A 54,599-nucleotide genomic window follows, 5' to 3' on the forward strand; every position below is an offset into this window, starting at 1 on the left:
GAACTCATAGAACAACGCAGCTTGTTCGATTTGCCGATGCCCCATCATGACCTTCAGTCCTGCCAATTAGACAGACTGAATCACTGATATCTCTGCGTCGCAACAGCCGCCTTTTTCAACACAATCGGACCCTAAGCCGACCAACTTCGTCACTTCCGGCTGGTCTGGTATTGAGGGCAGTCCGGACATCGCATCAGCGATCCTTCGACCGCCGCTTGTGACCCAACTCGGAAGTCGCCGGGCGTGAAGTGTTGCTTACGACGCGGCGTAATGACACAATCGGAAGCCAACCGTTCTGATGACATCAGGAGGAAGCCATGCTCGCATTCGGACGAGTCTTGTTGGTGGCGCTGTTGGCGATGGCTCCAGCTCAGGTGTTCGCAGGTCCCGAGGAGGAGGCGGATGCTTTGTTTGCCCGATGGAAAGCTGCTTACGACGCCAACGACAACGTCGCCGTCGCTAAGCTGTATGCGACCGACGCGATCCTACATGGCACCAGGAGCAGAGATCTAACATTGGGGCGTGAGGCAATTACGCAATACTTTACTGTGGTAATCGGCACCGGCAACAAGGTCGAATTCGTGGAGAAGCAGCTGAAGGTGATCAATCCCACAACCATACTGGCAGTCGGCTTCAACGATTTCATGCGTAACCGCGAGGGCAAACTCGTGCCAGAGCCAGCACGTTTCATGATGGTTCTTGTCAAAGAGAGCAACGATTGGGTCATAGCCCATCATCACTCGTCATTGCGTCCACCGCCCAAGCAGTGAAGTTCCGCTCTTGGCCCGAAAGCGATGTCCGGTCTGGCTCTGCAATCGTAGGCTTACCGAGGCAAACCGGAAGTAGCCGAACAATCGACCGAATCGCGCCTTATGACCCTTTCCGGAAGTCCCGCAACTAAATATTCTTTCGCCGTGTATTCCTATGAAGCGCTTCGCACCATGCGCAGGGTCATCGTCATTGGTTGCCAAGGCAGCGGCAAAACACGCCTCGCCCTGAACCTGGGGCAAAAGCTGGGGCTGCCGGTGGTGCATCTTGATGTGCTCTACTGGCTGCCCGGTTGGAAGGCATCGGACAAAGCGAGCTTTCGGGCGCGCGTCGCCGATGCAATCGCGAGCGAGGGCTGGGTCGTCGACGGCAGTTTCTCGGGGCTGGCCTTCGATCTTACGCTGGCGCGGGCCGATACCTTGGTTGTTATCGAGCGCCCGCGTTGGCTCTGCCAGTGGCGTATCGCCTGGCGTTCAGCCTTTGCTCGCGACGGGATACGACCGGACTTGCCCAAGGGATGCCCAGAACAGTTCGACTGGAATTTGATGCGAGAGGCGTGGCGCTACAACGCCGACCGCAAGCCAGTTATCGAGGCTGAGCGCCTGAAGTATGGTGCAGAAGTGCCGGTCGTTCGCCTAAGCCGCGACCGGGAGATCAAGGATTTTGCTGCCTCGCCAGCACATTCATCGCGCTAAGAACATTGGCGCAATGTCTCTTCTTGGCACTTCAGCGACCTCCAGCGATGTCCGCTTTTGTGCTGCTGTTGAGCGATGAGCCGACATCAGGCACGACGAAGACTACGCCCCTGATTTATGAGTACACGCCCTAATCTTTTTCGTTGCGCGCATCGAAACTAACCCGCGCGCCCTCGATCTCCGGCAGGTGCTCGAACGCCCATTTGCCGAGCGCCTGCACCGGCTGCGCCAGCCCACGGCCCAGATCGGTCAGTTCGTAATCGACCCGCGGCGGGATGGTCGGAAAGATCGTGCGCGTCACGAGGCCGTCGCGCTCAAGTCCGCGCAAGGTGAGCGTCAGCATCCGCTGCGAGATGCCGCCGATCTTGCGCTTGAGCTCATTGAAGCGCATCGGCCCATCGATCAGCATCATGATCACGAGCACACTCCATTTGTCGCCGACGCGGGCCAGCACGGAAGCCACCGCGCGGCAACTGCCCTCGGCATGCGGGCCCGGAGGCATGGCAGGCACAATCTTGTGCTCGGGTCTCATGGATGTGCTCGGGTGAGAAAAATGTGCGTTCTTGCGGGGTTATGCCACGGTCACTCATATAGCGCCAGTTACAAACCTATACCAAAGGGTGACCCCTACCATGAAACTTCTGCATCTCGATTCCAGCGTTCTCGGCCCCCACTCCGTCAGCCGCCAGGTTTCCGCCGCCGTGGTTGACCGCCTGCGCCAGTCCACCCCGGGCCTCGAAGTCAGCTATCGCGATCTGACGCTGACGCCGCTGGCGCATCTGTCTGGTTTGCACCTCGCCGCCAGTCAGGGAGCGCCCCCGGACGCCTCATTGCGCGACGACATCGCCGCCGGCCAGGCGGTGCTGAACGAGTTTCTGGCCGCCGACATCGTCGTGATCGGCGCGCCCATGTATAACTTCACCGTCCCGAGCCAGCTCAAGGCCTGGATCGACCGCATCCTGGTCGCGGGCAAGACGTTCAAGTACGGCGCGCAAGGCGTCGAAGGTCTGGCCGGCAACAAGCGCGTCATCATCGCGATCTCCCGCGGCGGCTATTACGGCGCGGACACACCGGTCGCCCCTGGCGAACACGTCGAAACCTATTTGCGCTGGGTATTCGGCTTCATCGGAATCCGGAATCCGGAATTCATTTCCGCCGATGGCATTCAGGTCGGCCCTGAGCACCGCGAAAAAGCTGTCGCCGGCGCGCTGAAAGCCGCAGGCGATCTGCACGCCGCTTAGGGTGAAGGACTGGCTGCCGTCTCATCCGACGGCAGCCGCCCTGCATGGTTGGGGAAACAATTTAGAAAATGCCGTTCATGCGGCAGAGAACGATCACGAGGGAGATCAAAAGACCGACGCCGGAAAACAGCGCAACTGAAACGAATTGCCCGCTGTCCGACTTCTGCGACGCGGATGAAGAGACGCCAGCCTTTTTCGGCATGACTGCTTCCAGTTCTCTTGCGTCAAAAAACTCCTATGCTTCGAATGTCCGGCAATGACGACTAACGTTCAATGCGCCCTTCCGGCTCAGCGCCAATCCGTCGCAGGTCGGCGGACTGACCGAGGCCACGGAAGCAGGCTTACCCCCGATAGATCGGCGCACCGCTCGGCGAGGCCGTGGCGCCGCCGTCGACGAACAGTTCCTGGCCCTGCACATGGGCGGAATCGTCCGAAGCAAGGAACAACACCGTCTTCGAGATATGGTCGGGTTCGCCGATGCGGCCGAGTGGCGTCGACAGCGCGATCCGCTTTTCAAAGGCCTTTTCGGCTTCCGGCGTGGCGATTGCCGCGCCCCAGATCGGGGTGCGAATCGCGCCCGGGGCCACCACGTTGACGCGGATGCCGCGCGGCGACAATTCCGACGCCATGATCCGCGCCATGGCCCGCACGCCGGCCTTGGCCGCGCCATAGGCCGAATAGCCGGGAATGCCGAGCACGGAGATCACCGAGCCGTTGAGGATGATCGAGCCGTTGTCGTTGAGATGCGGCAGCGCCGACTGCACGGTGAAGAACACGCCAGTGAGATTGGTGCTGATGACCTTCTGGAACGCTTCGATATCGGTGGCGCCCAGCGGCGTGCCGCCGGCGATGCCGGCATTGGCGAACAGGATGTCGTACTTGCCGAACTTTTCAGCCCCCTTCCCGATCGCAGCTTCGGTGGCGGCAATGTCAGTCGCGTCGGCGGCGAGCGCGAGCGCGTTCGGCCCCAATTCCTTGGCGGCGGCATCGAGCGTCGCCTGATTTCGTCCGGTGATGACGACCCGGGCGCCTTCGGCCACGAACAATCTTGCGGTCGCAAGACCGATGCCGCTGTTGCCCCCTGTGATCAACGCCGTCTTGTTCGCAAGCCTCATGGCTTCTCCGATGGTTGCATAATTAAACCAGATTGCCTACGTAGAGCGTCTGGTTTAATATTGCAACCACACAAGACCGTGATCGGCACGCAGAGAGCGTTTTCAAGCGAAGTGAAGAGAACGCGTCAACAAGGATTCAACGGGAAGCCCCACTATGGTGAAACGCACCAGCTTTGAGCACGACGACTGCCCGATCGCGCGCTCGCTGGATGCGATCGGCGACTGGTGGTCGCTCCTCATCATTCGCGAGGCGCTGTTCGGTATCAGCCGCTTCGGCGAATTCCAGAAGCGGCTCGGCCTCGCCAAGAACATCCTCGCCGTGCGGCTGCGCGCGCTGGTCGATCAGGGTATTCTCAAGATCGCCCCCGCCTCCGACGGCAGCGTCTATCAGGAATATCTGCTGACGCCGAAGGGCCGCGGCGTGTTTCCGATCCTGGTCGCCTTGCGGCAATGGAGCGAGGAATTCGACGAGCGGCCCGAGGAGATCGCCACCATCCTCGTCGATAAGGAAAAGGGTAAGCCGGTCCGCAAGCTCGAACTCTATTCGCAGGATGGGCGGCTATTGGGTGCCGGAGACACCGCCCTGAAGGCGCGTCCGGCGGGAAAGATTGGCAAGCGAGTTAGAGCGTAGCTGCCGATCCATCATCACTCCAAGTTCACGACAGCTTGTGCTTGCTCCGGGTCCGCAGCCGCTCTTCCGCCTCGAGCTGCGCCATGCCGAGCAGATGACTGAGCACCTCGAGCCGATGGCGCTCCGCGAGCTTGACCAGTTCGGCAACGGTCTCCGCAATGAAGGCTACGGCCTCGTCAGGGCCGCCCTCTTCACCTCGTTCTGGTACTTCGGTTGGCGAGTCCGGTTTCTTGCCTGAAGCTTTCCGCTTCCGGCCGCCAGCAGCTTTGCTCAAAAAACTTGCATCCCAATGACACAAAGTATTGCCCAGAAATAACCCCTTTGATGGCGCAACTCTAGGGCGCATTTCGCAACTCCTCAGATATAAGTGGACATCAAAAGGTTCCCTGGCGGCATTTGCTGATTTGACAGGGGCCGCCTCACCACCCATGTTCGGGTCCAATCGGTGGGCCGCGAGTCTCGCGGAACCCGCCTTTATCTTTTCCCGTAAGCCATTGGAATGACATGAATATCGTCATCGTGGAGTCGCCGGCGAAAGCCAAGACGATCAATAAGTATTTGGGCGCCTCCTATGAGGTTCTGGCCTCGTTCGGCCATGTCCGTGACCTCCCTGCCAAGAACGGTTCCGTCGACCCGGAAGCTAACTTTCAGATGATCTGGGAGGTCGATCCCAAGGCGGCTGGCCGACTCAACGACATCGCGAAAGCGCTGAAGGGTGCCGACCGCCTGATTCTCGCAACCGACCCTGATCGCGAGGGTGAAGCGATCTCCTGGCACGTGCTGGAGGTCATGAAAGAGAAGCGCGCGCTGAAAGATCAGAAGATCGAGCGCGTGGTGTTCAACGCCATTACCAAGCAGGCCGTGACTGACGCCATGAAGGCGCCGCGCCAGATCGACGGCGCGCTGGTCGACGCCTATATGGCGCGCCGCGCGCTGGACTATCTGGTCGGCTTCACGCTCTCACCGGTGCTGTGGCGCAAGCTGCCCGGCGCGCGCTCGGCCGGCCGTGTGCAGTCGGTCGCGCTGCGGCTGGTCTGCGATCGCGAACTCGAGATCGAAAAATTCGTCCCCCGCGAATACTGGTCGCTGGTCGCGACGCTGACCACGCCGCGCGGCGATAGCTTCGAAGCGCGGCTTGTCGGCGCCGACGGCAAGAAGATCCAACGGCTCGACATCGGCTCCGGCGCCGAAGCCGAAGACCTCAAGAAGGCGATCGAAGCCGCAAACTTCACGGTTTCGACGGTTGAGGCAAAGCCGGCCCGCCGCAATCCGCAAGCGCCCTTCACCACTTCGACGCTGCAGCAGGAAGCGAGCCGCAAGCTCGGCTTTGCGCCGGCGCACACCATGCGGATCGCGCAGCGGCTGTATGAAGGCATCGACATCGGCGGCGAGACCACCGGTCTCATCACCTATATGCGAACCGACGGCGTGCAGATCGACGGCTCCGCGATCACGCAGGCCCGCAAGGTGATCGGCGAGGATTACGGCAAGGCCTATGTGCCGGATGCGCCGCGCCAGTACCAGACCAAGGCCAAGAACGCGCAGGAAGCGCACGAAGCGATCCGCCCGACCGATCTGGCGCGCCGTCCCGCCGAGATGCGCCGCCGCCTCGATCCCGATCAGGCCAAGCTTTATGAGCTGATCTGGATCCGCACCATTGCGAGCCAGATGGAATCGGCCGAACTCGAACGCACCACCGTCGATATCGCGGCGAAAGCCGGCTCCCGCGTGCTGGAGCTGCGCGCTTCCGGCCAGGTCATCAAGTTCGACGGCTTCCTCGCGCTCTACCAGGAAGGCCGCGACGACGAGGAAGACGAGGATTCCCGCCGCCTCCCCGCCATGAGCGAAGGCGAGCCGTTGAAGCGGCAGGATCTTGCCGTCACGCAACACTTCACCGAGCCGCCGCCGCGCTTCTCCGAAGCGTCGCTGGTCAAGCGGATGGAAGAGCTCGGCATCGGCCGTCCCTCGACCTACGCCTCGATCCTGCAGGTGCTGAAAGATCGCGGCTACGTCAAGCTGGAGAAGAAGCGGCTGCACGGCGAGGACAAGGGCCGCGTCGTGGTCGCGTTTCTTGAAAACTTCTTCTCGCGCTATGTGGAGTACGACTTCACCGCCGCACTGGAAGAGCAGCTCGACCGCATCTCCAACAACGAGATTTCCTGGCAGCAGGTGTTGCAGGATTTCTGGGCCGGCTTCATCGGCGCGGTCAACGACATCAAGGATCTGCGCGTCGCCGAGGTGCTGGACGTGCTCGACGACATGCTGGGGCCGCACATCTATCCGCCACGCGCGGATGGCGGCGATGTCAGGCAGTGCCCGACCTGCGGCACCGGCAAGCTCAACCTGAAGGCCGGCAAGTTCGGCGCTTTTGTCGGCTGCTCGAACTATCCGGAATGCCGCTACACCCGCCCGCTGGCCGCCGATAGCGAAGCCAGCGCCGACCGCGTTCTGGGCAAGGATCCCGAGACCGACCTCGACGTGACGGTGAAGGCCGGACGTTTCGGCCCCTACATCCAGCTCGGCGAGCAGAAGGATTACGAAGAGGGCGAAAAGCCCAAGCGCGCCGGCATCCCGAAGAACATGTCGCCGGGCGACATGGAGCTCGAACTGGCTCTAAAACTGCTGTCGCTCCCGCGCGAAGTTGGAAAACATCCGGAAACCGGCGAGCCGATCACCGCAGGCATCGGCCGCTTCGGGCCGTTCGTGCGGCACGAAAAGACCTATGCCAGTCTCGAGGCCGGCGATGAGGTGTTCGACATCGGCCTCAACCGCGCGGTGACGCTGATCGCGGAAAAGATCGCAAAAGGCCCGAGCGGCCGCCGCTTCGGCGCCGATCCCGGCAAGCCGCTGGGCGAGCATCCGAGCTTGGGCGGTGTCGCCGTGAAGAACGGCCGCTACGGCGCCTATGTCACCGCCGGCGGCGTCAACGCCACGATCCCGAGCGACAAGACGCCCGACACGATCACGCTCGCCGAAGCCATCGCGCTGATCGACGAGCGCGCGGCCAAGGGCGGCGGCAAGCCGAAGCGCGGCGCCAAGAAGGCCGCGCCGAAAAAGGCCGCCAAGACCGCTACCAAGGCTGCCGACCCCGACGCGCCAAAACCTGCCAAGAAGGCAGCGGCGAAGAAAGCCGCAGCAAAGCCGAAATCGGAAGCCGTCAGCAAGGCGCGCGCGCCGGTCGCCTCCGCCGCCAAGACATCGGCGGCCAAGCCCGCCGCTCCATCCAAAACGCCCGCGAAGAAGAGCGCGGGCAAGGCCCGGGGATAAGTGAAGAGAAAACACGACCATGGCTTTCCGAGCCGGGACGCCATCGTTGCCTTTATCCGTGCCCATCCAGGCAAGATCGGCACGCGGGAAATCGCCCGCGAGTTCGGCCTGAAGAATGCCGACCGCGCCGAACTGAAGCGCATCCTGCGCGAACTCGCCGACGACGGCGCCATCGCCAAGCGCGGCCGGAAAATCCACGAGACGGCTCTCCTGCCCCCAACCGTGATCGCCGACATCACCGGCCGCGACACCGACGGCGAATTGCTCGCCGTTCCCACAGAATGGGACACCGAGGAAAACGGTCCCGCGCCGAAGATCCGCATCCACGTCCCGCGCCGCCTGCAACCGGGCACCGCTGCCGGTGTCGGCGACCGCGCCCTGTTGCGGATCGAAAAGGCTGATGATGGCGAAATCGCCCCCTATCGCGGCCGAATCATCAAGATCATCGATCAAGCCCGCACGCGCCTGCTCGGCATCTTCCGCAAGCTGCCTGGTGGCGGCGGCCTGCTCGTTCCCGTCGACAAGAAACAGGCCGGACGTGAATTGAACATCGCGCCTTCGGATACCGGCGGTGCCGAGGACGGCGACCTCGTCAGCGTCGATCTGGTTCGCTCGCGCGGCTATGGCCTTGCCTCCGGCAAGGTGAAGGAGCGGCTGGGCTCGCTGTCGAGCGAGAAGGCGATCAGCCTGATCGCGATCCATGCCCACGAGATTCCGCAGGCGTTTTCACCGTCCGCGGTGCGCGAGGCCGAGGCGGCCGAGCCAGCTACGCTGAAAGGCCGTGAAGACTGGCGCGATTTGCCGCTTGTCACCATCGATCCGCCCGACGCCAAAGATCACGACGACGCAGTGCACGCCGCGCTCGATCCCGATCCGAACAATAAGGGCGGCTACATCGTCCATGTCGCGATTGCCGACGTCGCCTTCTACGTGCGGCCGGGCTCGGCGCTGGACCGTGATGGGCTGACGCGCGGCAACTCGGTCTATTTCCCCGACCGCGTCGTGCCGATGCTACCCGAGCGCATCTCCAACAATCTCTGCTCGCTGGTGCCGGGCGAGCCGCGCGGCGCGCTTGCGGTGCGGCTGGTGATCGGCCCCGACGGCCGCAAGCGCTCGCACAGCTTTCATCGCGTGCTGATGCGTTCGGCCGCCAAGCTGCATTACGCGCAGGCGCAGGCCGCCATCGACGGCCGCCCCGACGATACCACCGGCCCGCTGCTGGAACCGATCCTGAAGCCGCTCTACGCAGCCTATGCGCTGGTGAAACTCGCACGCGACGAGCGCGATCCGCTCGATCTCGATCTGCCCGAGCGAAAAATCCTGCTCAAGCCCGACGGCACGGTCGATCGCGTCATCGTTCCGGAGCGCCTCGACGCGCATCGTCTGATCGAGGAATTCATGATCCTCGCCAATGTCGCTGCCGCCGAAATGCTTGAAAAGAAGGGCCTGCCGCTTATCTATCGGGTGCACGACGAGCCGACCCTGGAGAAGGTTCATAACCTTCAGGAGTTCCTGAAGACACTCGACCTCCCGTTCGCGAAGACCGGTGCGTTGCGCCCTGCCCTGTTCAATCGCGTGCTGGGACAGGTCCGCGGCGAAGACTACGAACCGCTCGTCAACGAGGTGGTGCTGCGCTCGCAGGCGCAGGCGGAATATTCGGCGGAGAATTACGGCCATTTCGGCCTCAACCTGCGCCGCTACGCGCATTTCACGTCGCCGATCAGGCGATATGCGGATCTGATCGTGCATCGGGCGCTGATCCGCGCGCTTGGTCTCGGCGAAGGCGCGTTGCCGGAGAGCGAGACGCTGGAAACACTGAGCGAGGTCGCGGCGCAGATTTCGCTGACCGAACGCCGCGCGATGAAGGCGGAACGCGAGACCGCAGACCGGCTGATCGCACATTTCCTCGCCGACCGCATCGGCGCAACGTTTCAGGGTCGTATTTCCGGCGTCACCCGCGCCGGCTTGTTCGTGAAGTTATCCGATACCGGCGCCGACGGGCTAATCCCGATCCGCACGCTCGGCACGGAGTATTTCAATTATGACGAGACGCGCCACGCGCTCGTCGGCTCACGCAGCGGTGCCATGCATCGGTTGGGTGACGTTGTCGACGTGCGTCTGGTAGAAGCTGCACCAGTGGCCGGCGCGTTGCGGTTCGAGCTGTTGTCGGAAGGTCAGGTCATTCCGCGCGGCAGAAAACGCGAGGGCTCGAAAGCACAGGCAAAGCCGTCGAAATCGCATCCGGGCCGCAGCCCGCGCGACAAGGTTCGAAAGCTCCACAAGGGCAAGTCCGGGAAATCCAAGCCCGGCAAATCGAAGAAAGGCAAGTCATGGAAACGGTGAGTCCCACGACATGGACCCGGGATCCCGCACACGCCGAAAAGCGCGATCTCTGGACCGCGATGAAGCGCGGTTTCCGTTGCCGTTGTCCGCGCTGCGGCGAAGGCAAGATGTTTCGCGCCTTCCTGAAGACTGCCAACAATTGCTCGGTATGCGGGCTCGACTTCTCGCCGCACAGGGCTGACGATCTGCCGGCCTATCTCGTGATCGTCATCGTCGGCCACATCGTGGTACCGGCGGCGCTGTGGATCGAAACCAATTACTCACCCGCGGTGTGGCTGCAACTGGCAATCTATTTGCCGATCACTTTCATTTCGTCGCTGCTGCTGTTGCAGCCGGTCAAGGGCGCGGTGGTCGGTTTCCAATGGGCGCTGCGCATGCACGGCTTTGACGAGAATGCGCCCAGCGACATTCCCCCGGTCTAGCTAAACCGGGGCCAACAAGAAGCATCACGATGGGGATGGAATGAGCGACGCTGCGACTACCGTACAGGAAGGAAAAGAAGCCGATCACCATCCTTACTTCCGGCCCAAGGATGCAGCGACCCTGATCCTGATCGACCGCTCCGGCGAGAAGCCCAAGGTGCTGGTCGGCAAGCGCCACGACAAGGTGGTGTTCATGCCGGGCAAGTATGTTTTCCCCGGTGGCCGTGTCGACAAGTCGGACAACCGGGTGCCGGTCGCCGCTCCGATTTCCGCGGAGCTTGAAGCCAATCTTCTCAAGGGCAGCCCGAAGATCGCGCCTTCCCGGGCGCGCGCGCTCGCGGTTGCCGCAATCCGCGAAGCCTGTGAGGAAACCGGCCTCTGTCTGGGATGCAAGGTCGACAAGCCCGTGAAGCTGGACGGCGCCTGGAAGCCGTTCGCGGAAGCCGGCCTGCTGCCCGATCCGTCAGGACTATTCCTGATCGCGCGCGCGATCACCCCGCCCGGCCGCGTCCGCCGTTTCGATACGCGCTTCTTCACGGCGGATGCGTCAGCCATCGCGCATCGGGTCGAAGGCGTCATCCACGCCGATGCCGAACTGGTCGAACTGGTGTGGGTCGAGATCGGCTCGCAGCCGCTCGCCGACGCGCATGCCATGACCAAGAACGTGCTCGCCGAACTCGACCGCCGCCTTGCCACCGGGCCCCTGCGCCACGACGCGCCGGTGCCGTTCTTCCATTTCTACGGCGGCAAGATGCAAAAGGATGTGCTGGGGGCGTAAGGCCTCCGCTCTCTCCGCATCCCCCCGCCCTCTCCCCGTCATTGCGAGCGTAGCGAAGCAATCCATCTCCCCCGGGCGAGGAAGTGGATTGCTTCGTCGCTATGCTCCTCGCAATGACGGTATTGGCGCCGTCGAATTGTTCTCCTCCAGTCCCTTAAATTGCAAAATCCTTCTCGACGCTGCCCATTGGCGCTGCCGTAATCGCCTCCCTATCTCTTCCCCAACAATAACAGCAACGGAACGGGGCAATGGCACAGCGGCAACTCAAGCTCGGCGCTTTCATGCGGCCGGTCTCCATCCATACCGGCGCGTGGCGCTATCCCGGCGCCTGGCCCGATGCCAATTTCAATTTCCCGCGCATCAAGCAACTGATCCAGAAACTCGAGACTGGCAAATTCGACGCCTTCTTCATGGCGGACCACCTCGCCGTGCTGAACATGCCGATCAACGCGCTCAAGCGCAGCCACACGGTCACCTCGTTCGAGCCGTTCACGCTGCTGTCGGCGCTGGCCGGCGCCACCGAACATATCGGCCTGATCGCGACGGGATCGACGACGTTCGACGAGCCCTATCACGTTGCCCGCCGCTTCGCCTCGCTCGATCACATCTCGGGCGGACGCGCGGGGTGGAATATCGTCACCACCTCCAATCCGGACGCCGCGCTCAATTTCGGGCTCGACGACCACATGGAGCACGCCGAGCGCTACAAGCGGGCGCGCGAGTTCTATGACGTGGTCACGGGTCTCTGGGATTCCTTCGCCGACGACGCCTTCGTGCGCGACGTCGAGAGCGGGCTCTATTTCGATCCCGAAAAGATGCACGTGCTCAATCACAAGGGAAAATATCTCTCCGTCCGTGGGCCGCTCAACATCGCCCGCCCCGTGCAGGGCTGGCCGCTGATCGTGCAGGCCGGCGCGTCCGAAGACGGCAAGCAGCTCGCAGCGGAAACGGCCGAAGCCGTGTTCACCGGCGGCGGCAGCCTCGCCGACGGGCAAAAGCTTTACGCCGACATCAAGGGCCGCATGGAGAAGATCGGCCGCGACCCCGAGCACCTGAAGATCCTGCCCGGCGCCTTCGTCGTCGTGGGCGACAGCGTCGAGGAAGCCAAGGAGAAGAGAGCAAAACTCGACAGCATGGTGCATTACGACAGCGCCATCGCCTCGCTCTCGGTGCAGCTCGGCACGGATGCGTCCGGATTCGATCCCGACGGGCAGTTGCCGGAAATCCCCGAGACGAATGCCAGCAAGAGCGGCCGCCAACGCCTCGTCGATGCCGCCGCGCGCGACAAGCTCACGGTGCGCCAGCTCGCCCAGCGGGTCGGCGGCTATGGCGGGCTGTCGTTCGTCGGCACGCCCAAGACCATCGCCGACCAGATGGAAGACTGGCTGGTGAGCCGCGGCAGCGACGGCTTCAACATCATGTTCCCGTTCCTGCCCGCGGGGCTGGACGATTTCGTCGACAAGGTGGTGCCGGAACTGCAAAGGCGCGGGATTTTCCGAAAAGAGTATGAGGGCAAGACCCTGCGGGAGAATCTGGGGCTGCCGAGGCCGAAAAACCGGTTCTTTGAGGGTTAATCCCGCCGAATCCGGCCGGTTTTTGCCCCGAAAACCTTGACTTTGGGCGATCAGAAGCTAGGTTGCGCGCAAATGCAGGCCGGTTTGGCCGGCGCCAGATTTCCAGACATTTGAGGTCTCAACCATGGCCAAAGCGGTCACCATCAAGGTCAAGCTCGTTTCCACGGCGGATACCGGCTTCTACTACGTCGCCAAGAAGAACTCGCGCACCATGACCGACAAGCTGGTCAAGAAGAAGTACGACCCGGTCGCGCGCAAGCACGTCGAGTTCAAGGAATCGAAGATCAAGTAACGTCGCAGCCTATCGCTGACGGTTTGAACGGGGCCCTTCGGCCCCGTTTTTGATTCCGCCCTACAACGGCTAAGCCGTCTGCATCTGCGGCGGCCCGCTCGGCCGGATCAGCGCGAACGCGACCTGGATAATGCCGCCGGCCAGCCCCAGCGCGACGCCGATCCGCCAGGCCATGGTGTAGGAGCCGAGCGCGTCGTAGAGCACCCCGCCGCCAAAGGCGCCGAGGAAGCTGCCGGCCTGATGGCTCATGAAGGCAAGGCCCTGGATCATCGCCTGCCATTTCAGGCCGAACATCTCGGCCACTGCGCCCGCGACCAGCGGGCCGACGCCCATCCACAGAAACCCCATGATGGCGCCGAACAGCAGCGTGGTCGCCTGCGTCGGCGGCAGCGTGAAGTACCAGGCGAGCGCGATGGAGCGGAAGATGTAGATGCCGCCGAGCAGCGCCAGCTTGTTCCAGCGCTGGCCGGCCCAGCCGAAGAAGATGCTGCCGAGCACGTTGAAGCCGCCGATCATGCCGAGCGTCTGCGCGCTCAGCATCGGGTCCATGCCGCAGATCGCCAGATAAGACGGCAGATGCGTGGTAAGAAAGACGAGCTGCATGCCGCAGACGAAGTAGGCGCCGGTCATCACCACGAACGAAGCGTTGGAGAATGCCATCTTCGTAGCCATGGCAGCCGAAGCGTCGTCGATCTCGTCATCGGCGGGCTTGGGCAGCGGGACCTTGTCCACCCGCCCCGCGTACCATGCGGCCGGAATCATCAGCAGCGACAGCACGACGAAGCCGACAAGGCCAATCCGCCAGCCATAACCGTCGTTGAGAATCTGTCCGATCGGCGCCGACAACAGCGCGCCGAGCGATCCTGCACCCGAGACCAGGCCAAGCACCGTCGAGCGCACCGACGCCGGCACCGCGCGGGCTGCGACCGACATCGCGATCGCCGCCGCAGTGCAGGCCAGCGAGATGCCGATCAGCACGCCGCCGCCGATCATGACGCTGAGAATGCCGTTGGCGCCCGCCATGAGCGCGAGGCCCGCGACATAGAGCAGCGCGCCGACAATCATAATGGGCCGAAAGCCGTAGCGCACCGTCAGCGCCCCGGCGAGCGGCTGCAGGAAACCCCAGGCGAGATTCTGCACTGCGAGCGCCAGCGTGAAATCGGAAACCGAAATCCGGATGTCCTGCGTCAGCGGTTGCATGAAAAGGCCGAGCGACTGCCGCAGGCCCATGCTGAGCGTCAGCATGACGGATGCGCCGATCAGGATGGGCAGTGTGGGGCGCAGAATCTGCAGCAGGGCCATTGTTTTTATTCTCCCTAAGGCCCGCGATTCGAACGCCGCGTCCTGCAATTGATATCTGAAATAGGTACACAGACCTGTGTAACTAGGCTATAAGGGGGCTCTGCTGTCAAGCTAACGGCTATCGCGCATTCGCATGGCACCCCTGCCCGCCAAACCCGATATGAAGGACCGGATCCTCGAAACCGCAGACAGGCTGTTCTATCTGCAGGGGATTCGCGCGGTTGGCGTCGACACCATCGCCGCCGAAATCGGCATCAGCAAGCGCACGCTCTACAATCATTTTCCGTCAAAAGACGCGTTGATCTCGGCCTATCTGGCGCGACGTTTCGTGCCGCCGCGGCCATCCAACAAGTCGCCGGTCGAGCAGATTCTCGGCACCTTCGATTCGCTGGAGCGGCGCTTTTCGGCCAAGGATTTTCGCGGCTGTCCGTTCGTCAATGCGGTAGCCGAACTCGGCGAAGACCGGTCGGTTCGAAAGGTGGCAGTCGCGTTCAAGGAAAGCCGCCGCCTCTGGTTTCGCGACTTGCTGCTGCAACTCGGTGTCGCGGATGCAGAAGCCCTGGCGACGCAACTCGCACTGCTCGTCGACGGCTCGATCGCGCAAGATCTCGTCCGCAACGACCCCGCGATGGCACGCGCGGCGAAGGAAGCGGTGACGGTGTTGCTACGGAATGCGGGCGTGAAGGTGGGCAAAACCAGTACAGCGGCAAAACAGGCATCGAAGAAGCCCCGGACCTCCTCACCAGCTTGAGGCGACTACCTCCACATCGTCGTCCCTGCCTAGTGCGCAATTGCGCACGGGCGCAGTACCCATGCGCCGTGGCTTTGCAATAGGCCGATGTGGTAGTTACCTTGGCCACAAGCAAGCGGCGATAGAGGGAGCGAAAATGGAAGACCTGAAAGTGACCGCCAGCGGCTACGACTTCAAACCGGCACGCACGGCCATGCAACGCTATATCGACAACAACCTGCTGTCGGGCATTTCCTGGGCGGTCATGAGCGGGCGCGACCTCATCGATGTGAATTGCGTCGGCTGGGCCGACAAGGAGGCGCAGACGCCGCTGCGCACCGACCACATCTTCCGCGTCTTCTCCAACACCAAGCTGATCACCTCCTGCGCGGTGCTGCTGCTGTTCGAGGAAGGCAAACTTGGGCTCGACGACGCAATCGAGAAATTTATTCCGCAGCTCGGAAATCGCAGGGTGTTGCGACCCGGCGCCGCCTCGCTTGACGATACCGAGCCCGCGAGGAGCTCGATCACCATCCGTCAGTTGCTCAGCCACAGCTCCGGCCTGAGCTACGGCTTTTTCGATCCCGGCACCGCCATCTACAAGGTGCTGAACGAGCGCGGCGTCCACAATCCCATGACGACGCTGGCCGACATGGTGGACGTGCTGGCCGGCCTGCCGCTGATCTATCAGCCGGGCACCTCGTGGGAATATTCGCTTGCCACCGACGTGCTGGGGCGGCTGGTCGAAGTCATCAGCGGCCAGAGTTTTGACAAGTTCATCAAGCTGCGGATTCTCGATCCGCTCGGCATGGTCGATACCGGCTTCGTCGTGCCGGAAAAGGATCAGGGCCGGCTGGTCGCCTATTACGCCGGTGCAGACCTGATGGAGCCGATGAAGCCGGGGTTGACCCGAACCGACAACTCGCCTTTCCCAGGCGCTTATCTGCGCCCGATCGCGCGGCTCAGCGGCGGTGGCGGCCTGGTTTCGACGCTGCATGACATGGTGGCGCTGATCCGAAGTCTGCTGCCCGGCGGGCCGACGCTGCTCAAGCCGGAAACGATTGCGCAGATGATGACCAACCAGTTGCCCGAGGGCCAGTGGATCCGCTTTGCCACGATGGGAGAGCAGCCCGGCAAGGCCTATACCCTGGCCGGCGGCTTGATCGTGAAGCCGACGCCGTTCGATCATCCCGACGCGGCGGGTGAGCTCTATTGGGGCGGCGTCGCCGGCACCCAATGGTGGATCTCGCCGAGGTATAACATCGCGGGCGTCATGATGGCGCAGCGCCAGATGGCGTTCGTGCATCCGTTCTCGTTCGAGTTCAAGCGGCTGGCGTATGAGGCGGTGAAGCAAGGCGCCGAAGGAATGCGCGTCTCCGCGTAAGCATCCGCACAAAGGCTTAAGCATCCGCACAAAGGCTGTCGTCACCCGCGAAAGCGGGTGACCCAGTATTCCAGAGACGTTGAAGATTGAGTCGAGAGGCCGCGGCGTACTGGATGCCCCGCCCCAGTGCGCAATTGCGCACAAGGCGGGGCACGACGATCTAGCAAGATCAACGCAATTGCGCGACGACAACTTACGCCGCCGTCGAAACCACCCTGTTCCGGCCGTCGTTCTTCGCCCGATACAGCGCCATGTCGGCGCGCTTGAGCACGTCGGCGACCGGTTCGTCCTTGTGGTCCAGCGTGGCGAGGCCGATCGAGATGGTGACGTCGATCCGCTTGGTGCCCTTGTTGACGGCAAAGGTTTCGCCGGCGATCGAGCGGCGCAGGCGCTCGGCAACCATGCCGGCGACATTGAGGTCGGTTTCCGGCATCACGATCACGAACTCCTCGCCGCCGTAGCGGCAGGCGAGATCGATGCCGCGGATCGACTTGCGGATACGCACCGCGAATTCCCGCAGCACGTCGTCGCCGGCATCGTGGCCGTAGGTGTCGTTGATCGATTTGAAGTAGTCGATGTCGAGGATCATCAGCGCTAGCGGCTTGCCGCGGCTCGAGGCCTGCTCGACGAGCGTCGAGAGATGGCTTTCCATGTAGCGGCGGTTGTTCAGGCCGGTCAGTGCGTCGGTGATCGCCATCTCAATCGAGTTCTGCACGTTGTCGCGCAGATGGTCGGTGTAACGCCGCTTGCGGATCTGGGTGCGCGCCCGCGCCAGCAGTTCGTTCTTGTCGACGGGACGGAGCAGATAGTCGTTGACGCCGATTTCGAGCCCGCGCAACAGCCGCGCATTGTTGTCGGCGTCCGAGATGGCGAGGATCGGCAACTGGCGGGTGCGCTCCAGCGAGCGCGCCTGGCTGCACAGCCGCAGGCCGTCGTAATTTTCCAGGCTGAGCGAAACGATCAGCAAGTCATAATTGCCCTCGGCGGCATGAAACAACGCCTCCGCCGGGTTGATCTCGACGTCAACCGTGTGCTCGGCGGAAAGGATCGGTGCCAGCCGCTCGTAGGATGACGGCCGGTCGTCGACCAGCAGGATCCGCCCACCAACGCCCTTGTCGGCGATCGCGCTGCGCTCGGGCGCTTCCATGCCGATCTCGAGCGAGGTGATGGCGCGCATGCGCAGCTCATCGGTCATCATCTTCAGCCGCGTCAGCGAGCGAACGCGCGCGATCAAAACGACGTCGGACACCGGCTTGGTGAGAAAATCGTCGGCGCCGGCTTCCAGCCCGCGCACGCGATCAGACGGGCTGTCCAGCGCTGTGACGATCACGACGGGAATGAAGTGTGTGGCCGGATTGGACTTCAGGCGGCGGCAGACTTCGAACCCGTCCATGTCAGGCATCATGACGTCGAGCAGGATGATGTCGCATTCCGAGCGGGAGCAGATGTCGAGTGCCTCGGCGCCGTTCGAGGCGGTCAGCACGTCGAAATATTCGGCCGACAGGCGGGCTTCCAGGAGCTTGACGTTTGCCGGAACGTCATCGACGACAAGAATACGTGCAGACATCGAAACTCACTCCTACCCGATAAAACGCCGCACGGTTTCGATAAACTTGCCGACGGAAATAGGTTTGGACAGATACGCCTCGCAGCCGCCCTCGCGGATGCGCTCTTCGTCGCCTTTCATCGCAAAGGCGGTAACGGCAACCACCGGAATCGCGCGCAGCTCCGGATCGTCCTTGATCCAGCGGGTCACTTCGAGGCCGGATACTTGCGGAAGCTGGATGTCCATCAGGATCAGATCAGGACGCAGCTTGCGAACGAGATCGAGTGCCTCGAAACCGTTGCTGGTACCGGAAGTCTGATAGCCATGCGCTTCCAACAGATCGCGAAAGAGCTTCATGTTGAGCTCGTTGTCCTCCACGATCAGGACGGTTTTCGCCATCCCGTCCCTCCCTCATCCCAGGAAACACGTCCGGCTTTTCGACACGCCCCGCACCGCAGCCGCCCCTTGTCGAAAAGTGAATTCAAACTAGCGCCAGATTTCGCTCTAAGCCGTTAAATCGATGCGCCAAGTTTTACGAAGCGGTTTGCAAATGTTGAACGCACTCCGCAGACTCGGGCATGATGGTTCCAAAGTAGAGCCTATAAGTTAACGGAAAGGCAAATCGTCTGTTGAAAAAGCCTGTTCACAACCCCCGCGAAGTGGCTGAAATCGTTGCAGTTCAGGCGCTGAGTTTCATTGCCGGCGATCCCGAGCGGCTGGGCCTGTTCCTGGCCGAAACCGGTATCGGTCCGGAGACGCTGCGCACCGCCGCGGCCGACCCGCAATTTCTAGCATCGGTTTTGGATTTTGTGATGCGGGATGACGCCACCGTGCAGGCATTTGCGAGCGCCTCGCAACTGCATCCGACCAACATCGCCGCCGCCCGTCAGGTGCTGGGGGACCCGCACTGGGAGCGCGACGTGCCGTGAGCGCACCAGCGGCCTCGTTTGACGGTCCGCGCGCCTTTTGCCGGGACTGCCTCGGCGACCTCGATATCAAGGTGAGGCGGTGCGGCGAATGCGGTTCCCCGCGCCTCGTTCGCCACCATGCCCTGCCCTCGCTGACGCTGGCCCATATCGATTGCGACGCGTTCTATGCAACCGTCGAGAAGCGCGACAATCCGGAGCTTGCCGACAGGCCCGTGATCATCGGCGGCGGCAAGCGCGGCGTGGTCTCGGCTGCCTGCTACGTCTCGCGAACCTACGGCGTGCGCTCGGCCATGCCGATGTTCAAGGCGCTTGAGCTCTGCCCGCAGGCTGCCGTGATTCCGCCGGACATGGCGAAATATGTCCGCGTTGGCCGCGAGGTGCGCCACGCCATGCAGACGCTGACGCCGCTGGTGGAACCGCTGTCGATCGACGAGGCGTTTTTGGACCTTGCCGGCACCCAGCGCGTCCACGGCATGATTCCGGCAAAAGTACTGGCGCGCTTTGCCCGCGACGTCGAGCGCGACATCGGCATCACGGTGTCCGTCGGCCTGTCCTGCAACAAGTTTTTGGCCAAGATCGCCTCCGATCTCGACAAGCCCCGCGGCTTTGCCGCCCTCGACCAGGTCGAGGCCCGCGAGATGCTGGCGGACAAGCCGGTCGGCTTCATATATGGCGTCGGCCCGGCAACCCAGGAAAAGCTGCTGCAGCGGGGTTTTCGCACCATCGCAGACCTGCAGCGTGCCGACGAGGTCGAGCTGATGAAGCAGTTCGGCGGCGAAGGCCGCCGGCTGTGGCGGCTGGCGCGTGGCATCGACGATCGCAGCGTGGTGCCCGACCGCGGCGCCAAGACGATATCGAGCGAAACCACGTTCGAGAACGACATCCGCGATTTCGCCACGCTGGAACGGCTGTTGTGGCGGCTGTCGGAGAAAGTGTCGTCGCGGCTGAAGAACAGCAATCTGGCCGGCTGCACTATCACGCTGAAGCTGAAAACCGCCGATTTCCGCCAGCGGACCCGCTCGCAATCGATCCAGGCGCCGACCCAGCTCGCCGCGAAGATTTTTGCGGTGTCACGCGAGATGCTGGCGAGGGAGATCGACGGCACCGCCTTCCGCCTGATGGGCACCGGCGTCAGCGCGCTGCGCGAGGGATCGCGCGGCGACGACAGCGACATGCTCGACCGCCGCTCCGCCCATGCCGAGCGCGCGATGGATGATTTGCGCAAGAAGTTCGGCAATGCCGCGGTGATCCGGGGCATCGCCTACAAGGGGCCGGTGAAGGAAGAGGATGAGGAGGAGTAACCGCTCTCACCCCGTCATTGCCTGCGACAAACGCGAAGCGTTTGCGCAAGGGAGCAAAGCGATGAAGCAATCCATCTGGCCGTTATGCCGCGCCATGGATTGCTTCGCGGAGCCTGTCATCGGGCGCGCATTCGCGCGACCCGTTGGCTCGCAATGACGAAGGAGAGACCTCAATCGACGACGGCCACGGCCTCAATCTCGATCAGCCATTCCGGGGCCGCAAGCGCCGTGACACCGACGAGCGTGCTCGCCGGCGGCTCCATGCCTTCAAAGAAGGCCGAGCGCGCCTTGCCGATGATCGGACGGAGCTCCGGCTTGTAGCCCACGACGAAGGTGGTGATCTTCACGATATCGGAATAACCCGCACCGGCGGATTTCAGTGCCAGCCCGATATTGTGCATCACCTGTGTCGTCTGCGCGGCGAGATCCCCCTCGCCGACCACCCGCCCCTCCTCGTCGGTGGACACCTGTCCCGCGATATAGATCGTGCGCGCGCCTGACGCGACGACGACGTGGGAGTAAGCCGGGTTGTGGTGAAGACCGCTTGGCCGGAGTTGTTCGAGCTTGCTCATTGTCTGCGCCTCCCTGACGTGCCTGATTGGGCCGAAGCGTATCCGGGTCCGACGCTCTCGACCATCCCTCAAGGAAAATACTCAACCATGCGGTCTTGAACCGGCAAGGAATGATCAGATTTCTATCAAGTCTCCAATTTGCAGGGGGCCCATGGGTCCGGATGCGTTTCACGATCCGACGCAAAAGGAGCGAAAGATGGCGTTTTTGAAACGGGAGTTGCATCGGCAGGTCAAAGGCCCCGAAGTCACGGAACTGGATTTCTGGAACCTGGTCTTCGACACCGACACCAAGCGCTTGTACATCGAGCACGAGTGGACCTACCTGGATTCGCGGATCCGTGGGGCTGCGGATTATCGAACCGACGTCATGGATATCGCGGCGTATCTGACGCAAGGCGGTCAAACGGCCGGCCACCGTGAACTCTGGCGGTTGCTGCGAGGCATCTTCAAGGAACAGTTCGAGCCGGAGGCGTACGAGCACGAGGTACCGTTCTCGGGACAGGCCCCGGTTCGGGACATCGAGCAGCAGGCGCCAAATCGTCCTTGACGAGTGGCTGTCAGAGCATCTTCTCGACAACCTTCGTCATGTCCGCCGCGGAGAAGGCTCGCAACGATTCGGTGCGAACATTGCCCAGGGCGCCAAGACTCAAGCTGAGCGACATGGCGGAAAATTCGTCCGGCGCATCGAGGATTGTCACAACATCATACCGCCCCTGCGTCCAGAACAGCTCCTTTACGGTCACTCCGAAGGTCTCGGCCGTCTTCCTGAAAGCCTCGGCCCGCTTCGGCGACTCCTTGGCATTGCGGATTCCCTGGTCGGTGAAACTGCCAAGCACGACATAAGTTACCATCGTGGCTCTCCCTGGTTGTCGGATGCAGCCGAACCTTCCAGCTGAATGTCGGCGGCATCGATCGATCAGCACTCCCTCTGCTTCGGTCGGCGGCATGCGAGTGGCTTGTTGCCGGCAACGACCTCAGTCACGTCGCTTCCCTCCGCCCTCCCGTCATATGGCCGAGCAAGTCCATCGGCAGCGGAAACACCACGGTCGAGGATCGCTCGCCGGCAATGTCGTGCAGCGCCGCGAAATAGCGCAACTGCATCGCCTGCGGCTCCCGCGCCAGCGTACGGCCGGCCTCGACGAGCTTCTCGGCGGCTTGCTGCTCGCCCATTGCATTGATCACTTTGGCACGCCGCAGCCGTTCTGCCTCGGCCTGCTTGGCAATCGCGCGCACCATGGTTTCATTGAGATCGATATCCTTGATCTCGACGGTAGTGACCTTGATGCCCCAGACGTCGGTCTGCTGGTCGAGAATTTCCTGGACGTCGGCATTAAGCCGGTCCCGTTCGGCAAGCATCTCGTCCAGTTCGTGCTTGCCGAGCACCGAGCGCAGCGTGGTCTGCGCGAGCTGGCTGGTCGCGGACATGTAATCGCCGACCTTGATGATGGCGCGCTCGGGATCGATGATGCGGAAGTAGAGAACGGCATTGACCTTGACGGAAACGTTGTCGCGCGAAATCACATCCTGGGGCGGTACGACCTGCACCATTACCCGGAGATCGACCTTCACCATCTGCTGCACGACCGGAATCAGGATGATGAATCCCGGACCTTTCACTCCGGTGAAGCGGCCGAGCGTGAACACGACGCCTCGCTCGTATTCTCGCAGGATGCGAATGGCCGAAGACAGAAACAGCACCACGAGCACCGCGAGCGTCGCATAAGTCAAATAATCAAGCATCATCACGTACCTCCTTCGCGGGCGGTCAGCACCGGCCGGCGCCGTACCACGAGCGTCAAATCCACGACGTTGGCCACCTCGACCACCTCACCGGGCTTGAAGGCTTCAGTGCCGCGCGCCTGCCAGCGTTCACCCTGGGTAAAGACGTGGCCCTCGCGCTCGGACCAGTCGAGGATTTCGGCTGATAACCCGCGCATGGCTTGCGCGCCGAGACGTACGGGCCCTTTTCGGGCCCGTTGAAGCGAGCCGAGGACGACCAGAATCAGGCCGATGAAGATCGCCGCCGCGATGCCGATCACCGGCCATGACAGCCGGAATCCTGGCTCCTCGATCTCGAACAGCATCACCGCTCCGAGCACGAATGCGATAACCCCGCCGAGACCGATAACCACGGTCGGATTGAAGACTTCGATGACCAGGAGCGTGATCCCCAGCAGGATCAGGCCGAGGCCCGCATAGTTGATGGGCAGCATATTGAGTGCATAGAGGCCCAGCAGCAGACAGATCGTGCCGATCACGCCGGGCGCGACCGCGCCGGGCGAGGAAAGCTCGAAAATCAGGCCGTAGATGCCGACCAGCATGAGAATGAAGGCGATGTTGGGATCGGTGATCACCCTCAGAAATCGCAAGATCCACCCAGGGTCGAGCGCTTCACGCGCGGCTTCGCTTGTCGCCAGATGCCGCGTATCGCCGCCCGCAATCTCGACCGCACGACCATCGATTTGCCTGAGCAGTTCGGCCTGGTCGCGTGCGACGAGATCGATGACTTTCGCCTGCAAGGCGGAATTCGCGGAAAGGCTTTCGGCCTCCCGCACCGCCTTTTCCGCCCAATCGGCATTGCGGCCGCGCAACTCGGCGAGACTGCGGATCAAGGCGACGGCGTCGTTGGTCGCCTTCGCCGTCATGGCATCCTTTGTCTTCGGCTTCTGGTCGCTGCCGTCCTTCTTGTCCTTGTCGCCCTTGTCGGGGGTAGCGTCCGGCAGGCCCGGAAGCGGGCCGCCAATCTGCACCGGCGTCGCCGCTCCGAGATTGGTGCCCGGCGCCATGGCCGCGATATGCGTGGCGTAGAGGATATAGGTTCCGGCGCTGGCCGCATGGGCTCCGGAGGGCGCAACGTAACCGACGACGGGCACGCGCGACGCCAGCACGTCTGCGATGATCTCGCGCATGCTGGTCGAGAGACCGCCCGGCGTATTCATGCGGAGAATGACAACCTCGGCACGTCGTTCGCTTGCCTTGGTCAGCGCGTCCTTCACGTAACGGGCCGTCGCCGGCCCGATCGCTCCGTCGACCGAGACGGTCAGCGCAAGCTTGCCGCTGTTCTCCCCCGCCGGGGCGGCAAGGGGAGAGACCAAAAGGGCAGCGGCTGCAGCGGCCGCAACAAGAGTCGCCTGTACGTTCTGCACAGCAAGGACTCCCTTATCGAAACGATATGGGGGTCTCCTCGTCGCATCTCAATATACCCATACGGGGCCCCGCGCACGGCAGTCTTCACGAGATCTGCTCAAGATCTGCTTTGAGTGCCACCAGGAAGCGAGCGGCTTCACCACCCGTCACCACGCGATGGTCAAAGGTGAGCGACAATGGCAGCACGCGCCTCACCGCCGGCTGGCCCCGATACGCGACCACCCCCTGGGTAATCCGGCCGGCGCCGATGATCGCCACTTGTGGCGGTACGACGATCAGGCTGGCGAAACGGCCTCCGATCATTCCGAAATTCGACAGCGTAATCGTCGCTCCGCGCAGTTCTCCCGGAGGTATCGCGCGTGCGACGGCGTCAGCCCGCATCCGGTCAAGCCCGGTTCGCAGGTCCGACACGTCCCGTTCTGCAACATTGCGCAACACGGGAACGATAAGCCCGCCCCCGGTATCGACGGCGATGCCGAGATCGATGCGGTCGATCAGACGCCGTTCACCCGCGCCGGAATTGTACCAGCAATTGAGCGCAGGCTCGGCCTTGCAGGCAACAGCGATCGCTCGCACCAGTCGGATTGTCACGTCCTCACCGGTTGGCCAATCGTCGATATCGGCCTCATCGGTGACACCCGCGGGGACGATTTCGGCATGAGCCGCCGTCATGCGTTGAGCCATCGCACGCCGCAAGCCGCGCAGGAGTTCGGCAGGTCCGCTTTGGGACAAACTCTTGGCCGCCCGTTCCACATCCGCACGCGTGACGGTGCCGTCGGGTCCTGTGGCTTCGACGAGATCGAGATCGACGTCGAGCTTGCGTGCAAGCGCACGTACCGCCGGAAAAACTTGTGCCTTCTCTCCGGCCGTTCGTCTGGAAACTGTTGCTGCTGCAGCCGGTGACTCACTGGGGCCGAGTTCGCCGACAATGGTTCCGCTGTCCTGCTCGGGACCTTCGGCGAACTCGACAAGCGGCGCGCCGACCTTCACCACATCGCCCTTGGCGCCGAACAAATGTAGGATGCGTCCGCTCGACGGCGACGGCACCTCGACGACGGCCTTGTCAGTCTCGACGGAAACCAGCGGCTGATCGGTGACGACGTGATCGCCTTCGTTGACATACCAGTTCACGATCTCCGCCTCTTCGAGACCCTCTCCCAGATCCGGCAATACGAACTGGCGCATGGGACAAGTCCGCTGGCAATCAACTGAACTGACATACCTGGCGCGCGGCCGTGACGATACGATCGACCGATGGCATCATATGCTGCTCGAGCCGCGCCATCGGAATGATCGCGTCGTAGCCGGTGACGCGGGCCACGGGCGCGAGCAGCGATGTCAGGCCGCGCTCGGCGATCAGTGCGGCGATCTCGGCTCCGAATCCGCCGGTGCGCGTCGCCTCGTGCACGATGACGCAACGCCCGGTTTTTGCGACCGAGCCGAGCACCGTCGCTTCATCGTAGGGTTTGAGCGTGGCGAGATCGATCACTTCGGCGGCGACACCCTCGGCAGCCAGCGCGTCGGCCGCCGCCATGGTTTCCTTCAGCATCGCGCCCCAGCTGATCAGCGTGACGTCGCGGCCCTGGCGCAGGACAAAGGCGACATCCAGCGGCAAGGCTTCGCCGTTGTCTTCCACCTCGCCTTTCGCCGCGCGGTAGATGCGCGTCGGCTCCAGAAACACCACCGGATCGGGATCTCGGATCGCGGCAAGCAGCAGCCCGTACGCGCGTTCCGGCGACGAGGGAATGACAACGCGTAAGCCGGGGATATGGGCGAGCATCGCCTCGGTGCTTTCGGAATGATGTTCGGGCGCGCGAATGCCGGCGCCATGCGGCGTGCGCAGAACCATTGGACAGGTAAGCCGCCCCTGCGTGCGGTTGCGGATTCGGGAGGCGTGGTTCACCAGTTGATCGATGCAGGGATACAGAAATCCCATGAACTGGATCTCGCCTACGGGTTTCAAGCCCTGCGCCGCCATGCCGACGCAGAGTCCGCTGATCAGGAGTTCGGCAAGCGGCGTATCGAGGACGCGCTCGGAGCCGAAACGCGTTTGCAGCCCGACGGTCGCGCGGAAGACGCCGCCATTGATGCCGACATCTTCGCCAAGCACGACGACATCAGGATCATCCTCCATCGCGCGGGCGAGCGCCAGATTGACGGCTTCGACCAACGTCATTTCAGGCATCGCCCTCTCCCGCGAGTTTGCGGCGCTGCGCGGCATAGACCCGGGGCAGATCGGCATAGAGATGCTCGAACATGGATTCAGGCCGGCGTGGCTCCGTTGCCAGGTAGCGCTCGACCGCCGCCTCGACGCGGTCATGGCACTCCGCGGCAAGCTGTTCTTCCTGCGCCTTGCTCCACATCTTTTGACCGACGAGGTAGCTTCTCAGGCGCGCAATCGGCTCTTCCTTCCAGCGCGCCTGGACTTCCTCGGCCGAACGATAGCGTAACGCGTCATCGGAGGTCGTATGATCGCCGAGCCGGTAGGTGACCGCCTCGATGAAGCGCGGGCCCTGGCCGTCACGGGCGGCGGCGATGGCGTCTTCGGCCGCGGCGCGCATCGCCACAACATCGCTGCCGTCCACCTGCTCGCCGATGAAGCCGGCGGCGACGGCTTTCTGCGCCAATGTTTCGCAGCCGGTCTGTAGCCGTAACGGGACGGAGATAGCCCATTGATTGTTGGTGGCGACGAACACGACCGGCAATTTGTGCACCCCGGCAAAATTCATCGCCTCGTAGACATCCCCCTTCGAGGTGGCGCCATCACCGAACATGCATACGGCGACGCGCGGCTGCTTGCGCAGCTTGAAGGCATAGGCAACGCCTGCGGCATGCGGCGCCTGCGATCCCACGGGAACGCAGAACGGGAAATCCTCGACCGGTCCGGAGAAGTGATTGCCCCGCTCGTCCCCTCCCCAGAACAGAAGAATTTCCTCCAGCTTGACCCCACGCCAGATCAGCGCGCCATTGTCGCGATAGGAGGGCAACAGGACGTCCTCTGCGCGCATCGCGCTGGCTATCCCGACCGACACCGCCTCCTGCCCTAGCGAAACGGCGTAGGTCCCGAGCCGGCCGGTGCGCTGCAATGCGACAGCCTTTCGGTCAAAGTTGCGCAGCAGCATCATCGCTCGATAGAGCGCGGTGAGGAGGTCGGCATCGGAGGCGAATGCAGGGAGCGGCCGGTTAATCGAGCCGTCTGGCGCGAGGTAGTTGCGGTGGCGCACCTCAAAGCGCGCGACGACCGGAAGCCCTCCGTCTGCCATTTTCTTGCTGGCCACGTCCTCGCTCCCAGAGCGATTCTGCATCCCACCATTCGTAATTGGTGCTGCGCCTGAACAATACAAGATGGGTACGCCCATCCCGCATGGCCGTTGCTGCACCGCGGGCTCGCAGGGGCCCTCACCATCGTGGAAACGGCACCGTGCCAGTGCTATATCAAGGCATGGCAAATGGTCAGGTTGTCCTCGTAACAACTGAACCGTTGGGAGGCGGTGCGCCCGTTCGCTCGGTCTACTATGTGGCTGAACAGGATCCGGCAAAGGCCGAAGCGATTATCGCAGCAATGATGGCTCCGAACGAAAGGGTCGAAGCCTTAGGGCCGCTTCCGGAGCCAGCCGTCAAAGCGCTCGGATTGAAGCCCGGCGACTTCACGCACGGATGAAATCAAGCAACGATTGTGATACCCGCGCGCAGTCTCCGGCTGCGGACCGGCGCGACGGTGCCGTCACTTGACCGTCACTTGCACGGCTTGGAATCCCTGACGTCGAACCGGCCCATCGCACCCGCAATCACGAAGTCATTGTAGTCGAGCACCAGCGCGCGGGAGACGCCGTTTTCGAACAGCTCGAACGACATCGCGTAAACCGGCGTCTGCTCGCCTTCCTTGGCCTTGGCGTCACGGTCGTAATAGCTGACGGTCACCGGCCAGCGGGTCAGCGCCTTCATCTGGTCGTTGGCAGTCGCGGGATCGGGCGTCGCGATGCTGCGGGTGCCCGGGATCGGCTGCCCGATCACCGACAGCGTATTGTAGACCTTCTCGCCATTGTCCGAGCCGTCATAGACCATCAGCTCCAGTACCGATTTGCCCGCGCGGGCGGCAGCGATGATGTGCTGAATCTGCTCGGTCGGAAACACCACCTTGCCATCGAGCTCGAACGTCTTCGCAACAGGCTGCTTCAACTTGACCGTGATGCGGTCGCCGACCCGCTCCGCCATACCATCGATCGGAGCGGAATTGGCATCGTTCATCCGGCTATCGATCTTGAAGCGATAGCTCTTGCCGGCGCCATCCTCCCAGGAATGCGACCGCAGATCGCTCAGCGTCAGCTTGCCCTCACCGCTGTCGAGTTCCGACACCTGGCGGAATTCGGAGGTGTAGCCCTCGCAGGCGCTGCCCGAGAAATTGTACAGGATGCGCCCGCGCGCGCCCGATATCGCATTGGTTCCGCGCGACTTGACCAGCTTCAATTCATACAGCGCCTGATGGGAAAGAAACGGCCCGCTGGCGCCCGCCAGCGCCGGTCCGTTTGCGAAGCCGCAGACCAGGGTCGCTGCAGCCGAGAACACCAACGCACGAACCGGAATCGAGCTAGCCATATCCAGTTTTTTCCTCGATGGGAGATTCGGTTACATTAGTGATGGCTCCATTGCGTCGCAACTAGGGCGGGGTTACGAAAACGTAAGAATTCGATGCCGAAGCCCCTGTTTTTCGGCGGTTTCGGACAGGATCGGCTCGATCGCGGCGCGGGACGCGGCTCCGCCGTCGCTTGCAAGACAAAGCGCGATGCGCGAAACAATGCGCGCCTGATAGAAGTCAGGCGCGGTCACATCAAGCGGGGACACAAAAACATGGCGGGTACGGTCGAACAGAAGCTGGCGGCACAGGGGATCGTCCTGAACGAGCCCCGCACCCCCATGGCGAACTATGTCGGCTTCGTGCGTAGCGGCAATCTGCTGTTTGTCTCCGGCCAGGTCTGCGCCAATGCGGAAGGCAAGCTGATTGCCAAGGGCAAGCTCGGGGCCGGCGTCACCATCGAACAGGGCTATGCCGCAGCGCAGGGCTGTGGCGTCAATTTGCTGGCCCAGGTCAAGGCTGCGCTCGGCGATCTCGACAAGGTGGTCCGCGTCGTCCGGCTCGGCGGCTTCATCAATTCCGCGCCTGATTTCCTCGACGGGCCCAAGGTGCTCAACGGTGCCTCCGACCTGATGGTCACGGCTTTCGGCGACAAGGGCCGGCACGCCCGCACCACCGTCGGCGTCGCGTCGCTGCCATCGGATGCCGCCGTCGAGGTCGACGCTATCTTCGAAGTGTCCTGAGCAGAGCGCTCCCCGTGCGTGCCCCGGACTGGCTGACGGCGCGGCCGGTCGCTCATCGCGGCCTGCATGATATTGCGCGCGGCATCGTCGAAAACATGCCGGCGGCCGCGCAGGCCGCCGTCGACGGCAATTTTTCCATCGAATGCGACATCCAGCTTTCGTCCGATGGCGAAGCGATGGTGCATCATGATAACGCGCTTGGCCGCCTCACCGAGGGTTCCGGCGCGTTGCGGGGCAAGACCGCGGCCGAACTCAAGGCGGTGAAGTTCAAGAATACGCCGGAGCGGATGATGACGCTCGGCGATCTCTGCTCGCTCGTCGCCGGCCGCGTGCCGCTGGTGATCGAGGTGAAAAGCCATTTCGACGGCGACCGCCGGCTGGTGAAGCGAATGGCCGAGGTACTGGCCTCGTATGACGGCCCCGCGGTTGGCATGTCCTTCGATCCGGATCAGGTGGTGGCGCTGCGCGAACTGATCCCCGGCCGCGCCCGCGGCATCGTTGCCGAACGCGAATATACCGCCGAAGAGTGGCCGGAAGCATCAGTGGAACAGCGTCGCGGCATGACGCATCTGCGCCACGCGTTTTGGAGCCGCCCCGATTTCGTCGCCTATTGGGTCAACGAACTGCCCGCAGCGGCCCCGTGGATCGCCCGCAACATCTTCCGCCTGCCCCTGCTCGCCTGGACCGTGCGCACGCCCGAGCAGCGCCAACGGGCCGCGCGTTACGCCGATCAGATGATTTTTGAAGGGTTTTACCCGGGAACCTGATCCGCGCCATGCGGCCTTGAAGTCGTCGTTGCAATGCACGATCTTTGGGGTGGTCACCATGGGCGATGGCTGATCGCATCATGGGACCGGTCCGATTTTCTAGATGGCATCATCCGAAATCACCTTCGAAGCCGTTCCCTCCGTCAGCGACATCAAGGCTGCGGAATGGGACGCCTGCGCCAATCCGGCCGGCGATCCGAATGGCCTTGAAAATCTCGACACGCTGGCCCCGCGCAGCGGCTCCTGCGCCATTTCAAAGTCAGCCTATAACCCCTTCGTTTCCCATGCATTTTTTGCGGCGGCCGAAGCCTCGGGCTCGGCCTGCGCCCGCACAGGCTGGGGTCCGCGCCATCTACTGGCGCGGCTCGACGGCGAGATCGTCGGCATCGTGCCCTGCTATCTGAAAAATCACTCGCAAGGCGAATATGTCTTCGACCGCGGCTGGGCCGATGCTTATGAACGTGCGGGCGGACGTTATTACCCGAAACTGCAGGTCTCGGTGCCGTTCACGCCCGCAACCGGCCCGCGGCTATTGATCCGTGATGGCGTCGACCGCGAGCTGATCGGCTCAGCGCTGGCACGCGGACTGATGGCGCTGTGCAACGCCACCGGCGCCTCCTCTGTACACGTGACCTTTGCCCGCGAGGCGGAAGCAAAATTGCTGGGCGCGCACGGATTCCTGCAGCGGAACGACCAGCAATTTCACTGGCACAATGAAGGCTACGGCACCTTCGACGATTTCCTGAATTCGCTGAACTCACGCCACCGCAAGTCGATCAAGCGCGAGCGGCGCGAAGCGGTGGCCGCGGGGATCACGATCCACCGCCTGACCGGTGCCGACATCACCGAGAATGCGTGGGATGCATTCTTCGCGTTCTACATGGAGACCGGCTCGCGCAAATGGGGCCGCCCCTATCTCACCCGAAAATTCTTCTCGCTGATCGGCGAGAGCATGAGCCGCGACGTGATGCTGGTGATGGCCAAACGCAACGGCCGCTGGATCGCAGGCGCGATCAATTTCGTCGGCTCCGATACGCTGTTCGGCCGCAACTGGGGCGCGATCGAGCACCACCCGTTCCTGCATTTCGAAGTCTGCTACTATCAGGCGATCGATTTTGCGATCGAGCGCGGCCTGAAAATCGTCGAAGCCGGCGCGCAGGGCGAGCATAAGCTGGCCCGCGGTTACCTGCCGCAAACCACCTACTCCGCGCACTTCATCGCCGATCCCGATTTGCGCCGCGCGATCGCGGACTATCTGAAGCGCGAGCGCGCCTATGTGGCCGAGGTCGGCCGCGAGCTGACGGAAGCCGGCCCGTTCCGCAAGGCCGCCGACGAGGCTTGACCGCGCCTGCGGCCGATATGAGATTGAAGACCAAACTTGAGGGAAGCAGCCATGCCCGCCTATGACGCCAACAACCCCTTCGCAAAAATCCTGCGCGGCGAGTTTCCCTGCCACAAGGTCTACGAGGACGACCACGTGCTGGCCTTCCTCGACATCATGCCGAGGTCGCCGGGCCATACGCTGGTGATCCCAAAAGCCCCTGCCCGCAACATTCTCGACATCACCCCCGACGACTACGCCCACGTCGCGCGCGCCGCCCACAAGATCGCCGCCGCCGCGATGAAAGCGTTCCAGGCCGACGGCATCACCGTGCAGCAATTCAACGAGCCCGCCGGCGGGCAAGTCGTATTCCATCTGCACATGCACGTGATGCCGCGCCATGACGGCGTGGCGCTATTGCCGCCCGCCAGCCGCAAGGAAGATGTGAAGGTGCTGGAGGACAATGCGACCAAGCTGATGGCGGCGCTGGGATAAACTTCGTAGCCCGGATGAAGCGAAGCGCAATCCGGGGAATTATGCGACGGTTGTAACACCCCGCCCCGGATTTCGCTTCGTCCATCCGGGCTACGGACGCCATCATTGCACGCGAAGCGACTTGTCCGCCGGAGCCTTGGTGAAGGCGGAAGCAATCCATTGGCCCGCAAGCCGAGGAATGGATTGCTTCGTCGCTTCAGCGCAAAATTGCTTTGCAATTTTCTCGCGAACTCCTCGCAATGACGGGAGAGACCTATTCTCCCTCCACATCCCCGCTCTTCTGCGCCGCCAGGGGCGAGAACTCGCAGCGGTCGGGCTTGACATCCAGCAGCGGCGTCTCATCGAGACAGTCGAGGCCGCGCACCAGGATCGTGTTGCCCTCGACGCCAACGAACTTCACGATCGAGGTGCCGATCGGATTGGGCCGCACCGGCGAGCGCAGCGAAAACGTGCCGCGGGTCTTCTGGTTGTTTTTCGGGCTCTGCAGCACCAGATCGCGGCGCGACTGGTGCAGCCAATAGATCACTTCGAGATTCTCATAGAATTCGACGCCCTTGATCGCGGGCACCCAGGGCTCGAAAATCTCGAGACGGCAGACCGGGCCGTCGTGACGGCCCTGCCGTGGCGTGTCCAGCCGCGACTTCCAGGGCGTGCGGATGCGGCCGATGAAGACGAGGCCGGCATCGCGGGCCGACGGCATGTCGACGGTGAGTTCGCCCTCGCGGATTTCAGTCTTCTGAGCCATCGCCTAGTCCAGTGAGATGTTGAGCGCCTTTATCACACCTGCCCACCGCGCGCGATCGGTCGCGACGAATTTATCGATCTCGGCCTGGCTTTTGGGTCGCAGCGGCAAATACCCGACCTTCTCGAGCGATGCGCGGAATGTATCATCGCCCAGAGCCTTGTGCAGACTGGCCGTGAGCTTTTGCGCGATATCGTCAGGCAGTTTCGACGGCCCGGCGATGCCGAACCAGACGCCGACGACGTAATCGGGATAGCCGCTCTCCGCCACGGTCGGCACATCGGGCAGGTCGGGAATGCGTTGCGCCGAGCTGACCGCAAGCGGCCGCAGCAGCCCACCCTTGACCGGCGGCAGCGCGGTGCCGAGCGTATCGAACATCACCTGGATATTACCCGACAGCAGGTCAGTCAGCGCAGGTCCTGCGCCTTTGTAAGCCACATGAACCATGTCGATACCGGCCATCTGCTTGAACATCTCGCCGGCCAGATGAATGGTGCCGCCGGTGCCGGCCGAGCCGAAATTGAGTTTTCCCGGGTTCTGCTTGGCGTAGGCCACGAACTCCGCGACCGTCTTGGCGGGTACGGACGGATGAACCTCCATGACGACAGGCAGGTCTGTGATCAACGCCAGCATCCGGAAATCCTTCACGGGGTCGTAAGGCAGCTTCTTGTAGAGCAACGGATTGAGCACGAAGATCGATGCCGCCGTGAAAAACAGCGTGTAGCCGTCGGGCTCGGAGCGCGCCGCCGCCTCGGCGCCGATCGCGCCCTGCGCGCCGGCCTTGTTCTCGACCACCACCGCCTGCTTGAGGTCGCGGGCCAGATATTCGCCGACCATGCGTCCCAGCACATCGGTCGGGCCGCCCGCGGCATAGGGCACGATCAGCTTGATCGGGCGCACCGGGTATTCCGCCGCATGCGCCGGCAGCGCGGTGCAGACGAGGCTGCAGGCCAGCGCCGACAATTTCAACCAGTTCATTTTCGTTTCCTCGGCGTTTCTTATATGCCGGACAGTACCCGATTATCGGCTGCCCGCAATCAACCGAGCCACCATTTCCCAGCCACGAGGACGATCTCGCCAGAGACCACGCCGGCAAAGATCGAGCGCCGCGTCAGCATGAACACGGCAAAGCCGGCGGCGACCGCGCCGTAGCGCAGCCAGTCCGGGACATCAGCCAGCACGCCCGGCGGCTGCACCAGGATTTGCGCGATGACGCCGGCGAGGATGGCGGTCGCCACCGCCCTTACCCACACCAGAATTTCGGAGCTCTCGTCGACGCCGGCCCCGAACCATAGCCCCGCCATCCGCCAGATCTCGTTGGGCAGGAAACCGGCGAGCACCAGGATCAACAGCGCGTTCGGACTGCCGAAGAACTCGCTCATGCGCGCTCCCTCTCCCACCACCAGTGAACACCGTAGGCAATGGTGCCGGCCGTGATGCCGCTGATCAGAATATCGACGCCAGTTTGAAGCATCGATACCAGCGGGAACAGCGCGAGCCCGAGCAGCAGCGCGAGCACGTCGGATATCTGCCGGCAATTGCGCGCAGTCGACAGCAAGAACGCAAGCGGCGTCAGCAGCAGGATCGCCGCGCCGAACAGCGGCGGCAGCTTGGCAGCCAGGCCATAGCCGAGCGTGGTCGCGATCATGCAAACGGTGACGAGGCCACAGCCGAGCCCATGCGTGAACGCAATGCGACGCTCGCGCGGCACTTTCGGCAACAGCCGGTAGCATTCGACCCACAGGGTGACGGCGATGAAATGCGTCGCCAGTACGAGGTGACGGCGTTTTGTCCGCGGCGTTTTCATCAGCGGCAAGACCGACACCACCATCGGAAACAGCCTGATGGCGCTGACGGTGACCGCAATCGCCGCCTGCACCGCGGTCGCGCCGGAGCCCAGCGTCGAGATCAGGATGATCTGTGCCGGGCCTGCCCAGACCAGCAGCGTGCTGCCGAGCACCCAGCCCAGGCTGAAACCGCTGTCATGTGCGAGCGCGCCGATGCCGAGATAGGTCGCAAACAGCACCAGCGTGAGCACGGTGGACGCGACCGAACTCATGCCCCATGCGAACGCGCGGAGCGGGCTTTTCCAACTGGGAGAGTCGAGTTGAGGTAGCGCCACGGGACCGGATGAGAATTTGAGTCGTTGCGCGCATAGGGCTGACGAAAGCAGCCTGCGTCAACCAAGTGCAGCTCAGGGCGGCTATGCAATCGGCGGCTGCGCTGCTCGGGCGTTGCCAAATGCAATAATCCAGTCACGCTGCTCCTCGGTGTCCGGGACGATCACGCCACGAGCTGCTCTAATCAATGTAAGCGCTTCACTGGCCTCGATGCCCGAACAAATCATGGCACATGCGGCGATCATGGACGATCGGCCGATCCCTGCCCGACAGTGAACCGCAATCGAACGGCCGCTGGCGATACCGTCAGCTATAGAACGGGCAATCTCTGACGCTTGCCGGATTTCAGGCACGCCGCGATCCGGAATCGGAAAAGAGATGAACTCAATCCCGCACGCCCTGCAAAGCTCAGCCTCGCGCTGCAACCCAAGTTCGGAGACCTCTTCCCGTTCGAGAAGGCTTACGACTAAATCGACACCGGAGGTCCTCCATTCGGTAACGTCCACCTCCAACCAATCTTCGGCACGAGGACGGGCCATGATGGCGAGCCGCCCTGGCATCTCGATCCAATGCAATCCTGACATTCAAGGCCTCGGCTTATCCGACAAATATCTTAGCGCTGTTGAGCGGCGCCTCAGCGCCAGCCAATCCCGGGATAGATCACATCGAACAGCCCGACCCATACCATCATCGCACAGGCGCCCAGCGTGATCGCGGAGGCAATTCTCGGCCAAAACCGCTGCTATGAGCAGCGGGGCGACGAGCCAGATGATTGCGAGAAGAACATATTTCACAACCAGATACATGTAGGGAATATCGGCCATATTGATCTTCAAGACAGCATCGACGCCTTGCACAAGAAGAACGCTTGCCAACAACGCTATGATCGCGCGTGCAGCCATACCGTAGCGGCAGACATGGAGCAGGAATACCGAGAAGCTCCAGGCGAGGCACAGAGCGACCTTGTCCCATCTGACGGTGCCATCAATCCAGTAGCGAGGGCTCGGGGCCTTGACGGCCCACATGAGTGCATTCTGCCAATCGGAATCCAGCAGAAGCCACAGCACGAAGCTCCCTGCACATAGAACCCAATGAGCGATGCACTCTACAAATCCAGGCTGATTCACGGTTATGCCGTCAGTTTGATCGCGACGAATCCTGGAGAGCGTAGGCAAGCAGCCCCTGATTGGCAAAGGACAATCCGTGATTGCATTCCCGGATATCGCTTCGCTCATCCGGGCTACGATAATCCTCTCAGCCCGGCACGCCCCTGTTGCGCAGTACGAAGCAGGCCCCGCCTGCCTTGCGGATGCTGTTGCAGAGGCCGTCGGCCTCGCCGCGTGTGTCCGCGCCGAAGCGCACCTGGTAGAACGTCGCCGGGCCGCGGCTGCGCAGGCGCGAGGTCAGGATAGAGGGGTCGCGATTGCCGATCACGCTCGAAAGGCGTGAGACCGCGCGCCCATACATCGCGAGCGCCTTGTCGCGGGAAAAGCCGGCGGCGAGCTGCACGCCCCATTGCTTCGCGGCGGCAAGCTTCACGCGCTCCTCCAGCCCGGCGATGAAGGGATTGGGCGCCTGCTTCAGGAGCGCCATCAATTCGCGGCAGCTCGATGCGGGGATTCGTTCGGGCTGCTTGCCGCCCTTTCCCGCCTTCGCCCAATCCTCCACCGTGGAGCCGGTGATGGCGAGCACGTAGTTGCGCGTCTCCTGCGGCATCGGCCCGGTGCCGGCAAGCCACTCCTGCACCCGGCGCGGACCGGCATTGTAGGCGGCGGCCGCGAGCCCCAGATTGCCGAACTGCTCGCGCAGCTCGGCGAGGAACTCCGCCGACTTCGGCAGCGCCTGCACCGGGTTGAAGGGATCGAGCAGGCCGCGCTCGTTCGCGGTGCCCGGCATGAATTGCGCAATGCCCTGCGCGCGCTCGCCGCTGCGCGTCACCGGCCCTACCGCGCCCGGCTGAAAGCGGCTCTCCTGCCAGATCACGCGCGCGAAAAATTCCAATGGCAGGTTCGACTCCCGCGCCGCCGACTCGATCATCAGGCACATTGCCTCTCGCGCCTCATTTTCGCGCGCCGGCGCATCCGTCTTCCGGATCGCGGCGGCGCTCGACCGGGTGGCCTCACCCGCATCTTCGGCGATGGCGCTCGCAAACGAGGCCAGGAGCGACACCGTAAGCGACACCGTGCACCATAGGGCGCGAAGAAACCGACCTCTTGGCATGGCAGTTCGCAATCCGGGAAGCGCATTTGCGGGAAAACGTTACGTCAAACGATCATGGCTTGCAGCTGGATCCACCATTCCAACGCCGTTCACGGTCTTTTTGCACTGCAATTGCTCCGAATTCGCTGCCTTCGGAACCGACGTTAATTTACGTTAACGCCGCATTTTGCGCCGGGCGGACTTCTACAGGGAGCAAAGCGGGGTAAAAGTCTCCCTGTTTGTTGGGAGACTTTCAATGCAGGACCGACGCGAGAGCGTGCGCGATAAAGTGATGTACGGCGGCGTCGCCGAGATCGGCGAGCGCGGCGCGACGCGCGAATGCATTGTCCGCAACATCTCCGATCGCGGTGCGACCATCGAGTTCAGCAATGATGTCCAGTTGCCGAAGGAACAGCTCTCGCTGCGCATCGCGCGCAAGGGCCGCTCCTTCCTCGCCAAAGTGATCTGGTGGCGCGACAATTTCGTCGGCGTTGCATTCAGGGCGGAAAGCCCGGCCGAGCCGGTCTCCGATATCGAAGAGCGGCTGCGCAAAAGCGAGATCAAGAAGCGGCAGCTGCAGCGCCAGATCGACGAGCTGCTCGGCGAGCGTTGAGCGCTCGCGAAGGCACGGTAGGTAACACAGCATCCCACGGTGCCCGCAGCCTATTCATTCAACCACCGTATGGTTGAAGCTGAAGCCAGCATGTCTCCAGAACCACCAAATGGCTTCCCATCTATCGCCTCCTGACCGGCAAGGACGATGCTGCGTTCTGCCGACGCGTTTCGGAGGCAATTGAGCTCGGTCACGGCTGTATGGCTCGCCTTCCCTGACATTCAACGGTGAATACGTCGTGGCCGGCCAGGCGCTGGTTTGGCCGGGCAGTTAGGTATCAAGCAATCGGGCATTCAAAAAGCCGGCGGTCTTGCGACACGCCGGCTCTTCGTTTGGATTGAGGCCGCTTAGGCCTTGACCAGCGGGCCCTTGGAAGCCGGCCCCTTGGAGCCGCCGCCTCCGTTCGGACCGCCCGGCTTCGGCTTGCGCTTGCGGGCGCCTGGCAGCTTTTCCGGCTTCGGCGTGACCGGTCCCTCGACGAACTCGAAGCCGATCTTGTCCTTGTCCTCTGCGTCCTTGACCAGCACGACGCGGACATGGCCGCCGCCCTTGAGCTGACCGAACAGCACCTCATCCGCCAAGGGCTTCTTGATGTGCTCCTGGATCACACGGGCCATCGGCCGCGCGCCCATCTGCTCGTCATAGCCATGCTCGATCAGCCAGGCCTTGGCAGGCTCCGACAGCTCGATGGTGACGTCGCGGTCAGCGAGCTGCGCTTCGAGCTGCAACACGAACTTCTCCACCACCATACCGATGACATCGGCATTGAGATGGGCGAACGAGACGATCGCATCCAGCCGGTTGCGGAATTCCGGCGCGAACTGGCGGTTGATCGCTTCGTGGTCGTCGCCTTCCCGCTTGTTGCGCGTGAAGCCGAAGGCCTGGCGCGCCAGATCGGCGGCGCCCGCATTCGTGGTCATGATCAGGATCACGTTGCGGAAGTTGACCTGCTTGCCGTTGTGATCGGTCAAGCGGCCATGATCCATGATCTGCAGCAGCACGTTGTACAGATCCGGATGTGCCTTCTCGATTTCGTCGAGCAGCACCACGCAATGCGGATGCTGGTCCACGCCGTCGGTCAAGAGACCACCCTGATCGAAGCCGACATAGCCGGGAGGTGCGCCGATCAGGCGCGACACGGTATGCCGCTCCATGTATTCGGACATGTCGAAGCGCAGCAGCTCGACGCCGAGCGAGGCCGCGAGCTGTTTTGCAACTTCGGTCTTGCCGACGCCGGTCGGGCCGGAGAACAGGTAGGAACCGATCGGCTTCTCCGGCTCGCGCAAGCCGGCGCGCGCCAGCTTGATCGAGGCCGACAGCGACTCGATCGCCTTGTCCTGGCCGAACACCACGCGCTTCAAGGTCTGCTCGAGATGCTTGAGCACCTCGGCATCGTCCTTCGACACGCTCTTGGGCGGAATCCGCGCCATGGTCGCGATCGTGGTCTCGATTTCCTTGATGCCGATGGTCTTCTTGCGCCGGTTCTCGGCGACGAGCATCTGCGCCGCGCCCGATTCGTCGATCACGTCGATCGCCTTGTCCGGCAGCTTGCGGTCGTGAATGTAGCGCGACGACAATTGCACCGCCGCCTCGATCGCCTCGTTGGTGTATTTCAGGCGATGATAGTCCTCGAAATAGGGCTTGAGGCCCTTGAGGATCGCAATCGCGTCTTCCACCGTCGGCTCGTTGACGTCGATCTTCTGGAAGCGCCGCACCAGCGCGCGGTCCTTCTCGAAATGCTGACGGTATTCCTTGTAGGTCGTCGAACCCATGCAGCGGATCGTGCCGGAGGCGAGCGCCGGCTTGAGCAGGTTGGACGCATCCATCGCGCCGCCGGAGGTAGCGCCAGCACCGATCACAGTGTGGATTTCATCGATGAACAGGATGGCGCTCGGATGCGCCTCCAGTTCCTTCAGGACCTGCTTCAAGCGCTCCTCGAAATCGCCGCGGTAGCGCGTGCCCGCGAGCAGCGTGCCCATGTCGAGCGAGAACACGGTGGCGGTCGCCAGCACTTCCGGCACTTCGGAATCGACAATGCGCTTGGCAAGCCCTTCCGCGATCGCGGTCTTGCCGACGCCGGCCTCGCCCACGAACAGCGGATTGTTCTTCTGGCGGCGGCACAGCACCTGGATCGCGCGGTTGATCTCGGAATTGCGTCCGATCACCGGATCGATCTTGCCGTCGCGCGCCTTCTTGTTGAGGTTGACGCAATAGGTTTCGAGCGCCTCGCCCTTCTTCTTGGCGTCCTCGTTGCCCTTGGTCTCGGTCTCCTCGTCGACGCCACGCACCGGGCGCGCTTCGGAAACGCCCGGCCGCTTGGCGATGCCGTGGCTGATGTAGTTGACCGCGTCGTAGCGCGTCATGTCCTGCTCCTGCAGGAAATACGCGGCGTGGCTTTCGCGCTCCGCGAAGATCGCGATCAGCACGTTGGCGCCGGTCACTTCTTCGCGACCGGAGGACTGGACGTGAATCACCGCGCGCTGAATCACGCGCTGGAATCCGGCGGTCGGCTTGGCGTCGTCGGCGCCGTCAGTAACCAGATTTTCGAATTCGGTTTCGAGATAGTTGACAAGGCTGGTGCGCAGCTTGTCGAGATCGACGCTGCAGGCACGCATCACCGCGGCCGCATCCGAGTCATCGATCAGCGACAGCAGAAGATGTTCGAGCGTCGCGTATTGATGATGACGCTCGTTTGCAATCGCCAGCGCACGATGCAGGGATTGTTCAAGGCTTTGGGAAAAAGTTGGCATTCTCGTCCTCTATGGCCCCCGGTCATCATGATCGCCATTACCCGGTCAGGCAACAACAACCTTCGTCTTCCCCTGTCATATAGTTACGTACGATCGTGGCGAAAGACCGGTTCCGCAAGCGTGGTTTTCCTCTAAATTTACGCGCCACGGCTGCACCCTCCCCGAAAAACTAGCGGGAAAACGACCAGCACCGAACAATGCAAGACCCGTTCCTTTGTTCAACCGGGTCGAGAGCCGCGCGCGGCTATTTCTTTTCCATCACGCATTGCAGGGGATGCTGGTGCTTGCGCGCAAAATCCATGACCTGCGTCACTTTGGTCTCGGCAATCTCGTAAGTGAACACGCCGCACTCACCGATCCCGTGGTGATGGACATGAAGCATGATCTTGGTGGCCGCCTCGGCGTCCTTCTGGAAGAACTTCTCCAGCACGTGAACGACGAATTCCATCGGCGTGTAGTCGTCGTTCAGAATGAGAACGCGATAGAGGTTCGGACGCTTGGTCTTCGGCTTGACCTTGGTGATGACCGAGGTCGACGGCCCGTTGGTTCCAGCGTTGCGGTTCTCGTCATTGCCCATTCGGGGAGCAGAAGCAGACGACGTTACCGGCACGGACGAACAAGCTTTGAAGGTTGACTGCAACATGGCTCAGGCGTTCGAAATTCCAAAAGGGGTGACTGGAAAGCGCGTCCAGACCGACTGGCGGTCGGCTCTGGCGTGAGCCACCGCCGCGTACCCAGCAACGCATTTTTCCAGATCGCCGCTCCCGGTCCGACCCGTTGACCGGATCGGCATCTGGAATATGGGTCCACCGCCGGATCGCCGCAAGCGCATAGATGCTGCCCTGGTGCGACCCGCGGCCGGCCCGATTCCCGGCTCGGCTATCCGGACCAAGGTTAATCGTTTCTGCCGAATTTGACAAAGGATCGTGCTGGCCGTTTAGCCGCCGTTGACGATACCGGGCTGTTTTGGAGGCCGCTCCGGCAGTGCGCGGGCTTTGACCCGTTTTTTGCGGAACCGGTTTACCGCCTGTTCAGCGGCTCGGGCGGAAATGCCCGGTAGAAACCACATTTGCGGTGAGGCCATGCTCAATACAGTCGTAATCCGTCGCATTCGCACGGCTGCACGCCGGTTCGCCGGCGCCAACGACGGCAACATCGCGATCCTGTTCGGGATCGCGGTCATCCCGATCATCAGTTTCGTCGGCGCGGCGGTCGACTACACCCGCGCCAACAGTGCCCGCTCCTCGATGCAGGCCGCGCTCGATTCGACCGCCCTGATGCTGGGCAAGGACCTGACTGAGGGCACGATCACCGCTTCCCAGATCGCGACCAAAGCAGACGCATATTTCAAGGCGCTTTACACCAACAATGAAGCCAAATCGATATCGATCAACGCGACCTATACGCAGAACACCGGCAACGGCTCGACCATCCTGATCAACGGCTCCGGCTCGATAGACACCGGTTTCATGCGGGTGGTGGGCTTCCCGACCATGGATTTCAAAACCAGTTCCACCTCGGTCTGGGGCAACGTCAGGATGCGGGTCGCGCTGGCGCTCGACGTGACGGGATCCATGCAGTACGACGGCAAGATGACCGCGATGAAGCCGGCCGCCAAGGCGCTGATCGACCAGATCGCCGCGCTCGCCAAAAACCCCGGCGACATCTACATTTCGCTCATTCCATTCGCCAAGGACGTCAACGTCGGCGCCAGCAATTACAACGCGAGCTGGATCAACTGGACCGACTGGGAGGCGGTAAACGGTACCTGTAGCAATAACGACTACACGACAAAAAGCTCCTGTCTGGCCAGCAACTGGAGGACCTGGACGCCCAGGAACCACAACACCTGGAATGGTTGCGTGACGGACCGCGACGAGAACTACGACAAGACGAACACCACGCCGACCTCCAACACGTCGCTTCCGTCCACGCAGTTTTACGCCGAGCAGTACAACGCATGCCCGGCGCAACTGATGCCCCTTACCTATGATTTCACCGCCCTGAAGGCGAAAATCGACACGCTTGTTCCGAACGGCGGTACCAACCAGACGATCGGGATCGCCTGGGGATGGCAATCGCTCACTCAGAACGCGCCGCTCTTCGCACCGGCGGAAGATTCCAACTATACCTATAAAAAGGTGCTGATCGTGATGTCCGACGGTCTGAACACCCAGGATCGCTGGCCGTCACATGGCAATGGCCAACAGCAGTTCAACGGCGCGATCGACGCCCGTCAGCGCACCCAGTGCGACAACATCAAGGCTCAGGGCATCGTCATTTACACAATGCACGTCAACACCGATAACGATCCGACTTCGGCAGTTCTGAAGTATTGCGCCAGCGGTGACGATAAGTTCTCCACCGTGACGTCCTCGAGCCAGATCGCGACGGCTTTCACCGCGATCGGAACCTCGCTCTCGAAGCTGCGCGTCTATCGATAGGTCTCGAGAAGCGCCGCCAAGAAAAAGCCCGGCCGAAACGGCCGGGCTTTTTTGTTGTCGAAGCGCGAAGTCGCGAACGGATTAGTGCGAAGCCGGGTTGAACTTCGCGACCAGGCCTTCGTAGGGCTTGAAGGTCTGCTTGGCGAGATCGGTGTAGAGGCCCGCGATCTTCTGCGATTCCGCGACGAAGGTCTCGTAGGACGAGCGCGCGTATTCGGTCTGCGCTTCGATCGCCTTGTCCAGCGACTTCACGCCGGAAAGCTTTTCGACGAACGACTTGGTGTCTTCGAACGACTTCTTGGCGTAGTCGCCATAGGCGGTCGCGATCGCCTGAACGCCGCTCTGCAGGTTGCTCGCGGAAGCGGCAACCGATTCGAGATGCTCTTTGCCGTAATTCTGAATGTCTTCAACCTTAACCATCATGGAGTCCTTTCCCAGACTGCAGGTGCAAACCGATTGCCGGGAGGCCCGGCTCCCTGACCCCTCTCTACATATGTGCACTGCACAATAAAGTCAAGGAATATTGTGCGACGCACAAATATGGCGAATTAGCGCAAAAACTCAGGGTCTTACGCAACGGTTAATTAATCTTTTGGAAACCCGCCCGGCCTAACCTGATTCCTGGACTTGTTCGTCTTCCGACACACAGCCTGAAAGCTGTTTGTGAACAGCATCTTAGCTAGAACAGCGACCTGATCGGCCGCTCCAGCCGCGCGTCATGGCCGGATCGGTACTTCGAACGGGAGAGCGTCAGCGGTTGGTGGGCACAATTTCGCCTCACGAGCCGGTGATCAAGACAGAAATTGGGACGGGGAAGTAAATGCTTCGTACAACCTTGGCTTCCTCGCGCGCTTTGCGGGTGTGCGCCCTCGGACTCATTACCTTCACGACAGCAATACTGATCTCGAGCGAGAGCGCCGAAGCGCGCCGCTACAAGCACCGCCGCCACCACGTCGTGCGGGAAAGCTACAGCCCGCAATTCTCCTCGATCATCGTCGACGGCAATTCCGGTGCGGTGCTCAGTTCCAACAATCCCGACGGTATCCGCCGCCCGGCGTCACTGACCAAGATCATGACACTCTATCTGCTGTTCGAGCGGCTGGAGTCCGGCAAAATGAAGCTCGACACCGAAATGGACGTGTCCGAGCACGCCTCCGAGCAGGCTCCCACCAAGCTCGGCCTAAAGCCAGGCCAGACGCTGAGGGTCGAGGATGCCATCAAGGGCCTGGTGACACGTTCTGCCAACGACGCTGCCGTCGTCGTCGCCGAAGCCATAGCCGGCGATGAAGCCGAATTCGCCAGGCTGATGACGCGCAAGGCGCGCGCGCTCGGCATGAGCAAGACCACCTATCGCAACGCGTCCGGCCTGCCCAATGACGAGCAACTGACCACCGCGCGCGATCAGGCCACCCTCGGCCGCGCCATCCAGGACCGCTTCCCGCGCTACTACCGCTACTTCGCGACCTCGGTATTCAATTATCGGGGACAGTCGATCCGCAATCACAATCGCCTGCTCGGCAACGTCGAGGGCGTCGACGGCATCAAGACCGGCTACACCCGCGCTTCCGGCTTCAACCTCGTCAGCTCGATGCGCCGGGGCAACCGCCACCTGATCGGCGTGGTGCTGGGCGGCCGCAGCGGCGGCTCGCGCGACGCCACCATGCGCAATCTGCTGGCCGAGAACCTGGAGAAAGGCGCGACCAAGCGTACCGTCGCCGCGATCAGCGAACGCAACCCGGCTGACGTCGACGTAGCCGAAGCCGACACCGCCTCGCGTCCGACCGAAGCGGCGCAGCCCGCCTTCGCCGCCGCCGAGCCGGGGCTCGCAGCCATGCAAACGACCCGCTCGATCGCGCCGGCCAAGCCGTCGCTGATGGCGGCCGCCGCTGCGGCCCTGCCCTCGCCGGCCGCCAAGGTCGAAGCGAACAAATTCGAGCAGCAAGCCAGGCCCGAACCCGCACCGTTGACCAGCGGTGTGATCCAGACCCAGCAGATATCGGCGATCCCCGGCTCGGCCGAGCCGATGAAGCCGGTCAAGGTCAAGACCGTTCAGGTCAAGGCCGGGCCGATGAAGCTGGCCTCCGCCGGCCCCTCGCAGCCCGCCGCGCCGCCGGTCACCAACGCCATCCCGGCCCACCCCGAAGTCGCCGAGACCTCCAGCGCCGTCGTCGCCAAGGCCGCGGAGAGCAAGGTCGAAGCTGCCAAGGAAGCTCTCAGGGCAGCCATGCCGCAGCAGCCGGCCGGCCACGGCACCGGCAACGGCGTGCTCGGCGTATTGCCCGCCTCCAGCCTGACACAGCCCCCGTCGCAGGGCTCCCATGCGCAGACGATGGCCTATGCCGATCCCGCGCCCCGTGTCCAGCAGCAGACCGTGCAACAGAACGACGCCGTCAAGCCGGCCGCGCCCGCGGTGGTTCGCACCGGCTGGATCGTCCAGGTCGGCGCGCTCGAAAGCGAAAGCGAAGCCAAGCAGCGGATCGATCTCGCCCGCACCAAGGCCAGCGCCCTGCTCAGCAAGGCCGATCCCTTTACGGAAACGGTCGTGGCCAAGGACAACCGCACGCTCTATCGCGCCCGCTTCGCCGGCCTCGATCGCGATCAGGCCGAAGCGGTGTGCAAGACCCTCAAGCGCGCCGACATTTCCTGCATGACCGTTCGCAACTGAACGGGGCGCTTCATTGAAGTCGCAAAGCCGGCGCCGCAAGCGCCGGCTTTGTTGTTTTCGCAGCACAGTCGCACGGGCTCTTGCACGATCAGGCCCAATGCTTTCCGCGAAAACCTCTCGTCAAGAATTTACGGTTAAGTTTCCCTGCAAGGAATGATCGACCACGCCGGACAACGGCGGGCGATGCGGGGCGTCAGTCAGAGAATGGCAGGCAGGCAACTCTCGGTTTGTAGCGTCGGTGGCGTGAGCCGGAGTTAACTAGAGATGCGTGCGAAGAAGAGTATCCTTGGCCTCGTTTACGCGGGCAGCGAGGTACGTCGAGCCCCCCTGATCGGGATGCAGTTTCTTCATCAGGGCGCGATGCGCCCGGCTGATGTCGTCGCGCCCCGCCCCCGGCTGCAGGCCAAGGATCTGATAGGCTTCCTCGTCCGTCATTTTTCCGCTCGCCGCCGCGCGACGCTGCCCCCCTGCCGTATCGCCTTGCGCGTTCTGACGCCAAGCGGGAAACCGGCGGTCAAGATAGCTTTCAAGTAAGGCAACGCTCTCGGCGTCGAAGGCCGCCATCATCGCGATCAACTGCGGCAGGTCGAATTCGTGAAGCGAGCGGCCGGCGTTCGGCCCGTCCACGATCCGTCCTGACAATTCGCCGCTGTCGTGATCGAGAGTCATCTCGATAAACTGCGAACGGACGCGCGAGGCCTGGCCTGACGACCGCTGTCCGCCACCGCCGAAAATCCCGCCGATATTGCTGAAGCCGCCCGGTCCGAACGGCGACCAGCCGAGCAGGCCGGCGCCGAAGATGCCGAGCGGAATGGCAACGGCAAGCTCGCCACGCAGGCCGGTGTAGGCCGCGACCGCCAGCGCAACCACGCCGCCCGCGATTTTGATGACGCGCGCAAGCACGACCGGGTTGGCCGCGCGAAACATCTGCAGCAGCAAATATAGAACGACAACGGCGACGACGCCGGCAATCAGGGTTGGCATGGCTCTAATATAGCGGCACCGGCGCCGAAAAGCATGCGCTCGGCCCGCAGGCAACCAAAGTCGTAATTACTTGATCTGGCCGATCAGCGCGGCGGCGCCACCGGTGGTCTTCGATAGCCGCAGCAGCGCTTCGCGACCGCCGGCAACGTAGGCCGCGGCGGCGCGCAAGAGCTCGCGCAACTGCGCCGCGGCGCCGGGATCGAACTTGCACCATGCCCCGCCGGTGAGCCGCGCAATCTCGCGGAACGCCTGTTCGGCGGTGGAGTCGTGGCCTTCCTGGAACATGAACACGGGGACCTTGAGCAGGCCGAGCTCGCCGGCCTTGGCGCAGAGATCGTCGACCGACTCTTCCATGGCGTCACCGACGAACACGACCGCGCGCACGGCGGACGCCACCGCCTCACGCCGCGCCTCCGACAGCACCTTGCCGATCTGGGTATTGCCCCCCTGGCAATCGATCTTGCTCATCAAGCGCGCCAAATGCGCGGAGTCGGAGATCCATCCCGTGGCGCGGCATTCGTTGAACCCGCGGTAATAGACCAGCCTGATATCGAGGCTGCCGAGCGAAGCCGCCTCGCGAAACATGTCGGCCTGCAGCGCGCAGGCCATGTCCCAGGTCGGCTGCCGGCTCATTGTGGCGTCGAGCGCAAATACCAGCCTTCCCTTGGCGCCCGGACGGTGCGGCGACATCGCGCGCGCCTTTGCCACGAAGGCGGCAATGTCTTCCGATGCCGATGGCTTCTCCGGTAACGGGCCGCCCTTGCGCGCCTCGGCCTTTGCCGAGTCAACTTCGCCTGCCGATTTCGGTTTGATGGGTTCGCCGGCCATAAGCGCTCGCGGATAAGCAGCAAGCTCTATGTGGGATGGCGCCTATAGCCGGTCAATGCGCCGGCTCGTGACGCAGCCGCAAATGCACAGTGGCGGTCGGTCGTCTAGTTCGTAACCGGCTTGTTCTTCGGCGGCGAATTGCTGGCCAACGGGGTTGAGAGCGGCACCGGTCCCGGGCTGCTGCTGAGGACGTCCGGTACCTTGGTCGGCACCGGCTTCAACGCGGCACTCTTGTCCGACTCGTCCAGGAACTTGTCGAGCATTTTCTCGATCGAAGACTTGGCTGCGTCAGGCCCGGTATCGCGCATGTCGTTATGCTGGAAGCCGGTGTTCACCACCGTGATACCGGCCTGCTCGCACTGTTCGTCGTCAGGCACGACGCCGGGGTCCGGCTTGAACTGCGTATCCTTGGAGCGGAACGACAGGATCTTGAACTTGCCTTCGGTCAGGAACGGGACGCGCAGATTGTCCAGCGTCACCACCTTCTTGATCTCGTCGGGATACTGCTTGGCGAAATACATCGAGATGTCGCCGCCCATCGAATGCCCGACCATCGTCACCTTTTCATAGTCGGCGTTGGGCTGGACCTTCTTCATTTCGTGGATGGCGAAATGGATGTTGGCCACGCCGCGCTGAATCTGCGGCAGACGGCCGACATAGAGCTCGCCGACCTTGGTTACCATCGGCGGATCGGTCGGCAGATCGTGCTGCGGACTGATCGAAAGGTAGCCGCGCCAGGCGAACACGTTCGACAGGAATGAATACTCGGTATGCTTGACGGTATTGCCGTGATTGAGGATCGCAACCGGCAGCTTGATCAAGCCGGCATTGGCCTGCATTTCCTTGTCGCGGCGGACGGCGATGTTGACCGCCACCAGGCGATTGTCACGGTCGGGATCGTGGAACGCGATCGTCTCATGCCGGATCGCCCACTTGCTCGCGGTAAAATACGCGACAGCGACCAGCACCGAGAGTGAAAGCAGAACGAGAATTCCACGTTTCATATTCATCCTCGCGCCCTGCTAAGGGCCAACCCTGTTTGAGACTCTTTCGGTCCCTTGTTGATGATATATGTCACGATGGCGTGACATAAAGGCCAAATGTTGTGTATTGACCGCCTGATCATTGTGCGATGCACCTATCCATTGTGCAGCCGCCCAGTTCCCAAAAATTTGACCGCTTTTCCTTACGTTGCCTCCCGTCAACCTTTGGTTCGAGGGTTGGATAAAAGTCTAGTGAAAACGTGGTAATGGTTGGTTTGTTCCTTGGCGGGAACCCGTTACCTCCGAAGGTGTAAAAATACCGGCAAGGGCAGCGACTTAGACCGTTGTGTAGATGACGAGCTTCAAGGCCGGATCGTCATTGGCCTGGAAGCTTGCATACTCCAGTTTGAGCCGGCCCTTCTTGGGATGGGTCAAGGATTTCCGTCCTGCCGCGACGCCGCTGACATCATGGGCTTCCCACCAGCCGGCAAATTCCGAACAGCCTTCCCGCAGACGCGCCAGCAGGTCGCGAAAGGCGGGATCGCCGGCCCAGAGGTCATGCGTCGCCCGGAATTGGGCGACCATGCGCTGGGCCTCGTCCGCCCATGACGCGCCGAACAAGCGTCGCGTCGCGGGGTTGGTCAGCACGGACAACAGGCTGTTGCGATCGGCCTCTGCGAGCCGGCTGAACGCAAAGATCTCGTCCGCCGCCACATTCCAGAAGAGAACGTCCCATCGCCTCCCGGTAACATAGGCCGGAAGGTTGAGCTGCTCGACCGTGCGGCGGATCGCCGGGGGCACCGTTTCGCGGATGAAGGCGCGCCGGTCGGTAGTTTGCGTGAGCTCCTTCAGATGCCGATGCTCGGCCTTGGTCAGCCGCAGCGCGCGCGCCAGTGCGTCGATCGTCGCAGCCGAAGGGCTGACGGATCTTCCCTGTTCGAGGCGGATGTACCAGTCGACGCCGATGCCAGCGAGTTCGGCCACCTCCTCGCGCCGTAGGCCGGGTGTGCGCCGCCGCCGGCCGTCCGAGAGGCCCACGGCCTTTGGCGTCAGCTTCTGCCGTCGCGAGCGCAGGAAGTCGCCGAGTTCGCTCTGCCTGGAATTTGCACCTGCTTCCGCCATGCGCCGCGCCTTTGAGGAGGGTTCAATAGTCCTAGGATAATACCAGGTCTTGTTGAGACTTTCAGGCCTGCGAGAATGCTGCGTCAAACGATATCAAGAGGTTCCATGAAGGCTGCCGTCCTCAATGCGTTCGGATCGCCGCTTGCGATCGAAGCTCTCCCCGACCCGCTGCTCGGCACCGGCGAGGTCATCGTCGACGTCATGGCGAGCCGCGTGCTGGCCTATGCCAACGAAGTCCTCAGCGGCGAACGAAAGTACCTGATGGAATTGCCCATGGTGCCCGGCCCCGGTGCGATCGGCCGCATCCGCGCCATCGGCCCCGATGCGACCCGTTTTCGTCCCGGCGATTGGGTCTACTGCGATCCGACCGTCCGTTCTCGCGACAATGCGCTGTCGCCCGACATTGCCCTGCAGGGGCTCACAGCCGGCAGCGAGGGCGGGCTACACCTGCAACGGTATTTCCATGACGGCGCCTGGGCCGAACAGATGCGCGTGCCGACGGAAAACGCGGTTCCGATCGGCGACATCGATGAAAGGGATGCCGCGCGCTGGTGCGCGCTCGGCACCCTGCTCGTGCCCTATGGCGGTTTCCTCGCCGCGCAATTCCAGGCCGGAGAGATCGCGCTCGTCAACGGCGCCACCGGCAGCTTCGGCAGCGCCGCTGTCGCCGTGGCATTGGGGATGGGCGCAAGCTGCGTGGTGGCGACCGGCCGCAACGAGCAGGCACTGGCCGATCTGACGCGGCGGTTCGGCGGCCGCGTCCGGACCATGCCGATGCGCGGCCACGAGGCTAACGATCGTGCGCGCATCCTGCAGGCGGCGCCCGGCCCGATCGATTGCGTGCTCGACATCCTCCCGCCCGCGGCCAATGCCGTGCAAGTACGGACCGCGGTCATGGCGGTGCGGCCTTATGGGCGTGTGGTATTGATGGGCGGCGTCGGCATGCTCGGCGGCGGCGGCCTCGACCTGCCGTACCCCTGGATGATGCGAAACTGCATCACCCTGCGGGGGCAATGGATGTACCCGCCGCATGCAGCGATCCTGATGGCTGCCCTGATCCGCTCAGGCCTCGTCAGCCTCGATCATTTCGAGGTCACCGCGTTCGGCCTCGACCGCGCCAACGAGGCGGTCGCGCATGCCGCAGCCCACAGCGGCCCGTTCAGGATGACGGTCATCCAGCCGCGATAGACCACCAAGCCGGCCCCGATGGCGGTCAGGCGCTCAGGATGTCGCCAATGACGTCGTGGACTTCGAGCGGCTTGTCGACCTGGGTGAACCATTCAGCGCGGTTGGCCGCCCGGCGGCGGCCTCGCTCGTCGAGCGGCAGCTTGAGCTGGCGCAACAGGCTGGTCACCTCCTCGCGCGCCGTGACATGGCCCATGCTGGGTCGAGTTCCGAGCGTGGCCTCGTCGATGTCGTCGAGGGCCGTCAGTCCGCGCGGAAAGAATTCGCGGTAGACCACCCGTTCGGCAAACCCGTCGATCGAACGGAAGCCGAGCCGTAGCGAGAGGTCCTTCAGACTGTCGGCGACGAGCTGCTTATTGCGAGAGCCGATCATCGACAGGCGATTTCGCACCACGATCCAGTCGGTGCTGACGCCGTCGAGTTGCCGACGCTTGCGCCTGGTGTCGCGGACCATTTCCGCATAGTGGCTCTCGCCGGTCACCGAATAGGTGGCGGGATCGACGGTGCCGAGCACGTCGAAATCGAGGAAGCTGTCGTTGATCGGGGTAACCAGCGTGTCGGCCATCGAATGCGCCAACCGCATCAGATAGGAGTCCGAACCCGGCGTATCGATGACGATGAAATCGAAGGCACGCTCGACCGTGCCGACCGCCTCGGCGAACTGCTGGAACTCGGAGTTTTCATTGTCGGCGATCTGCATCGTCTCGCCGAGCTTGATGCAGTAATGCACCGGGATTTCGAGATCGAGACCGGTGCGGCGCGCCCACGCGCTCCGGTTGGCGATGTAGCGGGTGAAACTCTTCTGGCGGCAGTCGAGGTCGATGGTGGCGACGCGCTGCCCAGCCTTCATCAGGGCAACGGCAATGTGCAGGGCGGTGGTGGATTTTCCGGAACCGCCCTTCTCGTTGCCGAGCACGACGACATGCGCCGACCCGAACTGACCTTGGCTCGCCTGAAGCAACATGACTCAACCCCCGCACGATATCTTCAAATCACGCGCGACTGCCCGTCAAGTGAAATGCGCGACGTCGCATTCAAATCACTCGCGGTGTGTCTTAATCATGAATCCCGATGGTGCGGATTTCGTTCCGGTGCCGCGATCAGTCCAGAGACTTTTCAACCGGCGGGCGCGTGCGCCCGACTTTGGCGTTGAGCTGCCGTAGCCTTGCCATTCCCGAGTAACCTTGGCGGCAAAGCTCTGGCCTTATAAGGTCGGCGCGCCCGCCAAACGGCGTGGCGCCGCCCGCTCCCTCACCCCGTCACAAGCAGCAAGAGATCGAGGCCCGATGTCGCGTAGTCCCATGGTCGTCCGTACCGTTCCTGCATTGCGCCGCGCCGTCGAGGCGTTGCGCGCCCGCAAGGCCGCCGTCGCGCTGGTGCCGACCATGGGTGCGCTCCATGACGGGCATGTGTCGCTGGTGCGGCTCGCCAAGCAACGCGCCCAGAAAGTCGTCGTCTCGATCTTCGTCAACCCGACGCAATTCGCACCTTCAGAAGATTTCGGTTCGTATCCGCGCACCTGGAAGGCCGACCTCGCCAGGCTGACCGCCGAGAAGGTCGACCTGATCTGGAATCCGGACGTCAAGGTGATGTACCCGGAAGGCTTCGCCACCAGGATCGTGCCGGAAGGTCCGGCTACCGCGGGCCTCGAGGATCGTTTCCGGCCACATTTCTTCGGCGGCGTCGCTACCGTGGTCGGCAAGCTGTTCACCCAATGCCGGCCGGACGTCGCGATCTTCGGCGAGAAGGATTTTCAGCAATTGCGGGTGGTGACCCAGATGGCCGCCGATCTCGACCTCGGCGTCAAGGTGATCGGCTCGCGCACCGTGCGCGAGCGCGACGGGCTCGCGATGTCCTCGCGCAACGTCTACCTGTCGGCGGAGGAACGGCAGACCGCGCCGACGCTCCATCGCGCCATGAAGGAAAGCGCCAGGCGGCTAAAGGCCGGCGAGGATTTCGAGGCCGCGATGGCAGCCGGCCGCGACCTGATCACCGCCGCCGGCTTCGCGCTGGACTATTTCGAGGCCCGGCACGCCGCAACGCTGGCGCGGATTGCGTCGGTCAAGGAAGGACCAGTGCGGATTCTCGTTGCCGCAAAACTCGGCACGACGCGCCTGATCGATAACATCGGGGTGTAAGCCGAGAGAAACCGACTGCTCAGAGCAGCCCGAGATCGCGTAATTCGCGACGCATCGGTTCCGGCATTGCGGCCACGCTGGCGGCGGAGGATTTGGTGAGGTCCGGGGGCGCTGCGTCCTCGGTCAAATAGCGCCAGCCCTGGAACGGGCGCATCGGCCGGGGCGAGACCGCAAACACCTTGGGCTGCATCACCAGGCGGCACCGCCCGATACCGTCCTTGTCGCGGAACGGCTCTATGGCGATGATCTTTTCGCGCGCGGCGATTTCGCCCTTGATCACCCAGTAGAGCGAGCCGCCGGCGAGGATCTCGCCCTCGCGCTTCGGCGTCATCCGCGTGACGTGGACGTGACGGAGCGGCAGTCCCTTTTTCTTGGCGGTCGCCATGCGTTCGGCAACCCACCCTTTGAGTTCTTTGACCGACTCGCAGCCAACGGCAAGCTTGATGAGATGAAGCGGCATGATCCCGCCGATGTAGCGGCCCGTGTGCGCTTTGAAAAGATCACTCCCTGTGGAGATCACTGCTCATTGTCGGCAGTCCCCGAACCCGACGGCGCGAGCTGGACCGGTGCCGCGGTGGACGGCCGTTTCGGCGGCGCTGGTGGCTTCTTGGCGGCGGCCAGCGCTGGTGAGGGTGACGCCGATGGTGCCGGCGGCGGTGGCGCGGCTTGGCGCGGCGCGGCCGGCGATGCCGGCGCGGCAGTAGCCGGCGGCGACGGCTTCGCCGGCGGCTCGGGATTCATGATGCTGACCGGCGGAGTGGAGGCTGAGGTCGGGAATTCGGCATTGGTGGGCTTCCCTGTCGGCACGGACGGCGGTAGCGCCGCCATCATGCCGGCCGCCGTCTGCGTGGGCGCGTTCCACGATGCCGCGTAGCGCATGATCAGGTTTTCGTAGAGGCGCTCCTCCATGTTGGCCGCAATCTGGCGCGTGTCGGTCAGCGAGCGGAACGCGCGGCAGGCCGCGGGCGTACAGCGGTCGCGAACCGTCAGCACATAGGCCGTCAGCCCGTAGCGGTCGCGCTCGACGGCCCGGCGCAGCGCCTGCAAGTCCGAGCCGGCGCCCTTGTTGGCAGTTGCGACATCGCCGAGCGAGGTCAATAGCGTGATCTGCGAGGCCGCATAGCCCACCGCCGCGGCCACTGACTCGGCCGAACCGAACAACGCCTTCTCGCATGCGGCGAGGACGGCATCACCGGCCAGCTCGTCGATGCAGGAAAGTTGCGGCAATGCCGCGGTCGCGGTCAGGACCGGACGAGGCGCTTCCGCCGACTGAACTGGGCCGGCCGCGCCCACGCCGCGGAAGGTCACGACTCCCGCAACGCCGATCGCGAGCAGCGTGATCAACGCCAGCACGCCGTTGGCCACGGATCTCTCCGAGCGCAGCAGCGTGATCAGAACGATGATCCCGACAAATCCGGCGGTGGCCAGCGTCAGGTACAATGGAAGGTTCGGCGAGTGCCAGATCTGATCCAGCGACGCAGCCCATGCCCAGTTCATGTGCGATGTCCCTCAACGCAGCATCAAACGCGATCGAAAGACGAATGCGTCTTTATCGCATTCGCTTTTCGGCAGAATGGTTCTGCGAACGGGGCCTTTTGACGGCGCTTCGAATGGAACCCCGTCAAACGGCTGCTTGCACACAACTGTTTCAGGAAATCGCGAGCTGGCTTTCCTTGGCTACCCGTTCGAAAGCTTCGGTCGAGCTTTTGATGCGATACTGACAGTCGTCGCCATCGGTCGGCAGCAGCCTGATCACCTCATAGGTGCCGCTGGCGGCCGGACGGGCAACGTTGCTGGCAGTAAAATAGACAGTCTCTCCAACGGAGTACTTATGCTTCAACGCCCTCTCCATTACGCAAGAACGCCGGCCGCGCTCACGGTCCCGCTAGC

General features: G+C 62.8%; 58 protein-coding genes. 25 read left to right on the top strand and 33 right to left on the bottom strand.

Annotation, left to right across the window (positions count from 1 at the left end; genetic code table 11):
* Positions 1 to 317: 317 nt before the first annotated feature.
* Together AC0QUY_RS19270 and AC0QUY_RS19275 are read left to right on the top strand one after the other, a co-directional pair.
* The gene (locus AC0QUY_RS19270; RefSeq protein ID WP_475387972.1) at positions 318 to 770 is read left to right on the top strand and encodes an SgcJ/EcaC family oxidoreductase; all 453 of its coding nucleotides are present in this window, start codon (positions 318 to 320) and stop codon (positions 768 to 770) included.
* Positions 771 to 941: 171 nt separating this feature from the next.
* The gene (locus tag AC0QUY_RS19275; RefSeq protein WP_161856727.1) at positions 942 to 1,463 is read left to right on the top strand and encodes a P-loop NTPase family protein; all 522 of its coding nucleotides are present in this window, start codon (positions 942 to 944) and stop codon (positions 1,461 to 1,463) included.
* Positions 1,464 to 1,593: 130 nt separating this feature from the next.
* On the opposite strand, the gene AC0QUY_RS19280 is transcribed toward AC0QUY_RS19275, so the two are convergent.
* On the bottom strand, positions 1,594 to 1,995 hold the full coding sequence (locus tag AC0QUY_RS19280) for a winged helix-turn-helix transcriptional regulator (RefSeq protein WP_161855072.1): 402 nt from the start codon (positions 1,993 to 1,995) through the stop codon (positions 1,594 to 1,596).
* A 100-nt stretch (positions 1,996 to 2,095) separates the two neighbouring features.
* Here AC0QUY_RS19280 and AC0QUY_RS19285 point away from each other — a divergent pair, with 100 nt between their 5' ends.
* The gene (locus AC0QUY_RS19285) at positions 2,096 to 2,704 is read left to right on the top strand and encodes an FMN-dependent NADH-azoreductase (RefSeq protein WP_475387973.1); all 609 of its coding nucleotides are present in this window, start codon (positions 2,096 to 2,098) and stop codon (positions 2,702 to 2,704) included.
* Positions 2,705 to 2,765: 61 nt separating this feature from the next.
* On the opposite strand, the gene AC0QUY_RS19290 is transcribed toward AC0QUY_RS19285, so the two are convergent.
* Positions 2,766 to 2,906 (bottom strand): hypothetical protein, encoded by a 141-nt coding sequence (locus AC0QUY_RS19290; RefSeq protein ID WP_202639102.1) that lies wholly within the window; start codon positions 2,904 to 2,906, stop codon positions 2,766 to 2,768.
* Between the two features lie 139 nt (positions 2,907 to 3,045).
* Positions 3,046 to 3,819, bottom strand: a complete 774-nt coding sequence (locus tag AC0QUY_RS19295) for an SDR family oxidoreductase (RefSeq protein ID WP_475387974.1) — start codon at positions 3,817 to 3,819, stop codon at positions 3,046 to 3,048.
* 154 nt (positions 3,820 to 3,973) lie between these two features.
* Between AC0QUY_RS19295 and AC0QUY_RS19300 the strand changes: the two genes are divergently transcribed.
* The gene (locus tag AC0QUY_RS19300) at positions 3,974 to 4,450 is read left to right on the top strand and encodes a winged helix-turn-helix transcriptional regulator (protein WP_475387975.1); all 477 of its coding nucleotides are present in this window, start codon (positions 3,974 to 3,976) and stop codon (positions 4,448 to 4,450) included.
* A 25-nt stretch (positions 4,451 to 4,475) separates the two neighbouring features.
* On the opposite strand, the gene AC0QUY_RS19305 is transcribed toward AC0QUY_RS19300, so the two are convergent.
* Positions 4,476 to 4,724, bottom strand: coding sequence for a hypothetical protein (locus AC0QUY_RS19305; protein ID WP_057856780.1), 249 nt, complete (start codon positions 4,722 to 4,724; stop codon positions 4,476 to 4,478).
* Between the two features lie 230 nt (positions 4,725 to 4,954).
* On the opposite strand from AC0QUY_RS19305, the gene topA reads away from it, so the two are divergent.
* The 6 genes from topA to rpmG all read left to right on the top strand — a co-directional run bounded on the left by topA (position 4,955) and on the right by rpmG (position 13,126).
* Entirely contained in the window at positions 4,955 to 7,717 is a 2,763-nt protein-coding gene (gene topA / locus AC0QUY_RS19310; protein WP_475387976.1) for a type I DNA topoisomerase, read from the top strand.
* The gene (rnr, locus tag AC0QUY_RS19315) at positions 7,718 to 10,060 is read left to right on the top strand and encodes a ribonuclease R (RefSeq protein ID WP_475387977.1); all 2,343 of its coding nucleotides are present in this window, start codon (positions 7,718 to 7,720) and stop codon (positions 10,058 to 10,060) included.
* Positions 10,048 to 10,482 (top strand): DUF983 domain-containing protein, encoded by a 435-nt coding sequence (locus tag AC0QUY_RS19320; RefSeq protein WP_161855078.1) that lies wholly within the window; start codon positions 10,048 to 10,050, stop codon positions 10,480 to 10,482. Before rnr ends, AC0QUY_RS19320 begins: the two co-directional genes overlap by 13 nt.
* Positions 10,483 to 10,522: 40 nt before the next feature.
* A complete protein-coding gene (locus AC0QUY_RS19325; protein ID WP_475387978.1) occupies positions 10,523 to 11,260 on the top strand; it encodes an NUDIX hydrolase in 738 nt (245 codons plus the stop codon).
* 248 nt (positions 11,261 to 11,508) lie between these two features.
* Positions 11,509 to 12,834, top strand: a complete 1,326-nt coding sequence (locus tag AC0QUY_RS19330; protein ID WP_475387979.1) for an LLM class flavin-dependent oxidoreductase — start codon at positions 11,509 to 11,511, stop codon at positions 12,832 to 12,834.
* Positions 12,835 to 12,958: 124 nt separating this feature from the next.
* Positions 12,959 to 13,126 carry a 50S ribosomal protein L33 gene (gene rpmG / locus AC0QUY_RS19335; protein WP_027537094.1) on the top strand — a complete coding sequence of 56 codons (168 nt, stop codon included), beginning with the start codon at positions 12,959 to 12,961 and terminating at the stop codon, positions 13,124 to 13,126.
* A 69-nt stretch (positions 13,127 to 13,195) separates the two neighbouring features.
* Here rpmG and AC0QUY_RS19340 read toward each other — a convergent pair whose 3' ends face one another.
* The gene (locus AC0QUY_RS19340) at positions 13,196 to 14,428 is read right to left on the bottom strand and encodes an MFS transporter (RefSeq protein WP_475387980.1); all 1,233 of its coding nucleotides are present in this window, start codon (positions 14,426 to 14,428) and stop codon (positions 13,196 to 13,198) included.
* Positions 14,429 to 14,561: 133 nt separating this feature from the next.
* On the opposite strand from AC0QUY_RS19340, the gene AC0QUY_RS19345 reads away from it, so the two are divergent.
* Positions 14,562 to 15,179, top strand: coding sequence for a TetR/AcrR family transcriptional regulator (locus AC0QUY_RS19345; protein WP_475387981.1), 618 nt, complete (start codon positions 14,562 to 14,564; stop codon positions 15,177 to 15,179).
* 136 nt (positions 15,180 to 15,315) lie between these two features.
* Complete coding sequence (locus AC0QUY_RS19350; protein WP_475387982.1) at positions 15,316 to 16,542, top strand: serine hydrolase domain-containing protein; 1,227 nt, start codon at positions 15,316 to 15,318, stop codon at positions 16,540 to 16,542.
* 193 nt (positions 16,543 to 16,735) lie between these two features.
* Here AC0QUY_RS19350 and AC0QUY_RS19355 read toward each other — a convergent pair whose 3' ends face one another.
* Complete coding sequence (locus AC0QUY_RS19355) at positions 16,736 to 18,109, bottom strand: PleD family two-component system response regulator (protein ID WP_161855083.1); 1,374 nt, start codon at positions 18,107 to 18,109, stop codon at positions 16,736 to 16,738.
* A 12-nt stretch (positions 18,110 to 18,121) separates the two neighbouring features.
* A complete protein-coding gene (locus tag AC0QUY_RS19360; protein ID WP_027538546.1) occupies positions 18,122 to 18,487 on the bottom strand; it encodes a response regulator in 366 nt (121 codons plus the stop codon).
* Positions 18,488 to 18,717: 230 nt separating this feature from the next.
* On the opposite strand from AC0QUY_RS19360, the gene AC0QUY_RS19365 reads away from it, so the two are divergent.
* A complete protein-coding gene (locus AC0QUY_RS19365) occupies positions 18,718 to 19,017 on the top strand; it encodes a DUF3572 domain-containing protein (RefSeq protein ID WP_161855084.1) in 300 nt (99 codons plus the stop codon).
* A complete protein-coding gene (locus AC0QUY_RS19370; protein WP_161855085.1) occupies positions 19,014 to 20,318 on the top strand; it encodes a DNA polymerase IV in 1,305 nt (434 codons plus the stop codon). Before AC0QUY_RS19365 ends, AC0QUY_RS19370 begins: the two co-directional genes overlap by 4 nt.
* A 170-nt stretch (positions 20,319 to 20,488) precedes the next feature.
* Here the strand turns inward: AC0QUY_RS19370 and AC0QUY_RS19375 are convergent, their stop codons facing one another.
* Complete coding sequence (locus tag AC0QUY_RS19375; protein ID WP_161855086.1) at positions 20,489 to 20,890, bottom strand: RidA family protein; 402 nt, start codon at positions 20,888 to 20,890, stop codon at positions 20,489 to 20,491.
* A 196-nt stretch (positions 20,891 to 21,086) separates the two neighbouring features.
* Between AC0QUY_RS19375 and AC0QUY_RS19380 the strand changes: the two genes are divergently transcribed.
* Positions 21,087 to 21,437 (top strand): hypothetical protein, encoded by a 351-nt coding sequence (locus AC0QUY_RS19380; RefSeq protein ID WP_475387983.1) that lies wholly within the window; start codon positions 21,087 to 21,089, stop codon positions 21,435 to 21,437.
* Between the two features lie 10 nt (positions 21,438 to 21,447).
* Here AC0QUY_RS19380 and AC0QUY_RS19385 read toward each other — a convergent pair whose 3' ends face one another.
* The 7 genes from AC0QUY_RS19385 to AC0QUY_RS19415 form a co-directional block, all read right to left on the bottom strand.
* On the bottom strand, positions 21,448 to 21,741 hold the full coding sequence (locus tag AC0QUY_RS19385) for a GYD domain-containing protein (RefSeq protein WP_475387984.1): 294 nt from the start codon (positions 21,739 to 21,741) through the stop codon (positions 21,448 to 21,450).
* 127 nt (positions 21,742 to 21,868) lie between these two features.
* Positions 21,869 to 22,633 (bottom strand): slipin family protein, encoded by a 765-nt coding sequence (locus AC0QUY_RS19390; RefSeq protein ID WP_161855089.1) that lies wholly within the window; start codon positions 22,631 to 22,633, stop codon positions 21,869 to 21,871.
* Entirely contained in the window at positions 22,633 to 24,036 is a 1,404-nt protein-coding gene (locus AC0QUY_RS19395; RefSeq protein ID WP_475387985.1) for an NfeD family protein, read from the bottom strand. The genes AC0QUY_RS19390 and AC0QUY_RS19395 overlap by 1 nt, the downstream gene beginning before the upstream one ends.
* An 85-nt stretch (positions 24,037 to 24,121) precedes the next feature.
* A complete protein-coding gene (locus AC0QUY_RS19400; RefSeq protein ID WP_475387986.1) occupies positions 24,122 to 25,222 on the bottom strand; it encodes a dihydrolipoamide acetyltransferase family protein in 1,101 nt (366 codons plus the stop codon).
* A gap of 19 nt (positions 25,223 to 25,241) precedes the next feature.
* Positions 25,242 to 26,222 carry an alpha-ketoacid dehydrogenase subunit beta gene (locus AC0QUY_RS19405; RefSeq protein ID WP_475387987.1) on the bottom strand — a complete coding sequence of 327 codons (981 nt, stop codon included), beginning with the start codon at positions 26,220 to 26,222 and terminating at the stop codon, positions 25,242 to 25,244.
* Positions 26,215 to 27,300 carry a pyruvate dehydrogenase (acetyl-transferring) E1 component subunit alpha gene (pdhA, locus tag AC0QUY_RS19410; RefSeq protein ID WP_475388075.1) on the bottom strand — a complete coding sequence of 362 codons (1,086 nt, stop codon included), beginning with the start codon at positions 27,298 to 27,300 and terminating at the stop codon, positions 26,215 to 26,217. The genes AC0QUY_RS19405 and pdhA overlap by 8 nt, the downstream gene beginning before the upstream one ends.
* A 472-nt stretch (positions 27,301 to 27,772) precedes the next feature.
* Positions 27,773 to 28,633, bottom strand: coding sequence for a cell envelope integrity EipB family protein (locus AC0QUY_RS19415; protein ID WP_475387988.1), 861 nt, complete (start codon positions 28,631 to 28,633; stop codon positions 27,773 to 27,775).
* Between the two features lie 252 nt (positions 28,634 to 28,885).
* Here AC0QUY_RS19415 and AC0QUY_RS19420 point away from each other — a divergent pair, with 252 nt between their 5' ends.
* The 4 genes from AC0QUY_RS19420 (at position 28,886) to AC0QUY_RS19435 (ending at position 31,936) form a co-directional block, all read left to right on the top strand.
* Positions 28,886 to 29,353 carry a RidA family protein gene (locus tag AC0QUY_RS19420; protein ID WP_057845844.1) on the top strand — a complete coding sequence of 156 codons (468 nt, stop codon included), beginning with the start codon at positions 28,886 to 28,888 and terminating at the stop codon, positions 29,351 to 29,353.
* A 14-nt stretch (positions 29,354 to 29,367) separates the two neighbouring features.
* Positions 29,368 to 30,120 (top strand): glycerophosphodiester phosphodiesterase, encoded by a 753-nt coding sequence (locus AC0QUY_RS19425; RefSeq protein WP_475387989.1) that lies wholly within the window; start codon positions 29,368 to 29,370, stop codon positions 30,118 to 30,120.
* 103 nt (positions 30,121 to 30,223) lie between these two features.
* Positions 30,224 to 31,462 (top strand): GNAT family N-acetyltransferase, encoded by a 1,239-nt coding sequence (locus tag AC0QUY_RS19430; RefSeq protein WP_475387990.1) that lies wholly within the window; start codon positions 30,224 to 30,226, stop codon positions 31,460 to 31,462.
* Between the two features lie 51 nt (positions 31,463 to 31,513).
* Complete coding sequence (locus tag AC0QUY_RS19435) at positions 31,514 to 31,936, top strand: HIT domain-containing protein (protein WP_475387991.1); 423 nt, start codon at positions 31,514 to 31,516, stop codon at positions 31,934 to 31,936.
* A 253-nt stretch (positions 31,937 to 32,189) separates the two neighbouring features.
* Here the strand turns inward: AC0QUY_RS19435 and tsaA are convergent, their stop codons facing one another.
* The 7 genes from tsaA to AC0QUY_RS19470 form a co-directional block, all read right to left on the bottom strand.
* On the bottom strand, positions 32,190 to 32,681 hold the full coding sequence (gene tsaA, locus AC0QUY_RS19440) for a tRNA (N6-threonylcarbamoyladenosine(37)-N6)-methyltransferase TrmO (RefSeq protein WP_475387992.1): 492 nt from the start codon (positions 32,679 to 32,681) through the stop codon (positions 32,190 to 32,192).
* 3 nt (positions 32,682 to 32,684) lie between these two features.
* Positions 32,685 to 33,656, bottom strand: a complete 972-nt coding sequence (locus AC0QUY_RS19445; RefSeq protein ID WP_161855099.1) for a Bug family tripartite tricarboxylate transporter substrate binding protein — start codon at positions 33,654 to 33,656, stop codon at positions 32,685 to 32,687.
* A gap of 59 nt (positions 33,657 to 33,715) precedes the next feature.
* Positions 33,716 to 34,060: an AzlD domain-containing protein gene (locus AC0QUY_RS19450; protein ID WP_161855100.1), complete on the bottom strand. Its 345-nt coding sequence runs from the start codon at positions 34,058 to 34,060 to the stop codon at positions 33,716 to 33,718.
* Entirely contained in the window at positions 34,057 to 34,800 is a 744-nt protein-coding gene (locus AC0QUY_RS19455; RefSeq protein WP_475387993.1) for an AzlC family ABC transporter permease, read from the bottom strand. The genes AC0QUY_RS19450 and AC0QUY_RS19455 overlap by 4 nt, the downstream gene beginning before the upstream one ends.
* An 81-nt stretch (positions 34,801 to 34,881) precedes the next feature.
* Positions 34,882 to 35,382 carry a protein-tyrosine phosphatase family protein gene (locus AC0QUY_RS19460; RefSeq protein ID WP_475387994.1) on the bottom strand — a complete coding sequence of 167 codons (501 nt, stop codon included), beginning with the start codon at positions 35,380 to 35,382 and terminating at the stop codon, positions 34,882 to 34,884.
* Entirely contained in the window at positions 35,383 to 35,865 is a 483-nt protein-coding gene (locus AC0QUY_RS19465) for a hypothetical protein (protein WP_475387995.1), read from the bottom strand.
* Positions 35,866 to 36,052: 187 nt separating this feature from the next.
* Positions 36,053 to 37,018, bottom strand: coding sequence for a lytic transglycosylase domain-containing protein (locus AC0QUY_RS19470; RefSeq protein ID WP_475387996.1), 966 nt, complete (start codon positions 37,016 to 37,018; stop codon positions 36,053 to 36,055).
* 235 nt (positions 37,019 to 37,253) lie between these two features.
* Between AC0QUY_RS19470 and AC0QUY_RS19475 the strand changes: the two genes are divergently transcribed.
* A complete protein-coding gene (locus AC0QUY_RS19475; protein WP_065752886.1) occupies positions 37,254 to 37,610 on the top strand; it encodes a PilZ domain-containing protein in 357 nt (118 codons plus the stop codon).
* A gap of 131 nt (positions 37,611 to 37,741) precedes the next feature.
* The gene (locus AC0QUY_RS19480) at positions 37,742 to 37,828 is read left to right on the top strand and encodes a hypothetical protein (protein ID WP_371419485.1); all 87 of its coding nucleotides are present in this window, start codon (positions 37,742 to 37,744) and stop codon (positions 37,826 to 37,828) included.
* 129 nt (positions 37,829 to 37,957) lie between these two features.
* On the opposite strand, the gene clpA is transcribed toward AC0QUY_RS19480, so the two are convergent.
* Positions 37,958 to 40,360, bottom strand: a complete 2,403-nt coding sequence (clpA, locus tag AC0QUY_RS19485) for an ATP-dependent Clp protease ATP-binding subunit ClpA (RefSeq protein ID WP_475387997.1) — start codon at positions 40,358 to 40,360, stop codon at positions 37,958 to 37,960.
* A gap of 244 nt (positions 40,361 to 40,604) precedes the next feature.
* Positions 40,605 to 40,937, bottom strand: coding sequence for an ATP-dependent Clp protease adapter ClpS (clpS, locus tag AC0QUY_RS19490; protein WP_057856747.1), 333 nt, complete (start codon positions 40,935 to 40,937; stop codon positions 40,605 to 40,607).
* A 505-nt stretch (positions 40,938 to 41,442) separates the two neighbouring features.
* Between clpS and AC0QUY_RS19495 the strand changes: the two genes are divergently transcribed.
* Positions 41,443 to 42,804, top strand: a complete 1,362-nt coding sequence (locus AC0QUY_RS19495) for a TadE/TadG family type IV pilus assembly protein (RefSeq protein WP_161855105.1) — start codon at positions 41,443 to 41,445, stop codon at positions 42,802 to 42,804.
* A gap of 81 nt (positions 42,805 to 42,885) precedes the next feature.
* On the opposite strand, the gene AC0QUY_RS19500 is transcribed toward AC0QUY_RS19495, so the two are convergent.
* Positions 42,886 to 43,224, bottom strand: coding sequence for a phasin family protein (locus AC0QUY_RS19500; protein WP_161856730.1), 339 nt, complete (start codon positions 43,222 to 43,224; stop codon positions 42,886 to 42,888).
* Between the two features lie 400 nt (positions 43,225 to 43,624).
* Here AC0QUY_RS19500 and AC0QUY_RS19505 point away from each other — a divergent pair, with 400 nt between their 5' ends.
* Positions 43,625 to 45,469 carry a serine hydrolase gene (locus AC0QUY_RS19505; protein ID WP_161855106.1) on the top strand — a complete coding sequence of 615 codons (1,845 nt, stop codon included), beginning with the start codon at positions 43,625 to 43,627 and terminating at the stop codon, positions 45,467 to 45,469.
* A 258-nt stretch (positions 45,470 to 45,727) separates the two neighbouring features.
* Here the strand turns inward: AC0QUY_RS19505 and AC0QUY_RS19510 are convergent, their stop codons facing one another.
* From AC0QUY_RS19510 to AC0QUY_RS19525, 4 genes are all read right to left on the bottom strand, one after another.
* Positions 45,728 to 46,453: a DnaJ domain-containing protein gene (locus tag AC0QUY_RS19510; protein WP_161855107.1), complete on the bottom strand. Its 726-nt coding sequence runs from the start codon at positions 46,451 to 46,453 to the stop codon at positions 45,728 to 45,730.
* 66 nt (positions 46,454 to 46,519) lie between these two features.
* Positions 46,520 to 47,281 carry a VWA domain-containing protein gene (locus tag AC0QUY_RS19515; RefSeq protein WP_475387998.1) on the bottom strand — a complete coding sequence of 254 codons (762 nt, stop codon included), beginning with the start codon at positions 47,279 to 47,281 and terminating at the stop codon, positions 46,520 to 46,522.
* 104 nt (positions 47,282 to 47,385) lie between these two features.
* Entirely contained in the window at positions 47,386 to 48,285 is a 900-nt protein-coding gene (locus AC0QUY_RS19520) for an alpha/beta fold hydrolase (protein WP_475388076.1), read from the bottom strand.
* A gap of 315 nt (positions 48,286 to 48,600) precedes the next feature.
* The gene (locus tag AC0QUY_RS19525; protein WP_475387999.1) at positions 48,601 to 49,386 is read right to left on the bottom strand and encodes a helix-turn-helix transcriptional regulator; all 786 of its coding nucleotides are present in this window, start codon (positions 49,384 to 49,386) and stop codon (positions 48,601 to 48,603) included.
* Between the two features lie 105 nt (positions 49,387 to 49,491).
* On the opposite strand from AC0QUY_RS19525, the gene AC0QUY_RS19530 reads away from it, so the two are divergent.
* Positions 49,492 to 50,574 (top strand): alcohol dehydrogenase catalytic domain-containing protein, encoded by a 1,083-nt coding sequence (locus tag AC0QUY_RS19530; protein WP_475388000.1) that lies wholly within the window; start codon positions 49,492 to 49,494, stop codon positions 50,572 to 50,574.
* Between the two features lie 25 nt (positions 50,575 to 50,599).
* Here the strand turns inward: AC0QUY_RS19530 and AC0QUY_RS19535 are convergent, their stop codons facing one another.
* The gene (locus tag AC0QUY_RS19535) at positions 50,600 to 51,535 is read right to left on the bottom strand and encodes a division plane positioning ATPase MipZ (protein ID WP_475388001.1); all 936 of its coding nucleotides are present in this window, start codon (positions 51,533 to 51,535) and stop codon (positions 50,600 to 50,602) included.
* A 322-nt stretch (positions 51,536 to 51,857) separates the two neighbouring features.
* Here AC0QUY_RS19535 and panC point away from each other — a divergent pair, with 322 nt between their 5' ends.
* The gene (panC, locus tag AC0QUY_RS19540) at positions 51,858 to 52,709 is read left to right on the top strand and encodes a pantoate--beta-alanine ligase (RefSeq protein WP_161855111.1); all 852 of its coding nucleotides are present in this window, start codon (positions 51,858 to 51,860) and stop codon (positions 52,707 to 52,709) included.
* Between the two features lie 19 nt (positions 52,710 to 52,728).
* Here panC and AC0QUY_RS19545 read toward each other — a convergent pair whose 3' ends face one another.
* The 3 genes from AC0QUY_RS19545 to AC0QUY_RS19555 form a co-directional block, all read right to left on the bottom strand.
* Complete coding sequence (locus AC0QUY_RS19545; RefSeq protein WP_475388002.1) at positions 52,729 to 53,169, bottom strand: DUF1489 family protein; 441 nt, start codon at positions 53,167 to 53,169, stop codon at positions 52,729 to 52,731.
* A 56-nt stretch (positions 53,170 to 53,225) separates the two neighbouring features.
* Entirely contained in the window at positions 53,226 to 54,206 is a 981-nt protein-coding gene (locus AC0QUY_RS19550) for a hypothetical protein (RefSeq protein WP_475388003.1), read from the bottom strand.
* A 151-nt stretch (positions 54,207 to 54,357) separates the two neighbouring features.
* Positions 54,358 to 54,561, bottom strand: a complete 204-nt coding sequence (locus AC0QUY_RS19555; RefSeq protein WP_108517906.1) for a hypothetical protein — start codon at positions 54,559 to 54,561, stop codon at positions 54,358 to 54,360.
* Positions 54,562 to 54,599 lie beyond the last annotated feature (38 nt).

It is taken from the genome of Bradyrhizobium sp. WYCCWR15520, assembly GCF_056174665.1.

What these genes read in the sequence shown, in the direction of transcription:
- AC0QUY_RS19405 (WP_475387987.1), bottom strand. Translation starts at nt 26,222, where the DNA reads ATGCCTGAAATGACGTTGGTCGAAGCCGTCAATCTGGCGCTCGCCCGC.
- AC0QUY_RS19535 (WP_475388001.1), bottom strand. Translation starts at nt 51,535, where the DNA reads ATGTTGCTTCAGGCGAGCCAAGGTCAGTTCGGGTCGGCGCATGTCGTC.
- AC0QUY_RS19495 (WP_161855105.1), top strand. Translation starts at nt 41,443, where the DNA reads ATGCTCAATACAGTCGTAATCCGTCGCATTCGCACGGCTGCACGCCGG.
- AC0QUY_RS19390 (WP_161855089.1), bottom strand. Translation starts at nt 22,633, where the DNA reads ATGATGCTTGATTATTTGACTTATGCGACGCTCGCGGTGCTCGTGGTG.
- AC0QUY_RS19520 (WP_475388076.1), bottom strand. Translation starts at nt 48,285, where the DNA reads ATGAAACGTGGAATTCTCGTTCTGCTTTCACTCTCGGTGCTGGTCGCT.
- tsaA (WP_475387992.1), bottom strand. Translation starts at nt 32,681, where the DNA reads ATGGCTCAGAAGACTGAAATCCGCGAGGGCGAACTCACCGTCGACATG.
- clpS (WP_057856747.1), bottom strand. Translation starts at nt 40,937, where the DNA reads ATGGGCAATGACGAGAACCGCAACGCTGGAACCAACGGGCCGTCGACC.
- AC0QUY_RS19290 (WP_202639102.1), bottom strand. Translation starts at nt 2,906, where the DNA reads ATGCCGAAAAAGGCTGGCGTCTCTTCATCCGCGTCGCAGAAGTCGGAC.
- AC0QUY_RS19530 (WP_475388000.1), top strand. Translation starts at nt 49,492, where the DNA reads ATGAAGGCTGCCGTCCTCAATGCGTTCGGATCGCCGCTTGCGATCGAA.
- AC0QUY_RS19355 (WP_161855083.1), bottom strand. Translation starts at nt 18,109, where the DNA reads ATGTCTGCACGTATTCTTGTCGTCGATGACGTTCCGGCAAACGTCAAG.
- panC (WP_161855111.1), top strand. Translation starts at nt 51,858, where the DNA reads ATGTCGCGTAGTCCCATGGTCGTCCGTACCGTTCCTGCATTGCGCCGC.
- AC0QUY_RS19375 (WP_161855086.1), bottom strand. Translation starts at nt 20,890, where the DNA reads ATGAGCAAGCTCGAACAACTCCGGCCAAGCGGTCTTCACCACAACCCG.
- AC0QUY_RS19300 (WP_475387975.1), top strand. Translation starts at nt 3,974, where the DNA reads ATGGTGAAACGCACCAGCTTTGAGCACGACGACTGCCCGATCGCGCGC.
- AC0QUY_RS19550 (WP_475388003.1), bottom strand. Translation starts at nt 54,206, where the DNA reads ATGAACTGGGCATGGGCTGCGTCGCTGGATCAGATCTGGCACTCGCCG.
- AC0QUY_RS19500 (WP_161856730.1), bottom strand. Translation starts at nt 43,224, where the DNA reads ATGGTTAAGGTTGAAGACATTCAGAATTACGGCAAAGAGCATCTCGAA.
- AC0QUY_RS19555 (WP_108517906.1), bottom strand. Translation starts at nt 54,561, where the DNA reads ATGGAGAGGGCGTTGAAGCATAAGTACTCCGTTGGAGAGACTGTCTAT.
- AC0QUY_RS19350 (WP_475387982.1), top strand. Translation starts at nt 15,316, where the DNA reads ATGGAAGACCTGAAAGTGACCGCCAGCGGCTACGACTTCAAACCGGCA.
- AC0QUY_RS19285 (WP_475387973.1), top strand. Translation starts at nt 2,096, where the DNA reads ATGAAACTTCTGCATCTCGATTCCAGCGTTCTCGGCCCCCACTCCGTC.
- AC0QUY_RS19280 (WP_161855072.1), bottom strand. Translation starts at nt 1,995, where the DNA reads ATGAGACCCGAGCACAAGATTGTGCCTGCCATGCCTCCGGGCCCGCAT.
- AC0QUY_RS19420 (WP_057845844.1), top strand. Translation starts at nt 28,886, where the DNA reads ATGGCGGGTACGGTCGAACAGAAGCTGGCGGCACAGGGGATCGTCCTG.
- AC0QUY_RS19545 (WP_475388002.1), bottom strand. Translation starts at nt 53,169, where the DNA reads ATGCCGCTTCATCTCATCAAGCTTGCCGTTGGCTGCGAGTCGGTCAAA.
- AC0QUY_RS19445 (WP_161855099.1), bottom strand. Translation starts at nt 33,656, where the DNA reads ATGAACTGGTTGAAATTGTCGGCGCTGGCCTGCAGCCTCGTCTGCACC.
- clpA (WP_475387997.1), bottom strand. Translation starts at nt 40,360, where the DNA reads ATGCCAACTTTTTCCCAAAGCCTTGAACAATCCCTGCATCGTGCGCTG.
- AC0QUY_RS19270 (WP_475387972.1), top strand. Translation starts at nt 318, where the DNA reads ATGCTCGCATTCGGACGAGTCTTGTTGGTGGCGCTGTTGGCGATGGCT.
- AC0QUY_RS19470 (WP_475387996.1), bottom strand. Translation starts at nt 37,018, where the DNA reads ATGCCAAGAGGTCGGTTTCTTCGCGCCCTATGGTGCACGGTGTCGCTT.
- AC0QUY_RS19380 (WP_475387983.1), top strand. Translation starts at nt 21,087, where the DNA reads ATGGCGTTTTTGAAACGGGAGTTGCATCGGCAGGTCAAAGGCCCCGAA.
- AC0QUY_RS19475 (WP_065752886.1), top strand. Translation starts at nt 37,254, where the DNA reads ATGCAGGACCGACGCGAGAGCGTGCGCGATAAAGTGATGTACGGCGGC.
- AC0QUY_RS19345 (WP_475387981.1), top strand. Translation starts at nt 14,562, where the DNA reads ATGGCACCCCTGCCCGCCAAACCCGATATGAAGGACCGGATCCTCGAA.
- AC0QUY_RS19525 (WP_475387999.1), bottom strand. Translation starts at nt 49,386, where the DNA reads ATGGCGGAAGCAGGTGCAAATTCCAGGCAGAGCGAACTCGGCGACTTC.
- AC0QUY_RS19430 (WP_475387990.1), top strand. Translation starts at nt 30,224, where the DNA reads ATGGCATCATCCGAAATCACCTTCGAAGCCGTTCCCTCCGTCAGCGAC.
- topA (WP_475387976.1), top strand. Translation starts at nt 4,955, where the DNA reads ATGAATATCGTCATCGTGGAGTCGCCGGCGAAAGCCAAGACGATCAAT.
- AC0QUY_RS19515 (WP_475387998.1), bottom strand. Translation starts at nt 47,281, where the DNA reads ATGGCCGGCGAACCCATCAAACCGAAATCGGCAGGCGAAGTTGACTCG.
- AC0QUY_RS19385 (WP_475387984.1), bottom strand. Translation starts at nt 21,741, where the DNA reads ATGGTAACTTATGTCGTGCTTGGCAGTTTCACCGACCAGGGAATCCGC.
- AC0QUY_RS19325 (WP_475387978.1), top strand. Translation starts at nt 10,523, where the DNA reads ATGAGCGACGCTGCGACTACCGTACAGGAAGGAAAAGAAGCCGATCAC.
- rpmG (WP_027537094.1), top strand. Translation starts at nt 12,959, where the DNA reads ATGGCCAAAGCGGTCACCATCAAGGTCAAGCTCGTTTCCACGGCGGAT.
- AC0QUY_RS19295 (WP_475387974.1), bottom strand. Translation starts at nt 3,819, where the DNA reads ATGAGGCTTGCGAACAAGACGGCGTTGATCACAGGGGGCAACAGCGGC.
- AC0QUY_RS19340 (WP_475387980.1), bottom strand. Translation starts at nt 14,428, where the DNA reads ATGGCCCTGCTGCAGATTCTGCGCCCCACACTGCCCATCCTGATCGGC.
- AC0QUY_RS19320 (WP_161855078.1), top strand. Translation starts at nt 10,048, where the DNA reads ATGGAAACGGTGAGTCCCACGACATGGACCCGGGATCCCGCACACGCC.
- AC0QUY_RS19435 (WP_475387991.1), top strand. Translation starts at nt 31,514, where the DNA reads ATGCCCGCCTATGACGCCAACAACCCCTTCGCAAAAATCCTGCGCGGC.
- AC0QUY_RS19450 (WP_161855100.1), bottom strand. Translation starts at nt 34,060, where the DNA reads ATGAGCGAGTTCTTCGGCAGTCCGAACGCGCTGTTGATCCTGGTGCTC.
- AC0QUY_RS19330 (WP_475387979.1), top strand. Translation starts at nt 11,509, where the DNA reads ATGGCACAGCGGCAACTCAAGCTCGGCGCTTTCATGCGGCCGGTCTCC.
- pdhA (WP_475388075.1), bottom strand. Translation starts at nt 27,300, where the DNA reads ATGGCAGACGGAGGGCTTCCGGTCGTCGCGCGCTTTGAGGTGCGCCAC.
- AC0QUY_RS19360 (WP_027538546.1), bottom strand. Translation starts at nt 18,487, where the DNA reads ATGGCGAAAACCGTCCTGATCGTGGAGGACAACGAGCTCAACATGAAG.
- AC0QUY_RS19460 (WP_475387994.1), bottom strand. Translation starts at nt 35,382, where the DNA reads ATGTCAGGATTGCATTGGATCGAGATGCCAGGGCGGCTCGCCATCATG.
- AC0QUY_RS19510 (WP_161855107.1), bottom strand. Translation starts at nt 46,453, where the DNA reads ATGCCAACCCTGATTGCCGGCGTCGTCGCCGTTGTCGTTCTATATTTG.
- AC0QUY_RS19415 (WP_475387988.1), bottom strand. Translation starts at nt 28,633, where the DNA reads ATGGCTAGCTCGATTCCGGTTCGTGCGTTGGTGTTCTCGGCTGCAGCG.
- AC0QUY_RS19505 (WP_161855106.1), top strand. Translation starts at nt 43,625, where the DNA reads ATGCTTCGTACAACCTTGGCTTCCTCGCGCGCTTTGCGGGTGTGCGCC.
- AC0QUY_RS19275 (WP_161856727.1), top strand. Translation starts at nt 942, where the DNA reads ATGCGCAGGGTCATCGTCATTGGTTGCCAAGGCAGCGGCAAAACACGC.
- AC0QUY_RS19400 (WP_475387986.1), bottom strand. Translation starts at nt 25,222, where the DNA reads ATGCGCCAGTTCGTATTGCCGGATCTGGGAGAGGGTCTCGAAGAGGCG.